At 56.2% G+C, this 57,039-nt stretch carries 50 protein-coding genes and 5 pseudogenes; 22 read left to right on the forward strand and 33 right to left on the reverse strand.

From position 1 onward, the window contains the following. Positions 1-329 (forward strand): transposase (locus AAEZ08_RS19370; protein ID WP_500124947.1); only part of this gene is annotated, 329 nt, incomplete at its 5' end. Positions 330-459: 130 nt separating this feature from the next. On the opposite strand, the gene AAEZ08_RS19375 is transcribed toward AAEZ08_RS19370, so the two are convergent. Continuing rightward, entirely contained in the window at positions 460-849 is a 390-nt protein-coding gene (locus tag AAEZ08_RS19375; RefSeq protein ID WP_500124948.1) for a hypothetical protein, read from the reverse strand. A gap of 481 nt (positions 850-1,330) precedes the next feature. Further along, positions 1,331-1,732, reverse strand: coding sequence for a hypothetical protein (locus tag AAEZ08_RS19380; protein WP_500124949.1), 402 nt, complete (start codon positions 1,730-1,732; stop codon positions 1,331-1,333). Positions 1,733-1,826: 94 nt separating this feature from the next. On the opposite strand from AAEZ08_RS19380, the gene AAEZ08_RS19385 reads away from it, so the two are divergent. Continuing rightward, positions 1,827-2,036 (forward strand): hypothetical protein, encoded by a 210-nt coding sequence (locus AAEZ08_RS19385; RefSeq protein WP_500124950.1) that lies wholly within the window; start codon positions 1,827-1,829, stop codon positions 2,034-2,036. A gap of 146 nt (positions 2,037-2,182) precedes the next feature. Here the strand turns inward: AAEZ08_RS19385 and AAEZ08_RS19390 are convergent, their stop codons facing one another. Further along, positions 2,183-2,899 carry an SOS response-associated peptidase family protein gene (locus tag AAEZ08_RS19390; RefSeq protein WP_500124951.1) on the reverse strand — a complete coding sequence of 239 codons (717 nt, stop codon included), beginning with the start codon at positions 2,897-2,899 and terminating at the stop codon, positions 2,183-2,185. A gap of 94 nt (positions 2,900-2,993) precedes the next feature. On the opposite strand from AAEZ08_RS19390, the gene AAEZ08_RS19395 reads away from it, so the two are divergent. From AAEZ08_RS19395 to AAEZ08_RS19420, 6 genes and pseudogenes are all read left to right on the forward strand, one after another. Beyond that, positions 2,994-3,425 carry a LexA family protein gene (locus AAEZ08_RS19395; RefSeq protein WP_500124952.1) on the forward strand — a complete coding sequence of 144 codons (432 nt, stop codon included), beginning with the start codon at positions 2,994-2,996 and terminating at the stop codon, positions 3,423-3,425. Then, a pseudogene (locus AAEZ08_RS19400) lies at positions 3,412-3,531 on the forward strand (Y-family DNA polymerase); the annotation flags it as partial. The gene AAEZ08_RS19395 and the pseudogene AAEZ08_RS19400, both read left to right, overlap by 14 nt. A 119-nt stretch (positions 3,532-3,650) precedes the next feature. Further along, positions 3,651-4,808 carry a tyrosine-type recombinase/integrase gene (locus AAEZ08_RS19405; RefSeq protein WP_028692960.1) on the forward strand — a complete coding sequence of 386 codons (1,158 nt, stop codon included), beginning with the start codon at positions 3,651-3,653 and terminating at the stop codon, positions 4,806-4,808. Positions 4,809-4,818: 10 nt separating this feature from the next. Next, complete coding sequence (locus AAEZ08_RS19410; RefSeq protein WP_032904191.1) at positions 4,819-6,426, forward strand: site-specific integrase; 1,608 nt, start codon at positions 4,819-4,821, stop codon at positions 6,424-6,426. Between the two features lie 98 nt (positions 6,427-6,524). Next, entirely contained in the window at positions 6,525-8,264 is a 1,740-nt protein-coding gene (locus tag AAEZ08_RS19415; protein ID WP_223271185.1) for a tyrosine-type recombinase/integrase, read from the forward strand. After that, positions 8,257-8,673: a TetR family transcriptional regulator gene (locus AAEZ08_RS19420; RefSeq protein ID WP_079384160.1), complete on the forward strand. Its 417-nt coding sequence runs from the start codon at positions 8,257-8,259 to the stop codon at positions 8,671-8,673. The genes AAEZ08_RS19415 and AAEZ08_RS19420 overlap by 8 nt, the downstream gene beginning before the upstream one ends. Positions 8,674-8,762: 89 nt before the next feature. On the opposite strand, the gene AAEZ08_RS19425 is transcribed toward AAEZ08_RS19420, so the two are convergent. The 4 genes from AAEZ08_RS19425 to AAEZ08_RS19440 are packed head-to-tail and all read right to left on the reverse strand — an operon-like array spanning position 8,763 to position 12,483. Further along, on the reverse strand, positions 8,763-9,725 hold the full coding sequence (locus AAEZ08_RS19425; protein WP_028692954.1) for an SdiA-regulated domain-containing protein: 963 nt from the start codon (positions 9,723-9,725) through the stop codon (positions 8,763-8,765). Positions 9,726-9,770: 45 nt separating this feature from the next. Then, the gene (locus AAEZ08_RS19430) at positions 9,771-10,124 is read right to left on the reverse strand and encodes a TraR/DksA family transcriptional regulator (RefSeq protein ID WP_028692953.1); all 354 of its coding nucleotides are present in this window, start codon (positions 10,122-10,124) and stop codon (positions 9,771-9,773) included. Positions 10,125-10,129: 5 nt separating this feature from the next. Further along, positions 10,130-10,981, reverse strand: a complete 852-nt coding sequence (locus AAEZ08_RS19435; RefSeq protein WP_028692952.1) for a universal stress protein — start codon at positions 10,979-10,981, stop codon at positions 10,130-10,132. A gap of 14 nt (positions 10,982-10,995) precedes the next feature. After that, complete coding sequence (locus tag AAEZ08_RS19440) at positions 10,996-12,483, reverse strand: SulP family inorganic anion transporter (protein WP_028692951.1); 1,488 nt, start codon at positions 12,481-12,483, stop codon at positions 10,996-10,998. A 448-nt stretch (positions 12,484-12,931) separates the two neighbouring features. On the opposite strand from AAEZ08_RS19440, the pseudogene AAEZ08_RS19445 reads away from it, so the two are divergent. The 3 genes and pseudogenes from AAEZ08_RS19445 to AAEZ08_RS19455 form a co-directional block, all read left to right on the forward strand. Then, positions 12,932-13,066, forward strand: a pseudogene (locus tag AAEZ08_RS19445) (Y-family DNA polymerase); the annotation flags it as partial. A gap of 58 nt (positions 13,067-13,124) precedes the next feature. Then, positions 13,125-14,144 (forward strand): tyrosine-type recombinase/integrase, encoded by a 1,020-nt coding sequence (locus AAEZ08_RS19450; RefSeq protein ID WP_011914410.1) that lies wholly within the window; start codon positions 13,125-13,127, stop codon positions 14,142-14,144. After that, positions 14,141-16,306, forward strand: coding sequence for a site-specific integrase (locus AAEZ08_RS19455; RefSeq protein WP_011914409.1), 2,166 nt, complete (start codon positions 14,141-14,143; stop codon positions 16,304-16,306). Before AAEZ08_RS19450 ends, AAEZ08_RS19455 begins: the two co-directional genes overlap by 4 nt. A gap of 144 nt (positions 16,307-16,450) precedes the next feature. Here AAEZ08_RS19455 and AAEZ08_RS19460 read toward each other — a convergent pair whose 3' ends face one another. Then, on the reverse strand, positions 16,451-17,014 hold the full coding sequence (locus tag AAEZ08_RS19460) for a chlorite dismutase family protein (protein ID WP_026084028.1): 564 nt from the start codon (positions 17,012-17,014) through the stop codon (positions 16,451-16,453). 23 nt (positions 17,015-17,037) lie between these two features. Beyond that, positions 17,038-17,400 (reverse strand): cupin domain-containing protein, encoded by a 363-nt coding sequence (locus AAEZ08_RS19465; RefSeq protein ID WP_071534424.1) that lies wholly within the window; start codon positions 17,398-17,400, stop codon positions 17,038-17,040. Positions 17,401-17,906: 506 nt separating this feature from the next. Between AAEZ08_RS19465 and AAEZ08_RS19470 the strand changes: the two are divergent. Continuing rightward, positions 17,907-18,938, forward strand: a pseudogene (locus AAEZ08_RS19470) (DUF4113 domain-containing protein); the annotation flags it as partial. Positions 18,939-19,079: 141 nt separating this feature from the next. Here AAEZ08_RS19470 and AAEZ08_RS19475 read toward each other — a convergent pair. The 7 genes from AAEZ08_RS19475 to AAEZ08_RS19505 all read right to left on the reverse strand — a co-directional run bounded on the left by AAEZ08_RS19475 (position 19,080) and on the right by AAEZ08_RS19505 (position 23,664). Beyond that, positions 19,080-19,352 (reverse strand): hypothetical protein, encoded by a 273-nt coding sequence (locus tag AAEZ08_RS19475; RefSeq protein ID WP_237751694.1) that lies wholly within the window; start codon positions 19,350-19,352, stop codon positions 19,080-19,082. 106 nt (positions 19,353-19,458) lie between these two features. After that, the gene (locus AAEZ08_RS19480; protein WP_034017004.1) at positions 19,459-19,740 is read right to left on the reverse strand and encodes a hypothetical protein; all 282 of its coding nucleotides are present in this window, start codon (positions 19,738-19,740) and stop codon (positions 19,459-19,461) included. Between the two features lie 338 nt (positions 19,741-20,078). Beyond that, a complete protein-coding gene (locus tag AAEZ08_RS19485) occupies positions 20,079-20,312 on the reverse strand; it encodes a hypothetical protein (protein ID WP_033988199.1) in 234 nt (77 codons plus the stop codon). Positions 20,313-20,641: 329 nt separating this feature from the next. Then, on the reverse strand, positions 20,642-21,244 hold the full coding sequence (locus AAEZ08_RS19490; RefSeq protein WP_034072893.1) for a DUF6088 family protein: 603 nt from the start codon (positions 21,242-21,244) through the stop codon (positions 20,642-20,644). A 15-nt stretch (positions 21,245-21,259) separates the two neighbouring features. After that, on the reverse strand, positions 21,260-21,523 hold the full coding sequence (locus AAEZ08_RS19495) for a BPSL0761 family protein (RefSeq protein WP_034016982.1): 264 nt from the start codon (positions 21,521-21,523) through the stop codon (positions 21,260-21,262). Positions 21,524-21,676: 153 nt separating this feature from the next. Beyond that, positions 21,677-23,077, reverse strand: coding sequence for a DEAD/DEAH box helicase (locus AAEZ08_RS19500; RefSeq protein WP_034016983.1), 1,401 nt, complete (start codon positions 23,075-23,077; stop codon positions 21,677-21,679). After that, complete coding sequence (locus AAEZ08_RS19505; protein ID WP_034016985.1) at positions 23,074-23,664, reverse strand: VspR family transcription factor; 591 nt, start codon at positions 23,662-23,664, stop codon at positions 23,074-23,076. Before AAEZ08_RS19505 ends, AAEZ08_RS19500 begins: the two co-directional genes overlap by 4 nt. A gap of 102 nt (positions 23,665-23,766) precedes the next feature. Here AAEZ08_RS19505 and AAEZ08_RS19510 point away from each other — a divergent pair, with 102 nt between their 5' ends. After that, positions 23,767-23,997 (forward strand): helix-turn-helix domain-containing protein, encoded by a 231-nt coding sequence (locus AAEZ08_RS19510; RefSeq protein WP_034016988.1) that lies wholly within the window; start codon positions 23,767-23,769, stop codon positions 23,995-23,997. A 13-nt stretch (positions 23,998-24,010) separates the two neighbouring features. Here AAEZ08_RS19510 and AAEZ08_RS19515 read toward each other — a convergent pair whose 3' ends face one another. The 12 genes and pseudogenes from AAEZ08_RS19515 to AAEZ08_RS19570 all read right to left on the reverse strand — a co-directional run bounded on the left by AAEZ08_RS19515 (position 24,011) and on the right by AAEZ08_RS19570 (position 41,694). Further along, positions 24,011-27,208: a type I restriction endonuclease subunit R gene (locus tag AAEZ08_RS19515; protein ID WP_034016991.1), complete on the reverse strand. Its 3,198-nt coding sequence runs from the start codon at positions 27,206-27,208 to the stop codon at positions 24,011-24,013. Beyond that, positions 27,209-28,567: a restriction endonuclease subunit S gene (locus tag AAEZ08_RS19520; RefSeq protein ID WP_121136700.1), complete on the reverse strand. Its 1,359-nt coding sequence runs from the start codon at positions 28,565-28,567 to the stop codon at positions 27,209-27,211. After that, on the reverse strand, positions 28,564-30,546 hold the full coding sequence (locus tag AAEZ08_RS19525) for a type I restriction-modification system subunit M (protein ID WP_034016997.1): 1,983 nt from the start codon (positions 30,544-30,546) through the stop codon (positions 28,564-28,566). Before AAEZ08_RS19525 ends, AAEZ08_RS19520 begins: the two co-directional genes overlap by 4 nt. A gap of 227 nt (positions 30,547-30,773) precedes the next feature. After that, the gene (locus tag AAEZ08_RS19530; RefSeq protein WP_500124953.1) at positions 30,774-32,081 is read right to left on the reverse strand and encodes a tyrosine-type recombinase/integrase; all 1,308 of its coding nucleotides are present in this window, start codon (positions 32,079-32,081) and stop codon (positions 30,774-30,776) included. 2 nt (positions 32,082-32,083) lie between these two features. After that, positions 32,084-32,464, reverse strand: a complete 381-nt coding sequence (locus tag AAEZ08_RS19535) for a VPA1267 family protein (protein ID WP_487371826.1) — start codon at positions 32,462-32,464, stop codon at positions 32,084-32,086. A 5-nt stretch (positions 32,465-32,469) separates the two neighbouring features. After that, positions 32,470-33,414, reverse strand: coding sequence for a hypothetical protein (locus tag AAEZ08_RS19540; RefSeq protein WP_126558616.1), 945 nt, complete (start codon positions 33,412-33,414; stop codon positions 32,470-32,472). Next, positions 33,407-35,509, reverse strand: a complete 2,103-nt coding sequence (locus AAEZ08_RS19545) for a tyrosine-type recombinase/integrase (protein WP_500124954.1) — start codon at positions 35,507-35,509, stop codon at positions 33,407-33,409. The genes AAEZ08_RS19540 and AAEZ08_RS19545 overlap by 8 nt, the downstream gene beginning before the upstream one ends. Continuing rightward, a complete protein-coding gene (locus AAEZ08_RS19550) occupies positions 35,506-37,860 on the reverse strand; it encodes a site-specific integrase (RefSeq protein ID WP_126558615.1) in 2,355 nt (784 codons plus the stop codon). Before AAEZ08_RS19550 ends, AAEZ08_RS19545 begins: the two co-directional genes overlap by 4 nt. 85 nt (positions 37,861-37,945) lie before the next feature. After that, positions 37,946-38,173: pseudogene (locus AAEZ08_RS19555) on the reverse strand (PA0069 family radical SAM protein); the annotation flags it as partial. A 99-nt stretch (positions 38,174-38,272) separates the two neighbouring features. Further along, positions 38,273-38,554, reverse strand: coding sequence for a YheV family putative zinc ribbon protein (locus AAEZ08_RS19560; protein ID WP_500124955.1), 282 nt, complete (start codon positions 38,552-38,554; stop codon positions 38,273-38,275). After that, entirely contained in the window at positions 38,551-40,602 is a 2,052-nt protein-coding gene (prlC, locus tag AAEZ08_RS19565) for an oligopeptidase A (RefSeq protein ID WP_500124956.1), read from the reverse strand. The genes AAEZ08_RS19560 and prlC overlap by 4 nt, the downstream gene beginning before the upstream one ends. A 93-nt stretch (positions 40,603-40,695) precedes the next feature. Then, positions 40,696-41,694, reverse strand: coding sequence for a bile acid:sodium symporter family protein (locus tag AAEZ08_RS19570; protein ID WP_500124957.1), 999 nt, complete (start codon positions 41,692-41,694; stop codon positions 40,696-40,698). A gap of 84 nt (positions 41,695-41,778) precedes the next feature. On the opposite strand from AAEZ08_RS19570, the gene AAEZ08_RS19575 reads away from it, so the two are divergent. Together AAEZ08_RS19575 and AAEZ08_RS19580 are read left to right on the forward strand one after the other, a co-directional pair. Then, positions 41,779-42,594, forward strand: a complete 816-nt coding sequence (locus AAEZ08_RS19575) for an AraC family transcriptional regulator (protein ID WP_500124958.1) — start codon at positions 41,779-41,781, stop codon at positions 42,592-42,594. 46 nt (positions 42,595-42,640) lie between these two features. Then, the gene (locus AAEZ08_RS19580) at positions 42,641-43,177 is read left to right on the forward strand and encodes a gamma carbonic anhydrase family protein (RefSeq protein ID WP_500124959.1); all 537 of its coding nucleotides are present in this window, start codon (positions 42,641-42,643) and stop codon (positions 43,175-43,177) included. Between the two features lie 6 nt (positions 43,178-43,183). On the opposite strand, the gene AAEZ08_RS19585 is transcribed toward AAEZ08_RS19580, so the two are convergent. The 3 genes from AAEZ08_RS19585 to pgm all read right to left on the reverse strand — a co-directional run bounded on the left by AAEZ08_RS19585 (position 43,184) and on the right by pgm (position 46,507). After that, positions 43,184-43,609 (reverse strand): VOC family protein, encoded by a 426-nt coding sequence (locus AAEZ08_RS19585; protein ID WP_102821147.1) that lies wholly within the window; start codon positions 43,607-43,609, stop codon positions 43,184-43,186. Positions 43,610-44,116: 507 nt separating this feature from the next. Next, complete coding sequence (locus tag AAEZ08_RS19590; protein WP_058065438.1) at positions 44,117-44,653, reverse strand: REP-associated tyrosine transposase; 537 nt, start codon at positions 44,651-44,653, stop codon at positions 44,117-44,119. 189 nt (positions 44,654-44,842) lie between these two features. Beyond that, entirely contained in the window at positions 44,843-46,507 is a 1,665-nt protein-coding gene (gene pgm / locus AAEZ08_RS19595) for a phosphoglucomutase (alpha-D-glucose-1,6-bisphosphate-dependent) (RefSeq protein WP_500124960.1), read from the reverse strand. Between the two features lie 248 nt (positions 46,508-46,755). Here pgm and AAEZ08_RS19600 point away from each other — a divergent pair, with 248 nt between their 5' ends. The 3 genes from AAEZ08_RS19600 (at position 46,756) to AAEZ08_RS19610 (ending at position 51,109) form a co-directional block, all read left to right on the forward strand. Next, complete coding sequence (locus AAEZ08_RS19600) at positions 46,756-46,953, forward strand: DUF2934 domain-containing protein (RefSeq protein ID WP_500124961.1); 198 nt, start codon at positions 46,756-46,758, stop codon at positions 46,951-46,953. Between the two features lie 185 nt (positions 46,954-47,138). Next, the gene (locus AAEZ08_RS19605) at positions 47,139-48,614 is read left to right on the forward strand and encodes a YdgA family protein (protein WP_500124962.1); all 1,476 of its coding nucleotides are present in this window, start codon (positions 47,139-47,141) and stop codon (positions 48,612-48,614) included. Between the two features lie 446 nt (positions 48,615-49,060). Next, a complete protein-coding gene (locus AAEZ08_RS19610; protein ID WP_500124963.1) occupies positions 49,061-51,109 on the forward strand; it encodes an ATP-binding protein in 2,049 nt (682 codons plus the stop codon). A gap of 13 nt (positions 51,110-51,122) precedes the next feature. Here AAEZ08_RS19610 and AAEZ08_RS19615 read toward each other — a convergent pair whose 3' ends face one another. Then, on the reverse strand, positions 51,123-52,013 hold the full coding sequence (locus tag AAEZ08_RS19615) for a LysR substrate-binding domain-containing protein (RefSeq protein ID WP_500124964.1): 891 nt from the start codon (positions 52,011-52,013) through the stop codon (positions 51,123-51,125). 229 nt (positions 52,014-52,242) lie between these two features. Continuing rightward, a pseudogene (locus AAEZ08_RS19620) lies at positions 52,243-52,792 on the reverse strand (DUF421 domain-containing protein). Positions 52,793-53,132: 340 nt separating this feature from the next. Here AAEZ08_RS19620 and AAEZ08_RS19625 point away from each other — a divergent pair. The 4 genes from AAEZ08_RS19625 to AAEZ08_RS19640 all read left to right on the forward strand — a co-directional run bounded on the left by AAEZ08_RS19625 (position 53,133) and on the right by AAEZ08_RS19640 (position 56,995). Next, entirely contained in the window at positions 53,133-53,621 is a 489-nt protein-coding gene (locus AAEZ08_RS19625; protein ID WP_500124965.1) for an Imm26 family immunity protein, read from the forward strand. Between the two features lie 117 nt (positions 53,622-53,738). Then, entirely contained in the window at positions 53,739-54,185 is a 447-nt protein-coding gene (locus AAEZ08_RS19630; RefSeq protein WP_427703560.1) for a hypothetical protein, read from the forward strand. A gap of 1,420 nt (positions 54,186-55,605) precedes the next feature. Beyond that, the gene (locus AAEZ08_RS19635; protein ID WP_500124966.1) at positions 55,606-55,986 is read left to right on the forward strand and encodes an ACT domain-containing protein; all 381 of its coding nucleotides are present in this window, start codon (positions 55,606-55,608) and stop codon (positions 55,984-55,986) included. A gap of 640 nt (positions 55,987-56,626) precedes the next feature. Then, positions 56,627-56,995, forward strand: coding sequence for a VOC family protein (locus AAEZ08_RS19640; RefSeq protein WP_500124967.1), 369 nt, complete (start codon positions 56,627-56,629; stop codon positions 56,993-56,995). The last annotated feature ends 44 nt before the right edge of the window (positions 56,996-57,039 follow it).

Below are 57,039 nucleotides of genomic sequence, written 5' to 3' on the forward strand. Positions count from 1 at the left end.
ATGCCGGTTATACCGGTGTCGAGAAGCGTGCCGAACATGATGGTCGTGAGGTGATCTGGCAGGTGGCGGCACGGCGCAGCACTTACAAGAAACTGGGCAAGAGCAGCCCGCTTTACAAAGCCAGGCGCAAGATCGAGAAGGCCAAAGCCCAGGTGCGGGCCAAGGTCGAACACCCGTTCCGGGTGATCAAGCGCCAATTTGGCTATGTGAAGACGCGCTTCCGTGGCCTGGCAAAGAACACCGCGCAACTGGTGACACTGTTCGCGCTGTCGAATCTGTGGATGGCTCGACGACATTTACTGACGAATGCAGGAGAGGTGCGCCTGTAATGTGGAAAATGGCTGCTGCGAGGTGCTCGCGGCGGCTAAAAACACAGAAATAAGCGGGCGATCTGATCGTTTTTGATCGGTTGACCGCTTTCAAAATCGGCGGAGGCTGAAGTCAGCCAGAAATACAGGGCTACTTCAGACCATCCTTAACTGCGAGTTGTAGATTGTTGGCGGTCAACTGTGCCCCGTTAAAGTCTGCGCTAAACTTTTTATTGGACTTGATGACACTTACCAGTGTGTCAATATTTGTAGCTTGCGCAGTATTGACACTGATGGATGTGTTGGCTCCGGCAGCGGCAATGGCTTGCTGTAAGTTATTCGCAGTTAGTTGCGCGCCATTAAAATCCAAGCTGAGAAATTTGGTACTTCCAGCAAGACTAATGCAGGATAGCAGCGTGCTAATGGCTATTGCTTGGGCAGTATGTACTCGAACACTTGTATTGGTGCCGGCGGCTGATATCACTTGCTGAAGGTGATCTGCTGTCAGCTCTGCTCCATTAAAAACAACGGTTAATTTCATTTCATAACTCCATTTAACAAGTAATTATCCATGGCGGCATGGGGCATCTCATGCCGGATGCAATTTGGCACAGGGTAATCAGGTTGGCAACGATGACGCGCACGGCTCTAGGCTCGACTCTTAACATTGTTACCGCGCAGCTCGGAGCTATGGGGCATGTTCTACATAGGGCGGCTAAATCGTAAGTACGCTATGTCCGACCGACGGCAAGCTCTCGCGTCGTCAAACGGAATTGTCAGGTTGAGCTATACCCTAACCGGACGTCAGGCCGGAAGCCTGTACAACGTCAAGCTAGAGCTGGATTCAGCATTTCCTGACAGCTCGCCGGCAGCCTCTATGGCCTCAACCTGATGTCCGTATCCTCTATTCGCTCCAAGACTAGCCCACTGTGCCACCGATTGGCGGTGGTTCTGAGTCCCCATCTAGCCCCCTGAGTTGCTCGTACTAGACGAGGCAATAGCATCAGCAGGGTGGATCACCATCACTGGAATGGGTGGGTCAGAATCTCCGGCGCGGCTGGATCACAATCGCTGGATATAGCTGTCAGCCGCACTGGAATACACACCTCAAAATCTTCACACGAATAGTCGTAGGCATTGGTGTCTGCCGCTTCGCCCGATAGCAGGTTATCAATCTCCTCGCGAAATCGCTCGTGCACTGGGCTCCCGTAAATAACATCGGCAGGATCCGACGAACCTAGAGCAGCCCTGATAAGGCGAGCATCGTAGGGATTGCGGAAAGCAACCGTTGTTAGTTCATGGAAGTCCTTGAATTTCAAGGAAGTGGCCAGTCGCTCTTGAGCAACCGAAAGCTGGAGACCTTGCTCCTGAGCAAGTTTTTTTGCCTGGGATTTGATCAGATTGAAATAGCTGTACTTCGACATGGCTTTCTCCACGCGACGCTATTGGCCAGGATGCTTGCTTCTCCAGGCTGCGCGTCGGTAGATGCGTGCCATAGGGTGAGGGTAACGAAACGCAATGGTGCAGAACTTCGCCGCTGCAAGCTGGCAGGCGCCCATCTGCGCCCACCAACATACTGCACCTATGGTCGCCACAGAGCAAGCGCAATGCCACCCTTCTGTAGCCGCTCGGCGACCGCTTCTGGCCGATTCTGTTGAAAAAGTCGGTTTCAAAGAAAGCTGTTATTCGGCCGCTCAAAAAACGCTCGATCTCGGCACTGCTACGTAAAACCCAAAACAGCTCTACCTTTGAACGAGCCAGATTTCAACGTCGACCATGCTCTTTCGTGGGCAAAAATCGCGGCGAGGCTTTTTCAACTGAATCGGCCGGTTCCCGCCGGTCGCAGCTGACTGATTCAGTTCATCTCCGGCTGATCAGGGCCGGTCGGGTGACTCTCTGGAATCAAGGGATGCAATCAGCGCTGCCCCAGTGTTTTTCACGTTACCCACTGCCTTGCTGACCTGGTACCACTCGAACTCCTCGGACTGCAGGCCCAGCTCCTGCACTATCTGCTCGGCACGCTGCGAAGTTGTGTTCGGGTCTATCCACTCTCGGGCCAAGTCCGCTGGTAGTACCACTGGCCGGCGATCATGGATATCCAACATGCCACCTTGGGCGTCGGCGGTGATGATCACGAACCCATCGTCTTCGCGAATCTCGCTGCCGGCGTGGGGGAGCTGACCGATGGCGGCGAAGAACATCGGCTCGCCGCTGCGCAGGCGGATGAAGTAGGGTTGCTTGTGCTTCGGATCGGTCTCGTCCTTCACCCATTCATACCAGCCGTCAGCTGCGACCAGCGCGCGGTACGGCCATATCTGCCTGAAGAACTTGCCGCTCGCCACCGTCTCGGCGCGGGCGTTGATCGGCGCCGGCATCTTTCCCTTCTTCGCCCAGTGCGGTGCCCACCCCCATCTCACCGCGGCGATCGTCAGGCCCCCTCCCTCCGCGTGCAACAGTTGCACGTTGGTCTGTGGTGCCACGTTGTAGCGCTCGATCGGCAGGTTGTCGTAGCCGCCGATCACCTCCTGCTCGCTGTTCAGCTCCCGCAGGTAATCCGCCATCCCCTGATACTGCGCAAATCGTCCGCACATGACCGTCCGCTCGTCATCGCCTTTCTCATTCTGATTGTAGGTGGGTTGGTTTGTTCTGTACTGTATATAAATACAGCATTATTACGGGTGCACCATGTCCTGCACGATCCTCGGACCACTGAGCAGCAGCTCCGTGTGCCTGCCTTTGTATTCCTTCCGCGTCCCGGCCGGGTTTCCCTCGCCGGCGCAGGATCACATCGAAGCCGAGATATCCCTCGACGAGCTTCTCGACCTCCGCGCGCCGCATATGTATCTGGTGCGCATCAGCGGCGACAGCATGATCAACGCAGGGATGTTCGATGGCGACCTGGCTATCGTGCATCGGGCGATGGAGGGGCGGCCTGGCCTGATTGTCATCGCCGCGCTCAACGGCGATGCCTTGGTGAAGCGCTTGGCGAAGGAAGGCGAACAGGTCGTTCTGCGGGCGGAGAACCAGGCCTACGCGCCGCGCTACGTACTCGAGGGGGATGAGCTACTGATCTGGGGCGTGGTCACTCACAGCGTGCGCTGCCATGCCCCAGGCTGAGTCGGCAATTGCCCTGATCGACTGCAACTCGTTCTACGCCAGTTGCGAGCGGGTGTTCCGACCGGACCTGCTGCGTACGCCTATCGTCGTGCTGTCGAACAACGATCTGAGGGGTGGGAATCGTTAGTAAATCCTGTAGAGTCCGCGCCACCTTCTGAACCCCTCTGGAACAGCAGTTTCCAGGCTTCATAAGGCAATCCATTGGAAGTGTTTTAGGGCAGCGGCATGAGGCTGGTATTCGCAACAAAAGACCTAGCATTAGCAGGTCGATCCTTTGAAGGCTTTCCGTTGCTGATTGGGTCAGAGGGATGGCCAGTCGAGCCAGCTCAATCCTTCCTTTGGCACACGCTTATCGAGTCAGGTGAGGCCCTAAGCGATTTGACTTGGGAAGCCTATGGACGGCGTCTGTACGATTACTTTGCCTTCCTGGAAGCCAATGGATTGGGCTGGGACGAGGAAAGCCCGGCTCACGGTCTGAGTGCTCTGTCGAGGTACAGGGATTGGTCGAGCGGAGAATTAGCACTTGATCCCGGCACGGTGAACAATCGTCTGGCCTTGATCGTGAGGTTCTACCGATGGGCTAAGCAGCGCAACCTGATAACTGTGCTGCCCTTCGGTGAGAAAAGGGTAAGAGTTGCCCAACATTCCGGTCTTCTCAGTCATATCGCTCTGCCCGGAGCCGAGAGCACGAAAGTTTCGGTGATGGTTCGCGACCGAAAGCGCTTGACCAAATTCCTGACCAAGGATCAAGTCAAGGTATGCCTTGCCCTGGATACCGATCCAAGCCACCAGATATTGTTCCACCTCATGGTGCGTACCGGCCTTCGCTCCTGTGAAGCGAGGTCTTTTCCTCTCAAATATGTGTTCAACCCCAGGTTGAAGAAGGGACTGCGCCCAAGGCAAATGATCAGTGTTGCTCTTGATCCTTCAGACATGCATATCAAGTACGACCGGCCTAGAACTATCGACGTGCCATGGTCGTTGATGGAGAGCATGTGGTCTTACTCCCTTCACCAACGAGAGGTTCGTAAGTCCAATGGTGATGGACGTGTTACCGCGCTGCTGCTGACTAATGAAGGCAGGCATTATTCAAAAGATTCCGTAGTGGACGTTATGAAGTCCTATGAAAGAAAGTGCGGTTTCTATGTTCGGGCCCACATGCTACGCCACACCTATGGGACTTATACCTTGCTTGCTCTTCGAAAAAGCAAAGAGTTTGAAGGTGAGCCATTGTTGTATGTCCGAGATAGGCTGGGGCATTCAGATGTGCAAACAACTATGATCTATTTGCATCTCATAAACCAGCTTGAAGCCCAATCCGTCCTTGCTCACGAGGACGAAATTGACATGATGTTTATGACTGATTCGGTTTCGCGTATTTGAGGTAGCACCATTGGCTCGGCAAAAAAGCTACAAGGCGGTTATGCGGTCGGTTACAAAAGGATTCGAGGCTGTCGAAGATGATATCAAGATTGACCTGCCGAGAAACCCGAGAAACCACAGGCAACTCGATCATACGAAATATTTAGGCTTGGGCTTCGACGCTTGGGCAATTCAAAGTCTTCACGTTATCAAAGCTTTGCTACAAGGAGGAAACTTCTCAGTGACGACCTTGATTGGTTACTCTACGAACGGGCTGAGATTTTTTATAAATTTCTTGAGTGGAGGTTCGGTCAAGTCGCCACCTGCAACGCCAAACAGTCTTACCAAAAGCCACTTGGATCGATACGTCTCTTGGCTGAGGCTAAAATACCCTAACGGCTCGACAGCCAAGAATTACTATACTAGCTTCAAGTCGTTAGTTGTTGTTTTGGCTGAATATGGATTTATTGAAGTTAATCTTGACGATCTTTTGCCCCTCAATCCATTTCCTAATAATTCGCAGAGCACTAAAGATGCAGATCCGCTCACCTTGGGTGAAATGCAAAGGCTGATTGGCGCTTTGAAGTCAGATCTTATTGCCATCCATAAGGGTACATTCCTTGGAAATGGCGCGGAGGCGATGGCTGTATTGCTACTAATTACTGCGGCAAGGTCTGGAATCAATACTACGCCGCTCTTGGAGATGAAAAGGGATGCCCTACAGCCTCACCCATTTATTCCTAATCTCAGGTTGATTACTACCGTCAAACGTCGAGGTAAAGGCGCACAGAGCAAAACAATCCGTCAGACTAATCTGCTAGATGAGTACAGTGCTATTCCCCTGGATGGGGTGGCAGTCCTCAATAAGGCGCTGGAGATTTCTAAGCCACTCGTAGCACTGGCACCTGATGAAATATCTTCATGTGTGTGGTTATATCGCTCGGGCCAGCCTGGCCGCTCGAACGACATCGTTACCCTTACACCCGGTGCTTTATATGTCACGGCAAAAAGCATTTGTGAGCGTCATGCGCTTCAGGATGATCAAGGCAATCGGCTAAATGTCACGCTTAGTCGGCTGCGAAAGACTATGGAAAGCCGTTTGTGGAAACTGAGCGGTGGCGACATTATAGAAGTTTCCTCCGTTATGGGTCATACCCCTGGTGTCGCCGATAATCACTATTTGAAAATCAACGATGAGATCAAGGTCGACGGGGCGACATTTGTTGGGGAGGCTTTTCCGGACAAACTACGTGGCATAAACGTTATACCAACCCCACCAGGCGGCTGCAAAGATAGCCTTTACGGTAGTCTGGCACCAAAGGATGGCGTCAATCATTGTTCTGAATTCATCCACTGCCTCGGTTGCCCTAGCTATGCAATTGTAGGCACCTTGGAGGACTTATACCGGCTGTTCAGCTACCAACAATTCTTGTATGCAGAAGTCGAATACTTTCTCACGGACGAGTGGGGCGCATGGCGCAAGCGTCAGTTTGACTATATTCGATTGATAGATGATTTCACCCAGAAGTTTGATCTTGCATTGGTTTCGCAAGCAAGGGCTCAGGCTGAGTCATCTCCGCACTTGTTCTGGGCTAAAAAAATCGAGTTCATGAAGAAAAAATTGGGCGGCGAAATTTGAGCATAAGAACCACGAATGCGGTGTTAAAGGCATATGATGTCCTCATCGCACAGCCAGTTTCAGCGAATGGTCTAAGTCCCGCAGAGCGGGATGCAATCGTGATCAGCGCTATCGTTAATGAAGATGGAGAAACCTTCGTTCTTAGCAGGTTTGGCGATGCACAGTGGGATCTTCGCCCGTTTTTTGATCAGGCCAATATTGCTCATTCTTATAAATTCATCAACTGGGATATGGGCATGCCTCGGGCGCTTATTGATGACTGCAAAGCTGTTGCTTATGCTTGGTTTAAAAGAGGAATGCCTAGATCCAAACCTCCTATCGCACGGGGCATTACTACTTTCGCCGTCGTCAGCGTGATGCCTTTTGTTCGCTGGTTAAACAATCTAGGAGTTTCAAGCTTTGCAGATGTCCGTCCGATCCATGTCAGCAATTACGTTCATCATTGCAAATATGAATTGAAGTTAAGGCCTCTCCCGCTGTATGGGCGATTACGGGTTATTGATTTTCTTTGGGTGTTTTCTGTCGACACGATGTTTCCCATTCAGAGTTATCCTTGGGGTAATTCGACATTGTGGCGGATTTGTGGGGTCGCGAATGTAAAAGGGTTGGGTGCTGCCACTAAAAACGTCGGGCGAACAGATATCATTCCTCATGATGAACAATCTAGGATTTTCAACTATTGCGAAAGCATTGTCCGGGAGATGAAGGCCGAATTGGCAGTCAATGGTATTGGATATCATCCTAGTGATGAACGGATGGCAATTCGTTGCAGAGATGCTGTTCTGTATATAGTTTCAATCACTAGCGGCATGCGCAATGACGAGGCAATTGGAATTGAGGTTGGCGCTTGGCGCAAAGAGTTAAGAAATGGAATTAATTTTTGCTGGGTGACCACAGTCGAGCACAAGACAGGTAAAGGCCAAGTCGAATATCTTGTGCCAGAACTAACGATTGAAGCTTTAAGTCTTTTGGCAAAATATTCAGCACCCATCAGAAAAGAGCTGGATGAAGAGATTAGACAGCTTGCAAGCAATCGGGATTTTTCGTATTCAACTGAACATCTCCTTAGGCTCGAAAAAGCCCGAAAAGACGCGAATAAACTATTTTTGGGACGAAACACACAAGGAGGGAAAGTTCAGGAAAGCCATCATGTTGAGGCTCTCAGCGGGCAAGCATCCAATGCTGCGTTTGACCGTATAGCTAAAGCCGCTGGAAGCGATTGGCCGTTGAGGACGCATCAATGCAGGCGAACATATGCAAGATGCTTTGTAGAATCCCGTATGGGCCGCACTTCATTGATCTACCTCAAATGGCAGTTCAAACACAGCAGCATGAGTATGACCCAACTCTATGCATCCAATCCGCAGCAAGACCTGACTCTCTTTGATGAGATCTTCCAGCAGATGACAGAGTTTAAAATTGACCTGATCGAATCATGGCTCGATGATCAGCCACTGGCAGGGGGCGCTGGCGAAAAGATTGTGGAATTGCGGGCAATTCCAATCAAGGATAGAGCTGCTTTGCTTGCCCAGACCGCCCCACATGCCAACATTCGTGCGACTGGACACGGCTGGTGCATCGCCACAGAGCGGGGCTGCGGAGGTGCTGGTCTATACGAAGCCACACGGTGTCCAGGGTGCAAAAATTCGGTGATCGATGAAGTCTTCGCCAGCACTTGGCAGGACATCTACATTCAACAGCGAGAGCTGATAAAAATTGAGGATGCAGGCCCGGCTGTTAGGCAGCGCGCAGAACGCGACTTGCAGGTTGCACTAGATGTAATTACCAGCCTTGGCCTTTCTCCAGTTGAGGAAATGGAGGAGGCGGCAAATGACTAGACAGGCGGTGGGCCCTGACTCTCCTATTCGCTCCAGGTCGAAGACACTCGCCGCGCTCAACAAGGTCGTCGACGATCTCATTGCTGGTGACGGAAAGCTTTCCATCACATCCGTTGCCCGTGCCGCAGGTGTGACTCCGGGACTCATCCATAACACTTACCCAAGCATAGCGGAAAGGATTCGCAACATCGTTGGCAAGTCGGTGCGAGCCCAGCGAGACTCTAAGCATCAAGCGTTGATGAGCGAGAAAGAAAAGAACAGGGTGCTCCGTGCAGAGAATGATCAGCTTTTAGCGGAGGTAGCTCGGCTGGCTTCGGTTAACCAGCGACTAATATTCGAGATGATTCAGCTGAAGGCGGTTGCCAACGGTAAGGTCACCGCACTCCCTCTGAAACCAGGGCCCAACTAGGCCCTGATGGGGAACCCGCAGAATTCGTAAAAATCGCACGCTAACAGTTCAAGCGTCCCGGCCACGCCTGACTGTAGCTTGTTGACTGGTCAGTCTGTCTCGCGGGTAAAGCGATAGAACAAGTTCGGCTCGCTGACCACGTACAAATACCCTTCATCGTCGATGGTTACGCCTTCGGCTTGGGGTATGCCTTTCAGCAAACCAGCAAACCCCCTCGCCAAGGAGCGGAAACTCACCACCTTGCCCTCATCGGTGATTTCAATCAGCAGTTTCGACTCGTCGCTGAGCAATATCAGGTGGCCACTCTGTTGATCGAAGACGACCGAAGACAAGTCAGTGGCAAATACCTTGTCCTTTACCAAGTTGGACAGGTCGCGCACGTGCAGGGAAAAACCTCCTGCCAGGCTGGCACGAAGGCCGCCCACTTCCAGCAATTGGCGAGGGTCACGCTCCTTGGTCACAAACAAGCGATCACCTTTCAGGTCGTAGGCGAGCCCTTCAAGGCCTTTGTTGTCCGCCTTGCCAAGTGCCAAGGTCAGAGCTGGATACTGGTCTCGGCTCAATGAGCGACCGGGAGAAAGCTTACTGCCTTCGGCGAGGGGGACATCCACGATAACAAGGCTCTGCCGGCGCTCCTCGGCGATTACCAGTTGGCCGTTGCCGGCATAGGACACCGCCTCCACATCGTGGAAACCGTCCAGGCTATAGCGCCTTTCCACGTCACCGTCACGACTGAGGGCCAATAGTTCGTTTGGGCCGTTGGTAACCGCCCATAGCAGGTTCAGGTCAGGGTCGAAGGTCAGGCCCGAAAGGTTGTTGTCCACACCGGGAACCGGCTTAGCATCGAGCTCAACCCGATAGTCAGGCAGCCACACAGAGCGCTCCTGCCAATCGTCGGTGTGCCAGTGGGTCTTGATCCAGAAGTACAACCGATCATCAAGGTGATGGGTGCGGACTTGGAATACGGTAAGCAATACAAAGCACAGCAGTGCCCACATCCAGGCACTTGTTTTCTGTGTTCGGCCCAACCAGTTTTTAGCCATCAAATACATTAGAAGCCTCGTTAATTGGGACTGACGTCACGAGCTGTCATGGTTTCAATCCGACTCGGCGCGGCTCGCACAGGTGATGCACAACGGCGTGGCCGGATCGAATTCCAGGCGGCCCGAGGCGATCAACTCGCCGCATTGGTTACACCAGCCATACTCGCCCTCGTGCCAACGCTTGAGGGCCAGCTGGAGGCGGACGCGTTCATGCTGCGCCCGACTGCGGATGGCATCGTTCATCGCTTGCTGCTGGAGTGCGTCCATCCTCGACAGACGCCCTACCTTGCTTTGATCCAACTCCACCGATTGCGAGCGAGACTCAGCGTCTTCCAGCAACCGATCCAGCTCGGCAGCCCGCTGTTCCAGTAGGGTCTTGAAATGGGCAAGATCGAGGGCGTCGTCCATGGCCGTTAGCGCAGCAGCAACAGTGGGCCAGTGGTGGTGCGCAGCATGCTGGTCGTGGTGCTGCCGACCAGAAACTGACGGATGCGCGAATGACCGTAGGCCCCCATCACCAGCAGGTCGATGCCGTGCTCTTTCTGATAGGCGTGCAAGGTAGGCTCTATCTCGCCGTTCAGGGTCTCGGCGCGAACAGTGAATCCGACGTTGAGCAGCACTTTCTGCGCCCAGTCCAGCTGCGCGGACGATTCGTCGTTCACTGGCCCAACCATCACCAGGTGGATCGGCAGCCCCTTCAGCAGGGGGCTGGCCGCCAGCATCTCCACACCCTTGCGGGTAGTAGCGCTGCCATCGAAGGCCAGCATCGCGCTCTCGGGCTTTTGGAAGTTGGCCGGGGTGACCAGGATTGGCCGGTGCATGATACGAATCACGCTCTCCAGCTGGCTTCCGACATGCTGACTCAGACCGCCGCTAGACTCGCCTTGGCGACCGATGACCAATAGGCGCGTTTCGCTTTCCAGCTCTTGCAGGTTTTCCAGCAGATCGCCATGACGTTGCTTGGACTCCGGCGCGGTCACACCATCCGTCATGGCCCGCTCTTTCGCGGCCGTTAACATGATCCGCCCCTGCTCCAGGGCCAACTTACCGCGCTGTTCATCCAGGGAAGCAAGCTCATCGAGCAGATGCTCGCGGCTGCCAAGGCCGATATTGCCACTCAAGTCGGCCGCAACTGGGTACTGGCGCTGATCCAGCACATGCAAGAAGGTCAGCGGGGCTTCCAGGCTCAGACTGGCCCAGGCTGCGTAGTCGCACACAGCTGGAGCCGAGGTGGAACCGTCGATACAGGCAATTACTTGGGTCATCGTTGTTCTCCTTCTCAGTGGCCCATGAGTTGATCAATGGCGTCGGGTTTATCGTGAACTCCGAATCGATCCACGATAGTGGCGCTCGCTTCGTTGAGACCTAACACTTCAACTTCGGTGCCTTCGCGGCGGAACTTGATAACCACCTTGTCCAGGGCAGCAACTGCGGTGATATCCCAGAAGTGGGCGCGATTCAGGTCGATGGTTACCTTGTTCAGGGCTTCTTTGAAGTCGAAGGCCGCGACGAACTTGTCTGCCGAGCTGAAGAACACCTGGCCAGTGACGTTATAGCTACGATGCTCGCCGGATTCGTCCAGCGAAGAACTGATCGCCATGTAATGGCCAACCTTGTTGGCGAAGAACATCGCGGCCAGCAGCACGCCGGCCAACACGCCGAAGGCAAGGTTGTGGGTGGCCACCACGACCACAACGGTGACGACCATGACAATGTTGGTCGACAACGGGTGCTTCTTCAGGTTGCGCAGCGAATCCCAACTGAAGGTGCCGATGGACACCATGATCATCACTGCCACCAGCGCAGCCATCGGGATCTGCTTCAGCCAGTCGCCGAGGAACACCACCATCAGCAGCAGGAATACACCTGCGGCCAGGGAGGACAGACGAGAACGACCGCCGGATTTCACGTTGATGATCGACTGACCAATCATCGCGCAGCCGGCCATACCGCCGATCAGACCCGAAGCAATGTTGGCCACGCCCTGGCCCTTGCACTCGCGGTTCTTGTCGCTGGGGGTGTCGGTCAGGTCGTCGACAATAGTCGCGGTCATCATCGACTCCAGCAGACCGACCACGGCCAGCGCTGCCGAGTAAGGGAAGATGATGGCCAACGTCTCGAACGTCAGCGGCACGTCAGGCCAGAGAAAGATTGGCAGCGTATCCGGCAGTTCCCCCATATCACCGACCGTGCGGATATCCAGCCCAACCGACATGGCGACTGCGGTCAGCACGATGATGCACACCAGTGGCGATGGGATGAGCTTGCCGATCCTGGGGATATAGGGAAATAGGTAGATGATGCCGAGGCCTGCGGCTGTCATGGCGTAGACGTGCCAGGTGACATTGGTCAGCTCGGGCAGCTGAGCCATGAAAATCAGGATCGCCAGTGCATTGACGAAGCCGGTCACCACCGAGCGCGAAACGAAGCGCATCAGCGAGCCGAGCTTCAGGTAGCCAGCACCAATTTGCAACACGCCACACAGCAGCGTGGCGGCCAGCAGATATTCAAGACCATGGTTCTTGACCAGGGTCACCATCAGCAGTGCCATGGCCCCTGTCGCGGCTGAAATCATGCCTGGGCGGCCACCGACAAAGGCGATCACCACGGCGATACAGAATGAGGCGTAGAGACCAACTTTGGGGTCGACGCCCGCAATGATAGAGAAAGCGATGGCTTCAGGGATCAGCGCAAGTGCGACGACGATCCCCGCGAGCACGTCGCCACGGACGTTGGAAAACCACGTTTGTTTGAGTGTTTGTAGCATCAGAATATCCAAAGCAATGCACCGCACGCATGCCAGGAAAATGGCGAGCGCGTCGATACGAATTCAAATTGTGAGGATTATTTTGCTGTGCGCTTTGGGTGTAAGAACCGGGCATACAGCAGTACGCAGCAGCCAGCGAAACTGGCGGAGGCGAGGTTGTTGCGAGGGGGCGTAGCGCTAAGGCGGCGTAGGCTGCCAGTAGAGCGTTTGGAGTACAGTCATGCTGGTGTTCCTGTAGCTCAAGGGGTATGCGGAGCCAAAAGTATACAGTGAAGCTATCGTCGATTGCGATCCGCCGCCCTGCTTTGCGAAGCCACGTCTGAAATAGGCTTAGTCGAGGAGTATCGCCATCAGGAACGAAGGAAAATAATCAAAAAAATGTTAGGGAGTTAATTTGCTTATAAATCAATATCTTACACTCAACTAACTGTTAGGGTCATTCAGATACAACGACGGCTGCGTGATCGCGCGCTCGGCCGAGGCAAAGCAGCTCGGTATCAAAATGGGCGTGCCGTATTTTCAGATCCGGCGCGACCTGGAGCGTTGGGGCGTTGTGGTGTTTTCCAGCAATTACGCGCTGTATTAAGTTAGGTGGAATGCTTTTGAGCTAGGCTGAATCCGTTGACGCTCAGGGGGCGCCCATGACCACCACCCCATTGCACAAGCAAGTGTTAAGTCGTTATTCCAGTGTACAAGCTTGGCTGGAGCTCTTGGGTAATCTGGGGCGTGCGCCGGCCACCCTTGACGCCTATGGCCGTGCCCTTGCGCATTACTTATTGCATTGCGAAGGGAGTGGGCTGAAACCCGAATCCGCGACATTCGAACAAGTCACGCTCTACATCCGTGAGCTGCTACCTGGCGCAAAGAGCGCGGTGGCGAATTCAACCTTGCACCAGCGGCTTACTGCTATCCGGTTGTGGTACGACCACCTCGTTTTTCAGGGTCTTTGCGAGCACAACCCCGTGCCCCGCGGACAGCATGGTCGGCTGGCCCAAGTGCCTGGACATGGAGGGTTTGTCAGGGGCTTGCTCCCACGGCTGATTAAGTTGCCAGACATTCCCACCGATGAGCAGTGGCGACACTTTCTCAGTATTGCGGCCAGGTCGTCTATCCGTGATCGACTAATGCTGTCGTTGGCGTATTTCGGGGCTCTTCGCCGTGCCGAGTTGGTGGCCTTGCGTATTGAGGATTTAGACGTTGCACACCGACTGATCTCGGTGCGAGCGGAAACGACCAAAGGCAAACGCAGCCGCGTCGTGTGCTACAGCCCAGACATTGCACCTGTCTTGATAGAGCATCTACATGCTCTTCGCGGCGCTGGCTGGATGCGAGGTTCGTTGTTTCGATCAGCATCAGATCGTAATCGAGGCTCGCCACTGTCCCGTTGGGCGTGGAGTAAAACGGTTGAAGGGTGGGCCAAGGAAGCGAAACTATCGCACCTGAGCACTCATACCTTTCGCCACCTTCGGCTTACCCATCTGGCCCGTGCGGGCTGGAAGCTCCATGAACTGACCACGTATGCTGGACATCGAGACCCCAAAACCACTTTGATTTACCTGCACCTATCTGGCGCGGATTTAACCGCAAAGATGGCGCACTCCGTCGGCAGTCTCGATGCTCGGATGTTCTGTGAACTCTTTGGGTCTGAGGCATTGCTATGAGCACCCCCTCAGTCACCCCTTATGTTCCGTTCGACGCGAGCAAGTACGTACGTCAGAGCGATCTATCGAAAATCGAGCTGAGCATACTTTCGAATCGCTCTCACCGTTCAGACTGGGGCTACCTCCAATCAGAGATACCTGAGCTCATGAGGCCGCTAGCTGATATAGCGGCGCACAGCGGCGTTTCTCAGCGATTAGCCATTTCATCAGTGGCAGTCATTCTCTGGAATGTCAGCAAAACCGGTAAACCCTACTGGTGTTGGTCTGAGTCGCAGTGGTTGACCTTGCTCAGTAATCGAGCAGGATCACGACCATATCTCGCTTCCGTTGCTTACCATCTCGGCGATTTTCGAACCCCGCAGCGTATCGCCAAATTCCGGCAGCCGGCGATATATGCTTCTTTTATCTTCGGCCATGCCGTGTTCAGACATGAGCACGTTCGCTTGAGCCAAGCGTTGAGATCGCTGGGCTACGCTGCTCGCCATCTTGAGCAGTTCCTTTCCAACGTGCTGGGTGCCTTGATGCTGGAAAACGGCGATCCGCGGTTGGAGACATTCACCGAGGAACTGCTACTGAAGGGCCAACAGCATCGAAGCGAAGGTGTCGCGAGATCGGTCGGAAAGGTATCTCACGGCCTCGCTGCCATGGGGATTTTGGCGAAACCTTTACGCATGCGAGGCTATACCTGTTGGCGGGCGAAAAGCATCGAAGGCATCGATCCGACTTGGGCAATGTGGTGCCGTCGATGGCGAGACACTTCCACCTTGCGTCCACGCACACGTGAAAGCAATTACAGTTTTATCTTGAGGACCGGTGTCTGGCTAGCGCGCGAGCAATCAGGAATGGCGGCGCCTACCGATTGGAGCATGTCCACTTGCGCTGCATTTATTGCTGCCGTCGACCGGATGACGGTCGGTGAGTGGGCTTTGGAGTCAGCGAAGGGAACACAGCTAAAGGGGCTTGGTCAGCCTATCGCTGCCAACTCGAAGCGCGGCTTTCTACATGCCTTGCGACGATTTTTTACAGACTTTGAACTCTGGGGATGGGGTCGTTTGAAGTTCAGCCCCCGGCATCACCTCGCCACCCCGCGATCCGTGACATTCAACTCGGGTATCAACCCGCGGGTAATTGATGACTCGACCTGGCTCAAGCTGATTTGGGCGAGTCTAAATCTTGAGCGTAGTGATCTGCTTTCGGAGATTCACTATCCGCTGTCGATGGTTCAAGCCATTGCTGTAGTGTGGACGCACGCTGGTTTGCGCAGCAATGAAATCATGCGCTTGGATAAAAGATGCGCGCATCCTCAGACCAATGATGTGGTACACGAGGATGGGACCATCGTTCCAGCAAAAACTTTATGCTATCTCGATATTCCTGCCAGCAAGACGTTCAAAGCTTTCGTCAAACCTGTAGCGGTGGTCGTGAAGGAGCGCATTGACGCCTGGCTGGAGGACAGGCCTGCTAACCAGGCCGCTTTGCTGGATGAGCGAACCGGGGAAAAAGTTAGCTACCTATTTCAGTTTCGAGGCAAGCGCATAGGCTCCAGTGTCATTAATGGCACCATCATTCCAATGCTATGCGCCAAGGCGGGTGTGCCACTGGAGGACAGTCGCGGGCGAATCACCAGCCACCGGGGACGTGCCTCCGCAGTGACGGCGCTCGCCAGCGTCCCTCAGGGCATGTCGCTGATCGAGCTAATGCAGTGGTCGGGACATAGCTCGCCGAATTCGACTTTGCATTACATTCGAATTCGGCCTACCAAGCTGGCAGCATCCTTCGTTAAAGCCGATCAAATGGCCCATATGGTCTCCGTTTTGATCGATCATGACGTAATTGTTCGCCATTCAGATGCCCCCTACACCTTCTATGACTTGGGCGACTCGTATTGTTCAAATCCCTTCTGGAGCAGCTGCCCACATCGCATGGCCTGTGCGGGGTGTGACTTCAACTTGCCGAAAGCCAGCGCAAGGGCCCAAGCATTGGAAAGCAAATCGTCTATCGGACGGTACTTGGAGGCCGTGCCTTTAACTCCCGACGAGCGAGCCATTGCCGAGGGCGACTTGGAAAAGCTGGAGAGCCTCATTCGAAAGCTGGACAATGTGCCGGCTCTAGACGGCAGGATGCCGAGGAGATCGATGAGAGAAAGAGGAGGCTATAAGTAGAAAAGTTCTTAAGCGACTAGTGGCTCGCTAGACATACCTGTCGCGTTACTCCTAAGTTATGCGACACACTAGATTTTTCGGGGTTTTGCTGGGCTGCGGGTGTCGCAGGAGTGTGCCGCACGTAGATCGAAGTTAAACCTGATGCTAGGCCGGCTCATGCACTAGCCGGATGTCGATTTCTCTGTCGACATACTGCCACTCCACCGAGGCTCGGAGTTCGGCCAGAAGCCTGTTAAAGGCCGTCTCATCAGACGGGGAATATTCGAACCAAGTCAAGAAGTCGAAGGGTTCGTTCTCGCCCAGGTCCCGACAATGGTGGAGGCGGCGGGCCACAGCAGGGAGATATTGGAGCCCGATGTGAATGTGACGGGACTGTTCCTCAAAAATCTTCCGGCGTTCGTCTTGAGACAGTCCCCACCATGAGGGGTTTTTCCGGATAGGGATCAGGGCGGCGCAGGTAGCCTCTGCTCGACCCAAGCTTGGCTGCTTCGCCACGAGACGATCCTTCTCTTCACGCACGACATAGCGCTCGTTACTCGTTATCCCGCGAAGGAGCCATTTGGTGCCCGGAGGCTGCGGCGAAACAGAGCCAGCGGCTACGTTGAGCCGTGGGATTCCAGGGAGAGGGGCTCCTGCCACGGCATTCATCGCAACAACGCGCCAAACCCCCGTTTCTCCACCAGCGAACGTAAATACTCGTGTATTCATCAGGTTCCTCTCAGGCCTTTCGCCTATTTCTCAGATAACGCAAAACCTGCACTGCCCGGCGCAACCACGGAGACAAATATGAAAGGTCCTGGACCAGAGTTCACGGCACCATGTACTTGCCCAGGTTTTGCAATGGCAATATCTCCAGCTTTAAGATGAATTTCTACGCCGTTGCCTTGATAATACTTGGCCTCACCTGAGATAACCGTCCAAGTATCTTGGCCGTGAGGATGGACATGGGCAGCTATTTCCTGCCTAGGGTAGGCGTGCCAAACTACAACGACAGAATCGTTGGTCTCCAGAACAACTGAACGGATCGGTTCGCCGTTAGACGGACGGACATATTCGTCCACCGAAAAAATCCGCGATTCCGTTTCTGCTTTCATGTTCACACTCCATTCCTGCACCGCAAGGTGACGTGCATCTGGCACTAACACCAAGACGAAGCCTTGATCTTGATGGGGGCGGAGAAGCTCGACACGCCGAACGGCATCATGAAGAGCACTTTCATGCGGCACCAACCATTTCTTTTAACGACACGAGGCTCGTATGCACATGACGATATGTACTTGAGCGCCTTTCGGAAAAGCTATGTTATAGGACGGAGACCGTCAATACTCCGTCGTGGGTAGGCATGACAGAACGGTAGGATAACGGCGACGTTTTGGTCATATGTACATGGGAGGGCGGTTCACCGCTCGGCAGGGGTGTTGTCGATGGACAGGTGTCCGCCTTCGATGTAACAGATCAGCTTTGACCGGTTACTAACAGGATGACCGGATGATCCGGTGAGCGACGGCGATCTCCTCAGAAGCTACAGCCATACCGGTTGGGTATGAGAAGCTCCAAGGGCGAGCATGGCCCGGTTCTTATTGACTTTCTATTACACATAAACGGCGATATGAGTCAGCGGGTGATGACCATCCTCGAGGGGATGGCTCCGGTGCTTGAGGTGTACAGCATCGATGAAGCGTTCGCCGACCTGACCGGTATGCCCGGCAGCCTGGAGATGCTAGGGCGGGAGATGCGTGCACGGGTGCTGCGCTGCACTGGCATCCCGGTGGGAGTGGGCATTGCCCAGACCAAGACCTTGGCCAAGCTGGCCAATCGTGCGGCGAAGCTATGGCAGCGGCAGACCGGTGGGGTCGTGGACATCCGTCAGCCCGAAAAGCGCGACAGGCTACTGCAGGTGATGGATGTCAGCGAGGTCTGGGGCATCGGCCGGCAGATGACCGCCCACCTGGCCGACATGAACATTCGTACTGCCTGGGATCTTGTCCAGGCCGACGCCTGGACACTGCGCAGCAAGTTCTCGGTGGTGGTGGAGAAGACGGCCCGTGAACTGCGCGGCACATCCTGTCTGGCGCTCGAGGAGCAAGTACCGCCGAAGCAAGAGATCTGCTGCAGCCGGATGTTCGGCAAGCGCTTGCATGAGCTACCGCCGATCCGTGAAGCGGTGGCCACCTACTCCGCTCGGGCCTGTGAAAAGCTCCGCACGCAGCGCTCCCTGTGCAAGAAGGTACGGATCAGCATCCGCACCGGCATGTTCAACCCGGACGAGCCGAAGTTCGCCAAGGGCATTATCTGTGAGTTGCCCTATCCGACCGACGATACCCGACTGATCACCAAGGCCGCCTCCGCGGGGCTGGAACTGATCTACCGGGCCGGCTTTGCATTCAGCAAGGCGGAAATCCTGTTGCTTGATCTGCGCCAGCGTGGCGAGTTCACCGACGACCTGTTCGTCGCGACACCGCCGGTGGCTGCCGAGCGGGTGATGGGGGTGATGGATGCGATCAATGCACGATGGGGGCGTGGAACCATGCGGCCTGCAGGGGTGCCGGCGAATCCGGACTGGGGCATGCGGCGAGAGATGATGAGTCCGAGCTATACGACGCGGATTGATCAGTTATGGACGGTAAAGTAAGGGCTTGAGGCGGCCTACCCTGGAAGATACAGGTGCCGACCATGAGCTGCCCGAGTGCGAACTGACTCGCTCTAGTTGACTCAAGCGTTCATTGCCCCAGAGCAATCAGCGAGGCTGGACTGACTGGCGGCTGTTGCGGCTCTATGATGAAATCTGCCTGATATCCAACACGACCCAGACCTCATACCCTTTCTCCCGTGCTGCTTTCTCGGCCTCGAGTTGGGCAGCGAGAGTACTGATGGAGCGGGATCGGTGCTCGAAGCGGAACGGCGAGCCACCGTTCTTGCGCACGCTCAATTCAACGAGTGTGAAGGTGGAGTGCTGTTTGGGTATTGGCTGCTTCGATTCTGATGGAGCGGGATCGAGACCGAGTGCGCGCCGCATCTCGACTTCAGTGAGTTTTGTGTCAGTCAAGCTAGATCCCTAGACGATTGCGGGTGACGCCATTGTAGCGAGAAGTCGTGCTGACATGGCCTAAGCTCGATGCTGGTGAGCCAACAACCTCATCTCTGCGATATGGCTACGAATCGCCAAAGTAGTCATCACGGGCGACTAGTCCGAATGGGCGTTGCTCGCAGGGCTGCTCATCGCTGAACAGATTCTGCGTGCGGCGCTCCTGCTTCAAAAACGCTAGCGCCGCGAAAAAGCAACTTTCGCATAGGTTGACTCGATAGCGTTCGCCATCATGCCCTGCGCCATAGCCCCAGAGCGCCTGGAGCGTCCCGAACTCCTCGCCGTATCCCGGCACCCTCGTAGTGGTAGCGCATACATCGCAAATGGTGTCTTCATGGATCTCTGTCATCGGGCAGTCCTCGTGCTCGTATAAAGAGGTTAACCGGTGGCACTGCGCAACGGAGCGCCTTTTGCCAATTTTCCAGCCCCGCTGCGTTAGCTCAAGCATGGTCTGGTGTGCCATGCCAGCGGTGGATGTGGCAGGTCTTCGACAACTGAACTGGGCTATCCAAAGGAGGATTCAAAAGCAGCTGCGCTGATATGCTTATCCACAGCTGCTGATGCAGAAATCAGCAATCCGACTGGGTCAATTTCCCATCAGCGCCAACACTTCAAGCTGTCCATCGACGACCTGTGCCATGACTCGTAACGCGACGAGTGTCCGGAGATGCGGTTGGCGTTGGTTTGTCATGGTTGTCCCCTGCACGTTTCTTGCGTTGCCGGCGGCGACCACTCCATTCCCTCTTCGAGGATCGGATGGCTTTCGCTCACGACGATCAACGGTTTGTTCCGATTCTCCAGCGCGAACATGGCGATGGAGCCTTCGACGTCCGCCGCCGGCACCTCCCCCTGTGGGTCAAGCCTGCCAACCCAGACATATTGCCGGGTCTCCAAACATGCAAGGTAATACGAAATACCCATGTTTCCTCCGAATTTGAATCAAGTCTTTTGCTGTGCCAATCCGGAACGGGAGGCGGTACTGCCGCAAACATCAAATGTTACCGCCAGTGCATTTTTGACCCAGGTGCCGACGCTATTCTGCCCCAACCCAGCAGTCTGAAAGCGAAATTCTACAACTCGTTTGGTGCTCGAAACTGGGTCAATGAAATTCCGGCATGTGGGTGGAAAATGCACCGGCGGCAACACTTACACACCCTCGGCCGCAAGCGGTCACGGCGTAAGTAGCCTGGCTCGGCTCCCTCAAACACATCTACGCTGTGCCGCCTGCGGGTCGACCTGATTCGAGCAGGTCATGTCAGCTCGAACGCCATGCGCATCCATTTCGGCATTTTGCAGGCCATTAATGTAGTTAGGTCTTCAGGCCTGAGCACCTTCTTGATCGCGGCAATGCATTCCGGGGTAGAACCGTCTTTACCGAGATAAAATAGTGCGCTGATAGCCATCCCCACCTCGGTCCCGGCATGCTGCATGACCATTGGTGCCGCATGTACCAGCCGGACTTCCGCTTTCCCTATAAATAGCGATCGGCTGGGCCCGCTGGTGTAATAGATCAGAATGAGTGGCATCTGGGTGCTCAGTCCAAACCTTCTAACCGCATTGGCACCATGAATCTGCAGAGCCTGACGGCTCTGTCTGGCAATCAGGCTCACCACTTCCCATGCGTTTGGGCGAACCCGTGCAACGTATCGACTGGATTTCGGGCGCATGTAGACTCCTCGATGCACCCGCTCAAGTTCGCCTCGGCTGACCAGACGGGCTATTGCCTTGGATACGGCGCTTCTCGTTCCAAGTGCCGCAAAGCGCCTTATGCTGAAGGGCTGCCCTTTGGGCAGGCGCTTGACCCGTTGCGCAATGCGAGTGGATACCGGCTGGGCAGAATCAGTGCAGGACATTGCGGCTCGCTGTTTTTATAGCGTGAACTCCAGCGACGAGCTGAACAAAGGCTGATGGAAAGCGATCATCCTCCGTCGGTATTCATCATCCGACGCATCATTCGTCAGGCACTCTTCAAGACGACCCAGCCAGAAAATCTGGTCGGCCGACGGGTAGTGCCTGAGCAGGCTTTTCGCATAGCTGCGGATATCCTGAGGCAGCTCAGTGTTACGGGCGAGCTCTCGCAGGAACTCTTCGGTCTTGATGACGCTGCGGGTTCTTTCGTGAGGAAGGGTCAATGCGGCTATCTCTTGATTTAATCAACCACGTCTATCGGAATCCGTGTCTTGAGCCCTATGCCCATCTTCCGAGCAGTTTGTTAGCCGGTACGGCGGTCGAGCCGTCCGCATTCGAAAGCGGACGCCACTCCATTTGAGTAAGGTGTCGCAGCACTAAAAACAAGCTAGCAAATGCTGCCTGTAATGCTGGGAAAAACTCACCTGATAGCTTGGCCCAGCTGCGCCCCCTCCCAGCGAGACGATGTTCGCGGTATCAGCTCCAATAACCTGCTCGGCCCCACTTCCAATACTGTCATCAAGACCACCGATATTGCCGGTGGCCCCAGTCCAGCCAGTCTTTGAACCTGAGGCGGAGGCCGGCATCTGCACCTCGTTCAGCACTGCCAGGTCATCCGGCAGATCATCCGCAATTCGCTCCGCAAAGCTCTGCAGCGTCGGCTCAGCCAGCATAAACAGCCAGGCCTGATCATCGGATTCACCTGTTCGCCGAAGCACCCGCCCCAGCACCTGCCTGTAATGCAGCTCGGTACGGATTCGGCTGAGGTAGCAGCACACCTGCAGGCGGGGTATGTCAGTACCCTCACTGATCATCCCAACGGCAACAATCCAGCGACAGGCGCTCTGCCTGAAAGCATTGATCACTTGCTGCGCATCCGAGGTTTTGTTGGTCACAATGCGGCAGCCTTCACCCCTGGCGTCCAGGGCCTGGGCAATTTGCTGGGCGTGCTCAATGTCGGTGGCAACTACCAAGCCAGCCGCATTCGGCTTGACCAGGCGAAGCTCATCCAACTTGCTGCAACCAAGATCGAGCAGTTGATCGATCACCTCGTCATGGCGCAACAGTTCTTCATAAGTGACAGGGGATTCCCCCAATAGCTTGGCGATGCTAGGAAACATCCTGACATTGCTCTCAGTGCCCAGCTCCTCGGTGAGTTTCACCTTCTGATTATCGAGCAGGACAATACGAGGGGAACGGCACACCCCGTCGGCAATTGCCTCTATCAGGCCGTAGCGATAGTCGCAGATCAGGTGCCCCTCGGGTGACGAGTAGCGGGCCAGGGCAATGGCCCTGTCGTCCGAACGCCATGGTGTGCCGGAGAGTGCCAAGGTGAAGGCGGCGCGGTCTTGTATCCGGTGCAGTATCTGCTGCCCCCAGGCGTTGCTTAGAAGTGGATCATGGCCGGCGCAGTGGTGAATTTCATCGAAGACCACAAGTACGCGGTAGTCATCAAGAAGCTGCCAGAAACTCTCATCACGGTATTCCATGGCCTGGTAGGTGAACGCCGCCCCCACTGCACCGATCTGACCGTCCAGACGCCTGCCAAGCACCGTAGCAAAGGTCGAGCGAAAGCCCTCGACAACCTGGCAGGATGGCGCGAAGCACATCACCAGATCGATCCTGTCCTGCTTAAGCAGTCTGCTGGCCAGCTCTGCCGCCATGCGCGTCTTGCCGGCACCCGGCGTTGCCTGGCAGAAGAAGTGCGGCGTGGCGGTAAAGTGCTCCAACGCCGTGTTGATGCAGCTGAGTTGCCAGTCTCGCAGCGATAGGGTCATCGTGCGGCGGCAAGCGTCTTGAGCGTCTTCTCGATGGCGCGGAGATGACCCAGCAGGCGCGAGCTGCGGTCTCTAGCTTCCAGATACTCGCCTTCGACCTTGTCCCGGAGATGCGGCATATCATCCAGGAGCAGCTTGTATCGCTCTGCCTCGCCCATCGAAGACAGGAAGTCCAACCGGATCTCTTTGTGGAGCGCTTCCAAGTGCTGATCTGCATCGGGTGAAGGTTTCAGCGATACAGCCGCATTATCAATTACTGACGGCTCCTGCTCTGGCTCAAAAGCAGTCTTGAGGCTGTTCTCGAACCCGTTGTCGATCAGCTCCAGCTGCAGATGCGCCGGGATGGGCTGCAGGTGGTAGACCTGTCCCCGCGCACGGCGCTCTTCATCATGTACAAGCCAGCCCTTGCGAACCATTCGGCGGATCTGCTCATACACGTAGCGGCGCACATCACCGATGCGAAAAGTTATGCCTTCCAGGCGCTTGGCGTAGGCATCGCGCAGTTCACCGGTCGTGAACCTTGTGTGCCCTTCCTCCTGAAGCAGCTCATACAGACGCCTGTCGAAGATAAACGAGGCCGATTTCATTGAGGCACCAGAAGAGTAATCGCGAAAAATGCGGATTATAATCCGTGGCCCGTGCGTCCGCAAACGCAGGATAGTGCCGCCTCAAGTGGAATTGAGACGGTCATGGAGAAGTTGGCGAAAGCGTTAGGGGAACGCATCCGAACACAGAGGAAGACCTGCCGGCTTTCTCAGGATGCACTGGCGCTGGCCTGCAGTATCGACCGCAGCTACATGGGGCGGATCGAGCGTGGTGAAGTAAACATCACCGTCGAGAAGCTCTATCGGATCGCAGCCGAACTCGCCTGCGACCCGACCTGTCTTCTACCTCAGATGTCAGAGCTGCAACCCACCTGATCGACATTGCCCCTCAAGAAGGCCTGAAATCACCACCGCTGTTACTTTGCCCCAAGCCTCCCGCCGCCGTCAGCATCTTCAAAATCACCAACGCAAACGCCCGGCTCTTGGTCTCGTTATCCAGCACTTCCAGCGACATTTTTTCGTGGTCGGTCATGGCGTCCAGCACGGTGTCGAGTACGCGCTTGGGGAACAGGCCGTGCATCACTTGCTCCACCGAGTGGTTGTTCACCTGGGCCATCACATCTTCCTGGCGGCTGATGCGGTTGGCGATGCCGGTGAGGAACTGCAGCTGGTCCTCATCACTCACTTCGGCGCCGAAGATATCGTTCAGCGCTTCGATGATTTCCGACAGCCGTTTCTTCTCCGGGTCATGGGGTTTGCCGCTGCCCAGCCCCGAGGCCGGATCGAGGCCGTAGTCGCCTTGCTCCTCACTCAAGCGCAGTTGGTGCTCGGCGCGCTTGGTCAGGCGGTAGTGGGTCAGTTGCAGTTCGCCCACGTCCACGCTTTCCTGATCGAGGCGATCCACCCGCAGCAGCGGGTGCAGGTGCTTGGCGTATACGCACAGCTGCTCCAGCTCGCGATCCTCATAGGGAATGATCTGCGAGAGGAACTCGTACAGACGCACGAAGCTCTGCAGATTCTTCTTGAACAGGTCGAGCTGATCCACCTGCTCGCCGGCTTCCTTGACGGCCGCCTCGGCCTTTTTCAGGCCAGCGCTGTCGCCGTTCTGCTCGGCGGTGCGCTTGAAGTCGAGTGCATGCTGGCGTGACTCCTGGGCCAGCTTGTAGCGCTTGGAGAAGCGCTCCTTGGCCGGTGCGCAGTAGTAGCTGAGCTTGCTGGCGGCGGCCTTGGGGTCGAAGAAGGCCAGCGCAAACGCCGCCACTTCCTCCCAGTGGTAAATGCCCTCGGCATCCAGCTTCTTCTGCAGGTCATAGATGAGCTGCGGATCGGTCACGTCGGTCAGCTCGGCCTTGGTGTAGTACGGCAGAAAGGCGTCGAGAATGTCCTGAGGATCGTTGAAGAAGTCGAGAATGAAGGTCGGCTTGCTGTCGCCGAAGGTGCGGTTCAGCCGCGACAGGGTTTGCACGCAGTCCACGCCCTGCAGCTTCTTGTCCACATACATGGCGCACAGCTTGGGCTGATCGAAGCCGGTCTGGTACTTGTTGGCGGCGATCATCACGTTGAAGTCCTGGGTGTCGAAGGCTTCCGCCAGATCACGCCCGTTCAGGCCGGGGTTGAGCAGGCTGCTGCTTTCCGTCACCTCTTCGGGGATCACCTCGTCCGGTAGCACACTGCCGGAGAAGGCCACCAGCGGGTGCACGTCGTTGTAGCCCATCTGCTTCACATAGGCCTGCACTGCCAGCTGGTAGCGCACTGCCTCCTGCCGGCTGCTGGTAACCACCATGGCCTTGGCCTGGCCGCCCAGCAGGTGGCGGATATTGGCGCGGAAGTGCTCGACGATCACCTCCACCTTCTGGCTGATGTTGTACGGATGCAGGCGCACCCAGCGCGCCAGCTTCATGCGCGCCTTCTTCGAGTCCACTTCCTCGTCGTCGCCGTCCGGGTGGGCGATCTTCCAGGCGGTGCTGTAGGTGGTGTAGTTCTGCAGCACATCGAGGATGAAGCCTTCCTCGATGGCCTGGCGCATGGAGTAGAGGTGAAACGCCTCGGGCTTGTTGTCGGCGCTGGCCGGCAGCGCCGGGTTGGCCGGGCGACCGAACAGCTCCAGGGTCTTGGCCTTGGGCGTGGCGGTGAAGGCGTAGTAGCTGATGCGCTCGTTGGGTGCGCGGGCGGCCACGGCGGCATCCAGCAGCTCTTCGGCGCTGATTTCCTCAGCCTCAGGCGCGTCGCTGCCGAGAATCTGCTTGAGCTTGCTGGCCGATGAGCCGGTCTGCGAGGAATGCGCCTCGTCGGCGATCACCGCATAGCGCCCGCTGGCCAGTTTGGGGTACTTGTCCAGGGCATCGAACAGCGCCGGGAAAGTCTGGATGGTGACGATGATGATGCGCGTCTGCTCGGCCAGCGCCTCGGCCAGTTGCTCGGATTTGCTCTGGCTGCCGATATCGCGGGTGATGCACTTGACCACGCCCTGGGCGTGCTCGAACTGGTAGATGGTGTCCTGCAGCTGCTTGTCCAGCACGGTGCGGTCGGTAATCACGATCACCGAGTTGAACAGGCGCTGGCCCTCGGCATCGTAAAGCGAGGCCAGTTGATGCGCCGTCCAGGCAATCGAGTTGGACTTACCCGAGCCGGCGCTGTGCTGAATTAAGTAACGCTTGCCCGGCCCTTCGGCGCGGGTGGTTTCAATCAGCGTATTGACCACTTCCCACTGGTGATAACGCGGAAAAATCAGGGTTTCTTTGGTGACGTGCTTGCCGTCGATATCTTCCTTCACGCTCTTCTGCAGGTGCAGGAAGCGGCCCAGCACTTTCAGCCAGGCATCCGGCTGGAACAGGCGCTGCCACAGGTAGCCGGTGGCGTACTGGCTGTCATCCGGCGCCGGCGGGTTGCCGGCGCCGCCGTCGAGGCTGCCCAGGTTGAACGGCAGAAAGAAGGTCTCCTTCCCGGCCAGCTTGGTGGTCATCGCCACCTCATCCTGGCTCACGGCAAAGTGCACCAGCGCGCCGCGCTTGAAGGTCAGCAGCGGCTCGGGCTTGCGCGTCAGCGGGTCTTTCACCGGGCGATCCTGGCGGTACTGGCGCTTGGCGTTTTCCACCGACTGCTTGAACTCGCTTTTCAGCTCCAGGGTGGCCGTGGGAATGCCGTTGACGAACAGCACCAGATCCAGCCTGGGGTTGTACTCGCCTTCTCTGAAATGGGGAGAGTAGGACACCTCCGGCACCACGCGCAGGCGGTTGCACTGGTAGCGCTTGAGGGTGTCCGGGTTCATGCCGTGGTCGGGCTTGAAACTGCACGCATCGACCTTCACCCCCGGCAGCTTGAAGCCATGGCGCAGCACATCCAGGGTGCCGTCCTGCTCCAGCTCGCGTACCAGCTTCTGCACCAGCACCGCTTCCGGGTTATTCGGGTTGGCCTTGCTGAACTTATCCCAACGCTCCGGCCAGGCGTCCTTGAAGTAGCCGAGAAAGTCCTCGGTATACAGCGCCGTGCGCCGGTCATAGCCGCTGGCCGGGCCGGTCAACCAGCCCTGCGCGGTCATGGTAGTGATAATGTCCTGCTGGAACTGGGCTTCCTTGCTGTCCGCCATTTATAAGGCCTCTGCTACTGCTAATTCGGGGGCTTGGGTGCCGGCTGGAGGCTGCCAGCCGCGCACGTCGATTTTGCCGGTTACGGCGGCGGAGATTAGAGCGGAGCGGCGCTCTTGGAGCAGCTCAACAGATCGAACACCTTCTGCAATCAATCGATCCCATCGATCCAGCTGCCTTGCAATGTAATCTGCAATCGCCGCCTGCTCGTCTAGGGGGGGCTGGGTAATCGGTAAATTTCCTATGACACCCATCCCTATATTCTGCTGTGTGCCGAAGCTCCAGCTAATCACTACTGACTCCTGAAAGCTGTATGAACGCATACTGTAAAAGACGAAATACGGTACGTAGTCACTTTTGCATCGCAACGCAGCTAGAGGTGACCAAATATTAAATTCATCATCCGTTTCTACAATCGCCGTAACCCCAGTCGTTGCACCTGACTTAACCATGTAAATATCGAACTTTTTTGGCAAATATTTCTTTGAGTATCGAGCGTGATCCTCTCTTGAAATATATCGAGCCTTCTCAAAATTAATGCGGCCTGTAGAAACTGCTTCAGCTGAGATAAAAAGCACACCATCGTCAATAAACTCAGGAGTCTCATGAGGCCCATCAGTGATTGGAGTCGATACAACATGCTTCAGGGGTACAACATCCCAATGCGCCGGCACCTCACCCAGCCACTTCACTCCGGAGTCTTTCATCGGCACCGTCGGATCGAGGCCTTTGGTGACGGCGGTAGAGATCACGGCCTGGCGCTTTTCCTTGAGCAGATCAATTAGGCGCTGCTGTTCTGCGATCAACGCGTCGATGCGAGCTGTTTCGTGGTCGAGGAATGCACCAATCGTTCTCTGCTCTTTAAGCGAAGGAAAAGGAAGGGATAGCTGAGCAAAGTTGTTATATCTGAGGGCTTGTCCATCACGAACAAGATTGCTCGTATTTTGCAGGGCAGAAATGAAAGATACGGACTTGAAGAGATGCTTAAAAAATCTATTGTCGAGTTCTCTATTGGCATAGAGCGGAACATATGCAGAGCTTACTGCTCCGCTATAAGAGCAAAACTCCAGCCCACCTTGGAAACTGCGCATGCTAATGACAAAGTCGTTAACTTCAGCTTTCTTTAAAATATCCCGTCCCAAGATAACCTGCATCACCTTCTGGTCTTCCAGCTGGGAAAATAGCTTTTGCGGGATTACTCCATACTTTTGCGAAGCAGTCAGCTGCTCATCACTTTCAAGAGCCTTAATATTTCTCTCCGAGAAGACATTTTTGCTCCGATACATATGCCAATGCACTGGCATATCACCGATCCAATCCTGCCCGGAACTCTTGTAATCCGGATAACGGGGAAACGTCATGCCGACAGCCCCTCAATCATCTGCTTGATGCGGTCAGTGCAGGCTTTCAGATCGCGGTCGATCTCGTCCAGCGGGCGCGGCGGCTGGAACACGTAGAAGTGGCGGTTAACCGGAATTTCGAAACCGACGATGCCGACTTCGCCATCCTGTTCATCGCGCTTGCTCTCGTCGATCCAGGCATCCGGCACATGGGGTTTTACTTCACGCTCGAAGTAGTCGTATACCGACTCGCCCAGTGGCACGTTCTCGTTATCACGCAGGCCGGCATCAGCTTCCGGCTGGCCTTTGCTGGTGCAGATATCCGCCTCGGGGTCGCGCTCGCTCAGGGCATTGAGGATGGCTTTCAGCTCCGGCGTGCTGGGGAATACATCGTGGGCATTGAGGGTCTTTTTCAGCAGCTTGCTGAACTGCTCGCGGTTGCGGTGCAGCTGGCTGGCATCCATGGCCTGCAGGGCGGTGATCAGCTGCTGGCGTAGGGGCTGGTCCATTTTCTCGATGGCTTTTTCTTCCAGCACCTTGTCGATGCGCTCGGGGCTGGCCTGGAAGTTCAGGCGCAGCGGGCGTTCGACGCTGATGCGCCGGTAGCCGAAGGCATCGACGGGGAAGATCTTGCTCTGCGGGGTCTCCTCGAAGCGGCCATACAGGCGCACCAGCTCGTCGATCTGCTCGTCGGTGATGTACTGGCGCTTGCTGCCCAGGGATTTGCGCATCTTGGCAAAGTGCTGGCTGCCGTCGATCAACTGCACCTTGCCCTTACGCACGGCGGCTTTGTGGTTACTCAGCACCCACACATAGGTGGCGATGCCGGTGTTGTAGAACATGTCCGTGGGCAAGGCGATGATGGCTTCGACCAGATCGTTCTGCAGCAGGTAGCGGCGAATCTCCGACTCGCCCGAGCCGGCACCGCCGGTAAACAGTGGCGAGCCGTTGAGGATGATGCCGATGCGCGAACCGCCTTCACGCGGGTCACGCATCTTGCTAACCAGGTGCAGCAGAAACAGCAGTGAGCCATCGGATACACGCGGCAAGCCCGGGCCGAAGCGGCCGTTGTAGCCTTTCTCCGTATGCTCGTCGGTGATCTGCTTCTGCACCTTCTTCCACTCCACACCGAACGGCGGGTTGCTGAGCATAAAGTCGAAGCGGTGCTCGGGGCCGGCCAGTTGGTCGTTGGACAGGGTGTTGCCCAGCTTGATGCTGGTGACGTCCTGGCCCTTGATCAGCATGTCCGCCTTGCAGATGGCGTAGGACTCGGGGTTGAGCTCCTGGCCATGCAGTGACACGGTGACCTGCTGACTGATGGACTGGATGTACTCGTCACCTTCGGAGAGGAAGCCGCCGGTGCCGGCGGTTGGGTCATAGATGGTGACGATGCTGTTGGGCGCGAGCTTGTGGTCCTGATCGGTGATCACCAGCGAGGTGGTGAGGTGCACGATATCGCGCGGGGTGAAGTGCTCCCCGGCGGTTTCGTTGGAGCTTTCCGCGAACTTGCGGATCAGCTCTTCGAAGATGATGCCCATGCCGAAGTTACTGATGCGCTCGGGGCTCAGATCAGTCGCGGCAAAGCGCTGCACCACCTGATACAGCAGGTTGGCAGCTGATAGCTGCTGCACGAAATCTTCAAAGTGGAAGTGCTCGAAGATCTCGCGGGCGTCCTTGCTGAAGGACTGCACATAGCTCATCAGATCGGCGGCGGTCTGGGTGTCGGACAGCGTGCCCAGAGTCAGCTTGGAGGCATTGAAGAACTGCTGCCCGGCAGCACGCAGCAACAGACGCTCACGCACCAGATCAGGCCGCCCCTCCTGCGCATAGGATTCCCGGATCACCACTTCCTTGGTCGGCTCCAGCACGCACTCCATCCGCCGCAGCAGGGTGAACGGCAGGATGATGCGGCCGTACTGAGATTGCTTGAAGTCACCGCGCAGCAGGTCGGCAATCGACCAGAGAAAGGCGGCCGTCTGGGAATGGTTTTCCGTGTTCACGCAACTGCTCCTTGAAAGGCGTGCAAAGCGCCGAGTGTAACTGAAGAGGGGCAGGCGAAATCACTTCGAACCCAAAGCCGTTGGCGCTTAAAGCGCTGATGCGTCTAAACCTATCTACAGAGGCAAGTCAGCCGGCGGCACCTTCCCGATTTGTCCTGACCGTATGCACTCCCATATCGACGTGTCCAGATCTGCTCACCAAGAAGGCAGCATGTCTAGTGCCTGTTCTACACCACAATCTCAGAGTAATTATGTCGGTCTAAAATAGCGGACAAACCAGCATCAACGCGCGAACGATGAAGATCAGTCAGAAGATTGTCGTGCACATATCGGTTGACTAGATGAACATAGTATTCAAGTGTAGTTCTAACATCAGTGTGGCCCAGCATTTTCCTGAGATCTTCGTCGAGCGCTGCATCGTAAATAAAATTCCTTCCAAGTCTATTCTGAGCTTTCAACGCCTCATAAACAAAATATGTCGCACAGGTGTGCCTGAGCATTCGTGCATTGAATCGTATGGCTTTAAAATCAGTAGCGCTCTCGGAGTTCTTCGCTGCAGAAACCACCTTGCTAAAGTTATAACCAAGCATTCCATGAGTAACAACATCACCACGAGCGGAAAGAAACAAGTCGCTATTCCTTGGTGGAATGCCATGCTTAGCCTCATATAGTTTCGCTCGTTGCCGCCTTAAGGGTAAATAATACTCGCAAATAACTCTCCACAGCTTCCCTGGAAAGTCTATGGAGCGCCATTTTCCCTTGGACCTAAAATAATAATAGATAGCGCCATTATCTAACCCTTCTGGGTACTCACCCTCATCATAAGGAATGAATCCATAATTTTCATTTTTCCCTCGGTAAGGCAATTGAAAAAGATCAATCGGTCTAAGCCCGGTAATTCGTATGATCGCTGCGATAATTTGATAAACAGGATCATTCATCACACCGAGAGCTATTTCATAATCAGTTTGCCTTACAAATTTCTGCATTTCTCGTTGATGCATTGCTGGTCTACCACTGGGCAGATTAAATCCCAAGGTAGTAACTTTAACCCCTGGGTCGATATGGGCCAGGAGTTTCTGGTCTTTCAGCATGTATCGGATATCAGTACTACTGATATCCAAATAGTGTTTATAGCCCTGCCTTTCGGCCCACTGATAGAAGCTCCAGACCCTTGCCGCAATGTGATACATGGTTTTGTGAGACGGACCATCAGGAAGCGCATCCGTTGGAGATGCTATGTGAACAAGGAAGGCATCAAAAACATCCTCATCCACCAACTGCCAGTTCTGCGCGCCAAATACAACTTCAGCCCCTTCGATTGGGCTATCGTCCAACCACTGCAAAAACCTTCTCAGGATATTCGCATAGTTTCTTGTCGTTTCATCACTCCTTGAACGTATCTTCGAGACAGCCATCGCCCACATGGTCGGTGCTTCAAGGACGTTATGATTATCATCAAAATAAATCCCTACGCGCCCTCGCATATAGCCAGAGTGGCTGGCCAAACCGTTTCCAAAATGAAGGATACACATAACTATTTTGGCCTCGATAAGGGGTATACCACAAGCGATTTAGAAACTTCATTTAAATAGTCATTAAACTTACAAAGCGAAGCAGACAAATCTCCTAATCGCTGCTCTAATTCTTCTTCATCATGAGTTAAACCATTTTGGTGAGCACAATTGGTATCCGCACTGCGCCCATAAAGAACACCATGCGCTCTTAATTCGGACTCAAGATCACGAAGCAGAGTTACTACCTGTGCGTTTTGATAAATTATGCTTCGCTGAATCCCACACGCTTCAACCAGCTTTACTCTTGAAAGCCTAGTCATATCTGCTGAAACGAAATCAGCCCAGTCTCCCAAGAGACGTCGCTCTTCAACAAACGATTGGAAACGCTTTAGACCATTCACTGATTTCAAGCCAAGATGATTGAGTCGAAATTTTCGCTGAATTGTATTTCTTCGAACCGCGCAGCCACAACTTTGATGGATGAAATATTCAATTCAAGAGCCGCACCATTGAACTGTTTTTCGGCCCTAGAGATACAGGCATCAAGGCCTAGACTAAATCGAACACAGTGCACAGGCGCGTTAAATTCTTTCCTAACCCTAGAAACTAACAAATTCCGAGTTGAAACTGTATCACTTGCTCCACTGACATATAAGGATACACCTGGAGTAGGTGGCTTGTGATTCTCAATCCAAGATGACTTGCCGCACATTGGAAGACCACACATTATGTAGACTGCGGTAACAAGTGAAGATCGATTCTGACTAGCTAACGAATCCAGTTTCTCCAAAAAACTCAGAATGGCCTCAGAATCTGAGACTGCATTAGGCACTTCCAAAATAATCTTCGAAGTGATAATTCCTGATACCGCAGGAGTTAATGATTCAGCAAGAGCCGCCTTGAGATCTGCACGTAGGATTGCGTTCTGATTCTTCTGATGAGTTAGCTCTTGAAGGAGCTTAGCCTTCTCAACTTGCTTAGCAGGCTTTTCACTAGCCAACGCAAAGTAATATTGTACCCTGTCGATCAACTGATTATATGTGGTGCTAGCGCGCTCCCTTAGTAGGGCTAACTGCTCCTCCAACTCCTTCAGTCGATGATGTATTTCTTGAGTATTTTTGAGTGGCTTTTTGACATCCTCACTTGAATCCTTTGTATAAACCCCAGAATGAGTTGTTCCTTTTATGACTTCTCTGACCTTCACCCAGTCAGGATCATGCTTTTGATTGATTGTTGCACGACCGACACCGGATAATTTAGAAACTTCCATCACTGATAACTTTTTTCGGCCGTCGCTTTGGAGCGCTGAAATAGTCGCATACACCCGATTGAGGAGATCCTGCTTAGCCATGCGCTACCTGCTTTAGGAAATTATGTGCTTCATCCCCTACAACCTCGTGAAGTCGCTTAAAGGCTTCAGCGATACGCCTCTGCGAATACTCCTTCTGAGTCGCTCCACAGTACCTATGCTTAATCATATTATCGTGGAAAATTATCTCATTTTTTAATGATGGAACATTGGCCTCGACAAATGCAGCATATCTACAATTATATGGGTCACACGCAAACAAGTTTGGATGAAGCCTCGACCCAGGGCTATCATTCTTAGCATCACAAGGTGACTCGCTGGTAAGACCCGGCGTTCGCATACAGATTGCAAGATTCGTTCTATGCAGAAGCTTCACACCTTCATCAAGCAAAGAGGCGATATACTGACTTAAACTCTCTTTTCCCGCGCTTTGCAATTTAGCCCTGAGTATTGGAGAAGAATTAGCAGTCTTGGCCAACCTTTTGCCGCCAATGCCCCCAATTTGACCAGAAATTACACCTTGCAAAACCTCGACGAGAATTTCCGTATTTTCTTCAATCAACGTAGCTTTGACTTCATCGTTCACGCCAGGTAAAGAAAGGATGTACCTTAACGTCATTTTTAAGCTGCGGTGAGAAAAGAGGCGTTTAATAATTTCAAGATTCCGCGAATCTTGATGAATTATATAAAGGGCAAGTGACTTCCGAAAACGATGTGGGTGTACTCTATAATCAATACCTAGGTTGTTTGCCACTCGATTGCAAGCTCGCTCTACCACAGTGGACTGCGGAGTGTTTCCAAAACTAAACTTTGGTATCTTGACAAACAGATAGTCGTGATTACCGTAAGCACGAGCATCACGCCCTATTTCAATTATTACTTCAATTGCGTCAGCAGCAATTTTTGGGATAGGTATTGTTTTAATGTCGCCCTGTGACGAAATAGAGGTTTTGAAAACAGTATAAGTAAGCCAATAACCCTCAGACTTAAACGAAAGACAATCCACCTTAAGTCCAATGACCTCTGATCGGCGCATCCCAGTAAGGCATAGAAGAAGCACGATACACGCATCGATCAGAGAGACAACAACGCTAATCACAGCAGTTTGATTTATATACTCCCCCTCATCATTCTCATGCGTTCTTTCCTTGATTTCTATTCCCCACCAGGGAATACCGCTATCTAGTAACTTAGGTTTATAATCCCTAAATCTTTTAACTCCCTCAACGGACGCCGTTGACACACCAAAATTTATCGCGGCAAGCTTTTCGGGGTTCTCAAAAGCACCTACTATGGTTGGCGCAAAATTTTTATACAGCCAAAGGACGTCATCGCTATAGTTTTCAACAAACCCCACACAGTATCTAAATATTTCTGCATAGTCATCGAGCGGAATGGGTTCGAAAGGTCGAGAGGACTCGTCGTATTCTCTTCTATATTTGGCGACAAGCTCTTTAGTTACGTATGAATTGTATAGTGAGTACTCTGACGGAAGCATACCCATCGATGAGACGCCCTGCCAAAAGGACATTAAGTAACAGAATTCCCACTTAATCCCAGATGTGGGCAGCGACTCTATATAGTGCTCCACACTCGACTTAGCCAAATCATTCACCGTCCTAAAATCTGGTGAATTTTCCGAACCTAAATATAGACCTTCGGCATGAAATAACCCGACAAGTCTTAATACTTTTGTTTTATCTGTCTCAAGAGATGTATAAGCATTAATACGACCATGAATTCCGAAATGCGGTACACGGTAAAATAGTAGCGCCCTAGCAATATTCACCCAATGTTCGTGTCCTACTCCACAAACATTCATGCCATACATATTCACATAATCAAAATTGATACGTATGGGAAATCCATAAGGGGAGGGGTAATCCCCAAAATCCCAAACCGGATCGCCGAAAGAGCTTCTAGGACTTACCCTAATATAACTCCACTCGTTCTTATCAATTCTGGAAAGATTGAGTAAATTTACACTATCGCAAATGATCCCAAGTGATGAGTCGCCACTCAGAACCTCATCTTCTTCTTCAGTAGCGATAGGCTCTGACTCTTCCTCGTGACAACCCAGTCCATTCCTTATTTCTTCTAAAACGGCTTTTATTTGGTCACGTGTTGGAGTTGTCATGAGAGCCCTATCATTGTCAATGGCAGTGCAAAACCGTTATGTTCCGATCGATCTATTGCCTCAGCAACCTCAATCGGATCCCCCCAGCCCTCTAGAACCCCCTTCCACGCTAAATACTCAGCGCGATAGCTTTTCTCCCATTCTAAGGGATTTAACCGCTCCCTCAGACCGTCAAGGTCGGAAATTCTTCTTGCAATAAAAGGTAATGCTTCTTTGAAGATCACACACTGTGAGCATAACGGGCAACGATTAAAGTAGTTGCAAGGCGTATCCGTCCTAAGAAAACTTTCAGCGCCTGGCCAATCTGGTCGTCTTGAATTTAGACAACTTGCAATGAATGTCTGACCTTCCGGAGAAAGCAACTGTATTACCGAATCTTCAGAAGAATTCAGCCTGCCGACTAATGGTGCAACAACTGACCGTAGTTCTTCTTTGCTACCGCAGCGTAGAGTGGCTTCACGCAGCTCAACCAAAGACACATCTGTAAGAAGATTTGCTGAGTAACGCCTAAAATCTTCTTCATGCTTTCTCTGAATCTTCCTTAGACGCCCATTTAATATTTCTGCCGACCCCCAGTCACTATCATAATGATTCACTGTGGTATCGATATCCGAATGCCCCATCATTGCCGAAACTTCGTCTATATCTAAACCCTGTTCTCTCCGTCGAGTTTCGTAAGTGGTTCGAAGACGTTTCGTTTCAATTCTGGGGGATTTGGTATCCGTATCCAATTTTATGCGGTGGCGATGTAGAAACTCCGTTGATGCGTGCCCAAAATTCGTAGTGGTCACCGGCGTGCATAAGCGACCAAACTTATTCCACAGATTCTTCGAAATGACACACTGAAATAATTTACCCTTTAAATAATGAGGCGACGACAAATGCTTGGTTACTTCAGCGGCAACAAAGCGCAAGATCTGATACGCGCCAAACTTATCTCGCTTGTTTGATCTATGCATTTGGCTTTTGTCGGACCGTCCCTTGTACCCATAAATAATCACATAGTCATCATCCAGAAGGTCCTCCTCAATGTGGTCGTCTAGGTTATCGCTTATCGATACCACAACCTCAAAGTTCCAGCCCGTCTGCAACATCACGAAGAGAAAGAATGGGAATATAGTTCCCATTGTGAAGGCTACTCTGCTGAAGTATGCCATTTGACCTACTTCATAGGGTAGGTGCTCTGGCCCAACCCTCATATACATCAAGGCCGACCGTAATTTTTTTTCCAGCGTAGAATATTTTTTGTTTGTTCCGTGAGCGGTGTTTTTACTCCACTCAGTGGAAAAGAGATGTCCAGCTTCCTCGAAGCTCACTTGCATAGGCCAATCAGGATAAAGTCTTCCTACATTTGCAGTTGCAATTCGCCCAGATTCTTCTCGATCACAGCCATACACCATCCCCCGTTCACTGACCTCAGTACCAACTACAGGGCGACCTTTAGCCGCCAGTTCATGGGCGCGGGCTCGGTAAATGCCCAGAAACCTCTCTATACTTATTCCATTTGCCCGTATGTATTCTTTAACATCTCCAGTGGAGCGTATAACCCACTCAAACCCTTTAATGTGTGTCGCCTTGATTGACCCGTTGGATCTTTTAGTTTGCTCTTTTACAACCAGATCAAACATCAAGTTTTCTAATGAAAGATCGTATGCCAGAATTGGCTTCTCGCCTTCCACTACACCATTGTAACTCTCCATCCACTTCATAATAAACTTAATATCGATCAGGCATCCCTCCACAAGCTTATTATGAATCTCCCTGCTGTATCCTTCTGTTACTTTCTCGTTCATCCCCGGTCCAGTCGGCCATTCAAACCCTTTGCCGACCCAGCCCTGCCCTTTATATTTATTCTTCAACGAAAGGAAGATATTTTTTAATGCACCGTATCTTTTTCTATTTACGGTGCGACCTGGATACGAACGAATTAGAAATGACCTAAAATTCACGCATACCTGCCCATCGACATCAGCAACACCTTTGACTGATTTATTGATCGGCTCAGCGCTATTAAGAAACAGCACAAACTCTTGAATTGAGTAATAGATGTCTTGATGGGATTGATATGTGATCAATCTCTTTGCGGAATGGAGCTGCGCACCTATAAGTAACTGCTGGACAATTAATTTATGGTGCGGATACTCAGTGACAAGATCTGTGAAGTCACGGACGTATTCCCTTGTGCCAGTAGTCTTGTTTCGGACAAGCAACCCTTGAGCTGAAACATCGACTTGTCCCCTAGCAGTGCTTCTTTCTTGAATCGCTTGGGGGGTGTTTTCTGGGAGCTTTCGCTGGAGGGTCGGTCGTTCTCGCGACTCAAGTGCAGACTTGGAGAAAGGCTTGCGTGGCATCTGACGTCCATTTGGATGGGTCTCTAGCCAGCAATATCAAGGATAGCTAGACACTCTGGCCATACATTTCTTTGTCAACGATAACATGTTCGCAGCCACGATAGGGGTTTACCGACCGATCGAAGCCGACATCCGGCGACTGATTGCGACTGATGACGGTCTTGGCTGTCTCGCGACGAACTTCAGTGGCGCGCGTGGGTGGCACCTCCTGCTCCCAGCCATCGTCACAGGACTCGCTGAGGGTCGGCGCGAACCGATTGTGCGGATTGATCGCGGTGCCGCGACCGCGCGGGGTGTTTTTCGGCGTGAACATGAACGGCTCCGAATACTGTTTTTATATACAGTATCAGAGCCGTTTCCTACAGCGTTAACCGGGCTACGCCCGCTCGTCGCCCCGCGTGGGGAACGAGCCTTACTCGGGGGTCTTCTTCAACTTCGGATTGGGGAAGAACTGCACGGTCTGCACCTGCGTCTCCGGTGCTTTCGGCTTGGCCTGATTGACCCGCGTGCCCAACTCCATCGGCACCGACTGGCCCTGAGCATTGAGGGTGTCGGCGTAGCCGCAGTCGATGCACTCGCGATGCGGCACGCCGTCGACGTCCCACATCTTGATGCAGTCCGTGCCACTGCACGCGGGGCACACGGCCCCGGCGATGAAGCGTTTGGTGATGACAGGGGTTACTTCGTCGCTCATGCCGCGGCCTCCGCTACCAGCCCAAGGTGGCGCAGCAGGGCGTCAATGGACGGCTCGCGGCCTCGGAAATCGACGAACAGTACCATCGGCTCCTGGGACCCGCCACGCGCCAGGATGGCGTTACGGAAGGCACGACCGGTCTCGGAGTTGAAAACGCCTTCTTCCTCGAAGCGCGAGAAAGCATCGGACGACAGCACCTCGGCCCACTTGTAGCTGTAGTAACCGGCTGCGTACCCACCGGAGAAGATGTGCGCAAAGCTGTTGGGGAAGCGGTTGTAGGCCGGCGGCCGCATAACCGAAACCTCGTCGCGAATGTGTTCGAGTACTTCCAGCACGCCGCGGCCATCGCCGTGGGTGGCGTGCAGTTCGAAGTCGAACAGTGAGAACTCCAGTTGGCGCGCCATCACCATGCCGGACTGGAAGTTCTTCGCCGCCAGCATCATGTCCAGCTTGTCCTGCGGCAGGCGCTCGCCGGTCTGGTAGTGGCCGGAGATCAGCGCCAGGCCCTCGGGGTCCCAGCACCAGTTTTCCATGAACTGGCTTGGCAGCTCCACCGCGTCCCAGGCCACGCCGTTGATGCCCGAGGCACCGGCGTGCTCGACCTGGGTCAGCAGGTGATGCAGGCCATGGCCGAACTCGTGGAACAGCGTGGTGACTTCATCGTGAGTCAGCAGTGCCGGGCGCTCGCCCACCGGCGGGGTGAAGTTGCAGACCAGGTTGGCCACCGGCGTCTGCAGCGTGCCGAGGGCAGTGCGGCGCTTGTCGCGGGCGCCGTCCATCCACGCACCGCCACGCTTGTTCGGCCGCGCATAGAGATCGAAGAAGAAGCGCCCGACGTGCTGACCGTTCTCAGTTATCTCGAACAGACGCACCTCGGGATGCCAGCCGTCGAAGCCTTCCAGCTCGTGAATCTCGATGCCGTACAGGCGCTGGACAATGCTGAACAGCCCGGACAGCACCTTGTCGATCGGGAAGTAGGTGCGCAGCTCTTCCTGGTTCAGGCTGTAGCGCTGCTGGCGTAGCTTCTCGGCGTAGTAGCCGAGGTCCCAGCTCTGCAGGTCGTTCAGGCCCTGCTCGGCGGCGAAGGCGCGCAGCTCGGCCAGATCGCGCTCGGCGAACGGCTTGCTGCGCACGGCCAGGTCGCGCAGGAAGCTCAGCACCTGCTCGGTGGATTCGGCCATCTTGGTCGCCAGCGACAGCTCGGCGAAGTTGCCGTAACCGAGCAGGTGCGCCAGCTCGTGGCGCAGTTCGAGGATTTCCGCCATCACCGGGCCGTTGTCGAACTGTCCGGCATTCGGGCCCTGGTCCGACGCGCGGGTGCAGTAGGCGGTGTAGACCTCCTCGCGCAGGTCGCGGTTGTCGGCATAGGTCATCACTGCGTAGTAGCTGGGGAACTCGAGTGTGATCAGCCAGCCGTCGAGGCCTTTGGCCTTGGCCGCCTCAGCCATCTGCGCCTTGGCGGAATCGGTGATGCCGGCCAATACCGTTTCGTCGGTGACGTGGCGGGTCCAACCCTGGGTGGCGTCCAGCAGCTGGTTTGAGAACTTGCTGCCCAGCTCGGCGAGCTTCATCTGGATGGCGCCGAAGCGCTGCTGCTCGACCGGCGGCAGGTCGATGCCGGACAGGCGGAAATCACGCAGCGAATGCTCGAGGATGGTCTTCTGTGCCACCTCGAAGGTGCCTGCCTGCGGGTTATTGGCCAGCGCTTGATAGGCCTCGAACAGCGCGCGGTTCTGCCCCAGTTCGGTGTAATAGGCCGACAGCTTGGGCAGGCAGGCCTCGTAGGCGGTACGCAGTTCCGGGCTGTTGCACACCGAGTTCAAATGGCCGACCGGGCCCCAGGCGCGGCCCAGACGGTCGTTCAGCTCATCCAGGCCGACCACCAGAGTCTGCCAATCGAGGCTCTCGGCCGGACGGCTGAGCAGCTCCTGGATCGCCACGCGGTTGTCACCGAGGATGGTATCGATGGCCGGCTCGACATGCTCCGGGCGGATCTCGGAATAGGGCGGCAGGTCGAAATCGCGAAGCAGCGGATTGTTGGCGGTCACGGCATTGGCCCTTTCTGATGGATACCCCCGGCATGTTAAAGACAAATGCCTGACCGCGCAGCTTGGAATCGGACCGATAGCGCTTCCCTATACCTATGACGCAGCAGCTTCGGAAACCTGCTCCGGTTCCTCATCACGCTGTGCATAACGCTGGGCGAGCACCGCGCAGACCATCAGCTGAATCTGGTGGAAGATCATCAGCGGCAGGATGATCATCCCCACGGCACTACTGGCGAAAAGCACCTGGGCCATAGGCACGCCGGTGGCCAGACTCTTCTTCGAGCCGGCGAAGAGAATGGTGATGCGGTCTTCGAGGTTGAAGCCCAGCCGGCTGGCAAGCCAGTGCGTCAGCCAGAGCACGAGTGCCAGCAGGGCACAGCAGACCAGCGTCAGTGCAACCAGTCGAGACAGTGGGATGAGCTGCCACAGCCCCTCGACCACCGCGTCGCTGAAGGCGGTATAGACCACCAGCAGGATGGAACCTTGGTCGACGGATTTCAGCCAGCCCTTGTTGCGCGTCACCCAGGCGCCGATCCAGCGCCGCGCAAACTGCCCGGCGATGAAGGGCACCAGCAGTTGCAGCACGATCTTGCCGATGGAATCCAGCGTCGATCCGGCTTCACCTTCCACACCCAGCAGCAACATCACCAGTACCGGCGTGAGGAAGATGCCGAGCAGGCTGGACGCCGCCGCACTGCAGATCGCAGCCGGGATGTTGCCACGCGCCAGCGAGGTGAAGGCGATGGCCGACTGCACAGTGGCGGGCAGGGCACAAAGGTAGAGAATGCCCAGGTAAAGCTCGTTACCCACCATGGGTGTCAGCAGCGGCTTGAGTGCCAGCCCCAGCAGCGGAAACATCACGAAGGTGCAGCCGAACACCAGCAGATGCAGGCGCCAGTGGCCGGCTCCGGTCAGGATGGCTTCGCGCGACAGCTTGGCACCGTGCATGAAGAACAGCAGGGCGATGGCCAGCGTCGTGGCCCAGCCGAAGATCACCGCGCCCTGACCTTCGCAGGGCAGGAAAGTGGCAATGGCGATGACCGCCAGCAGGGCGAGAGTAAAGTTATCGAACAACAGGCGCAGATGGGCCATGGCGGGAAATCCTTCTACTTGCGGGCAACAGGCGGGGACCTTATCGTGACCAGCATCTTCCGACTAACGCCAAGCAGGCATGAAATGTCGCCAACCGGACAAGAAGCTGCATTGCTTGCGCGCCTCAACGAGCTCCGGCAGCTGCCAAGGCCCGTCTATGGTCAGCTCGACTCGCCGCCCAATCTCAAGCTCGGCTACCGCCACAGTCATCCCTGGATACAGTTGTCCCACGCCGTGGAAGGTGTACTCGAGGTGCGTACCGACCGCGGGCGCTTCATTGCGCCGCCGCTGCGCGCCGTGTGGATTCCCGCGGGAATTACCCATCAGGTGTTCTGCGCCCCGGATACCTGCATCCGCAGCCTGTACATCGACCGCAGCGTGGCTGGCGATGCACCCGAGCGCTGCCGCGTGCTGCAGGTCAGCCCGCTGCTGCGCGAATTGATCCAGCAATTCAGTACACTGCCCGAAGCCTACGCGGAGAGTGGCCCGGAAGGCCGCCTGGTGCAGGTGCTGCTGGATCAGCTCGGCAGCGCACCGGAGGTCGAGCTGGTGCTGCCATTGCCGGCCGAGCCACGCCTGCGCCAGTTGTGCCGCAGGCTGCAGGCGCGTCCCGATTCACGCGAGCGACTGGTGGGTTGGAGCCAGACGCTGGGGCTTTCCGAACGCACCCTGAGCCGGCTGTTCATGCGCGAAACCGGGCTGACCTTCCGCGCCTGGCGGCAACGCCTGCGCCTGCTCAGCGCCTTGCCGGCATTGGAGCGCGGCGAGCGCGTTACTGACGTGGCGCTGGGCTGCGGTTACGAATCACTTTCAGCTTTTATTGCGGCCTTCCGCGAACAGTTTGGCGCAACGCCGGGCGAGTTCTTCCGCTCGGGCTCGCCAGGCATGGACAATCCATAGGGGCGGCCAAAGCGAACCACCATTCACCACCACGTCAGGAGACCCGATGAGCATCCGTACCTACCAGAACCACACCCCAAAGCTCGGCCAGCGCGTATTCGTCGATCCCAGCGCCGTTCTGATTGGAGATATCGAGATTGGCGAAGACAGCTCGGTCTGGCCGCTTACCGTGATCCGCGGCGACATGCACCGCATCCGCATCGGTGCGCGCAGCAGCATCCAGGATGGCAGCGTCCTGCACATTACCCACGCCGGCCCTTACAACCCCGATGGCTTTCCGCTGACCATCGGCGACGAAGTCACCGTCGGGCACAAGGTCACCCTGCACGGCTGCACCCTGGGCAGCCGCATCCTGGTCGGCATGGGCTCGATCGTGATGGATGGCGTGGTGGTTGAGGACGAGGTGATCATCGGCGCCGGCAGCCTAGTGCCGCCGGGCAAGACGTTGGAAAGCGGCTACCTCTACGTTGGCAGCCCGGTGAAGCAGGCGCGCCCGCTGACTGACAAGGAGCGCAGCTTCTTCAGTTACACCGCCGGCAACTACGTGAAGCTCAAGGATCAGCACATCGCCGAGCGCGGCTGATCCCGCTCACTTGGCGAACAGCTGGCCAATGTCCTTGAACGCCTTGAACTCCAGCGCGTTGCCGCAGGGGTCGAGCAGGAACATCGTTGCCTGCTCGCCGACCTGACCCTGGAAGCGCACATAGGGCTCGATGACGAAACGCGTACTGCGCGCCTTCAGCCGTTCGGCCAGCGCCTCCCAGGTCTCCCAGCCGAGCACCACGCCGAAATGCGGCACCGGCACGTCATGGCCGTCCACCGGGTTGCTGTGTGCCGCTTCCTGATGCGCCATCTTCGGTGCTTCGTGGATCACCAGCTGATGGCCGAAGAAATCGAAATCCACCCAATGCTCGCTGCTGCGCCCCTCAGCGCAACCGAACAGCTCGCCATAGAAAGCGCGGGCTGCGGCGAGGTCGTATACGGGAATCGCGAGGTGGAAAGGCGATAGCGTCATGACTTGTACTCCGGGGTGACAGGACGCATCGAGTGTAGAGCGTTTCCAAAGGCGCGGCCTGGTAGCGCCATCGGTGGGCGGAAGCCCACCCTACAAGGTCGTGCTAACCCGCGTGGCTAGGCGATGCATCGGGACCCGTAGGGTGGGCTTTAGCCCACCAGGCATACCCCGAATCCCTCATCCCAGATCGGGCGCCGCAGGTCGTTGTCGAGGCGCATTCTATTTTGTGATGCGCCATCGGTGGGCTGAAGCCCACCCTACAAGGCCGCTACCCCGCGTGGCTAGGCGATGCATCGGGACCCGTAGGGTGGGGTTTAGCCCACCAGGCATACCCCGAATCCCTCATCCCAGATCGGGCGCCGCAGGCCCTTGTCGCGGGGGCATACTCTATTTTGTGATGCGTCATCGGTGGGCTGAAGCGCACCCTACAAGGCCGCTAACCCGCGAGGCTAGGCGATCCATCGGGACCCGTAGGGTGGGCTTTAGCCCACCAGCACAGCACCAGTCTCAGTTTCGCTCGCCAGCAAGCATGCCCCGTCGATCTGTGTGGTCGCCTCCCCAGTCCACTGGCAACAGGCCCTCGCAAACGAAATGGTGAAAGCTAGAATGCGGCCATTGCGCCACGCTGGTGCAAAAGCCGTGTTTGACGGGGTTGTAGTGCAGGTAATCGACATGCCCTTGCAGGTCCACCTCGTCGCGGATCTGGTGCTCCCAATAGCGCCTTTGCCAGATGCCTTTTTCGCGCTTGCGCGACTGGCTCGGCCGTGGAGTGCTGCTTGGCAATTGGCGGGAGAATTGGCTTTTGATCAGGCTCCAGCGCCCAGCGTAATCGATGTCGCCGTCCGGCAGTGTCCAGATCGCATGCAAGTGGTCCGGAAGCACGCAAATGGCGACGGTACGAAACGGCCGTCGCACCTGCGCCTCGCGATAAACAGCGCGCAATCGGTCGATCTCATCGACCAGCAGGGTCGAGCGCCTATCGGCCAACGTCACGGTAAAAAACCAGGTACCACCTGCCGCCCGGCTGCGTCGATAGTTGGGCATAAGGCCTCCTTGCCTTGTTGTAACGGTCACATACGAAACCGTACCGAATTGCGCTTACGTGGTAAGTGGCGGATTTCACCTGTTGCGAGTTTTTAGCGGTGGGCTGAAGCCCACCCTACCGTGCTGCACCGACCCGTAGGGTGGGCTTTAGCCCACCATTAATGCCGGTCACCGCGGGTTGGCTTGCCTTCAGCCCGCCAGCACCGAATCCACCAGCGCCTTGGCTTCGGCCTGGATGCGCGCCAGGTGCGCTTCGCCTTCGAAGCTCTCGGCGTAGATCTTGTAGACGTCCTCGGTGCCGGATGGCCGTGCGGCGAACCAGCCGTTCGCCGTTTCCACCTTCAGCCCGCCGATGGCGGCACCGTTGCCCGGTGCCTCGGTGAGGATGCGGGTGATCGGCTGGCCGGCCAGCTCCTTCGCCGAGACCTGCGAAGCGGACAGCTTGCTCAGGCGCGCCTTCTGCTCGCGATTGGCCGCGGCGTCGATGCGCTGGTACACCGGTGCGCCGAAGCGGTCGGTCAGCGCCTTGTAGCGCTCGCTCGGGTCCTTGCCTGTAACCGCCGTGATCTCCGCGGCGAGCAGGCCGAGGATCAGGCCGTCCTTGTCGGTGGACCAGGCGCCGCCCTGCTTGTCGAGGAACGAAGCGCCGGCCGACTCCTCGCCGCCGAAGCCCAGGCTGCCGTCCATGAGGCCGTCGACGAACCACTTGAAGCCCACCGGTACCTCCACCAGGCGGCGGTCGATGCCGGCGGCGACGCGGTCGATCATCGAGGAGGACACCAGCGTTTTGCCGATGCCGGCCTCGGCGCTCCAGCCCGGACGATGGGTGAACAGGTATTCGATGGCCACCGCTAGGTAATGGTTGGGGTTCATCAGTCCGCCGGAGCGGGTGACGATGCCGTGGCGGTCGTGGTCGGTGTCGCAGGCGAAGGCCACGTCGAAGCGGTCCTTGTTCTCGATCAGTCCGGCCATGGCATGCGGCGAGCTGCAGTCCATGCGGATCTTGCCGTCCCAGTCCAGACGCATGAAGCGGAAGGTTGGGTCGACCACCGTAGACAGCACCTCCAGCGGCAGGCCGAAGCGTTCGGCGATGCGCGGCCAGTAGTGCACACCGGCGCCGCCCAGCGGGTCGACGGCGAACTTCAGGCCCGAGCCGCGGATGGCATCGAGGTCGATCACCCGTTCCAGCCCGCCGACATAGGCGTCGATGAAATCGAAGCGCTGGGTGGTCGGGGCCTTCAGCGCCTGGCGGTAATCCATGCGCTTGACGCCATCGAGCCCGGCGACCAGCAGCGCGTTGGCGCGCTCCTGAATCCACTTGGTCACGCCGGTGTCGGCCGGGCCGCCATTGGTGGGGTTGTACTTGAAGCCGCCATCGCCCGGCGGATTGTGCGACGGCGTGATGACGATGCCATCGGCCAGCCCGCTGGTGCGGCCGCGGTTGTAGCTGAGGATCGCGTTGGAGATCGCCGGGGTTGGCGTGTAGCCCGGCTCGCCGCTGGTTTCCGGACAGCCGGCGTCGATGCGCGTCTCGATGCCGTTGGCCGCCAGCACTTCCAGCGCCGAGATGAATGCCGGCTCGGACAGGGCGTGGGTATCCATGCCCATGAACAGCGGGCCGTCGATGCCTTCCTGGCGGCGGTAATCGCAGATCGCCTGGGTGGTGGCGAGGATGTGCCACTCGTTGAAGCTGCCCTTGAGCGAGGAGCCGCGATGCCCAGACGTGCCGAACGCCACCTGCTGCACCGGGTCGGACGGGTCCGGTCGGTCGCTGTAGTAGCGCGCTACCAGGCGCGGCAGGTGGGTCAGGATGTGCGGGTCGGGCAGGCGTCCTGCGTTGGCGGCGATACTCATCGGTCAGTCCTGTGCGAGAAGGCGGTACGCCGGCCCAGCCGGGCGCGGCGCGAAGCGAATGAAACGCCAGTCGGCGCCATTTATCCAGAGCTTCGACCGCTTCAGCGGCGGCGGTTCCATGGATGGCTTTTTCTACCCTGCGACGTTTTACCCTAGGGCACTCGTCGCCGCGCCGGAACCTCCTCTTCGCCACCCTTTCCACTGCTTAGCGGCCCGCGTCCGCGAGCCCCTCACCAGGAGGTTGACACATGAACGTCGACGAACGAATTCGCCAGCGCGCGTATGAGATCTGGGAAGCAGAAGGCCACCCGGAAGGGCGGGGAGCTGAGCACTGGCAACAGGCCCGAGACGAAATGGAACCCTCCGACAAGGAAGGCGATGCCCAGGCCGGCAGCGTAGAAAGCAGCGTGGCCATTCCCATGCCCAAGTCGGACAGCACGCATTAAGAACTACAGGCAGGGCGACGAAGGCGCATGACGCGTCGTCCCGCCCGAATCTGCTGCCACGTTCTCACCCTTCCTATTCCCTTGCCGGGCGCACTGGAGCCCGCCAGTGCTCGCTGTTAGAGTGCCGCCGCTTGCCAACCACCGGCTGACAGGACGTCTGCCCAGCCGCCGCACAGGATGCTTCAATGAAAAAGCTCGCACTCGCCGTTGCCGTACCTCTGGCCATTTTCGGGGCCGCCACCTTCTACACCAGCACCCAGGTCGAATCGACCGCCCGCGATGCCGTCGACCAGGCCAACCTCAAACTGCGCGAGATGGGCATCGGCGCGGGTGCCGACACCAGCATCACGCTGCTCAGCTTCGAGCGCGGCCTGCTGTCCAGCGCTGCGCGCTACCAGGTCGACATCAACGTGCCGGATGACGAAGGCAACGACCGCCAGTACACGCTGCTGTTTAACGATCACCTCGAACATGGCCCGTTTCCCATTTCGCGCCTGGCTCGCGGCCAACTGATGCCGGTCGCCGCGCAGAGCCGCTTCGAGCTTGAACGCACACCGCTGACGCAGAAGCTGTTCGATGCCGCCGCTGGTGAGACGCCGCTGGTGGGTGACGTCACCATTGGCTACGACGGCGGCCAGTCCGGCGACGTGCGTACGGCAGCGTTCAACATCGAGGATGAAGACGGCACAGTCCGCATCGCGGCCGGCGCGGTCAACTTCGAGGCGGATAAGGATGCCACTGCCGTACGCATGGACGGCCAGGTGCCGGAAATTGATTTCGACCTGCAACGCGACGGCAGGCCAGTGCGCACGAAACTGAGCGGCATCGGCCTGACCGCCGACAAGCATGACTATGCCAATGGCATCGGCTTTGGGCCCTCCGCACTCACCCTCGAACGTATGGAAATTCGCATTGGCGACGATCCGGCCGTGGTCATCCAGAACGCCTCCGTCGACGAAGTGCTGAGCCGCGGCAGCCGTGGCCTTGACCAGTCCATCGCCTACCGCATCGGCGAGGTCAGCGCCAAAGGCCAGACGTTCCGCAACCTCGCCCTCGCTTTCAGCCTGCGCAACCTCGAGGAAAGCAGCCTCAACGCGCTGGTCGCCAGCTACAAGGAAATCCTCGACAGCAGCGCCACCCCGCAGGAATCCTTCGCCGGCATGACCGACGGCCAGCAGCAGGAACTGCAGGCGCATGCCTTGGCGCTGCTCGAACACAAACCCACCCTGGCCCTCGATGAGTTCGGCTTCGAAACCGCCCACGGCGTCGCCAGCCTGTCCGTCGTGGTCGACCTGCAGTCCCCGAGCGCAGAGGCTTTCACCCCGGATGCGATGATCACCAGCATGCTCGCTTCGCTCAAAGCCGAAGCCGCTGTCGACAAGGGCCTGGTGCGTGACATTGCCGGGCTGGTTGCGCAGAACGAATCGCGCGACGGTCAGCTCGACCCGGCGGCACTGCAGCAGGAAACCGAAGCCGCCACCGAGCTGTTCAGCGGCATGGCGCTGAACACCGGTTGGTCCCGCCTGGAAGGTGAGCGACTGGTCAGCTCGCTGCATTACGCAGACAACCGGGTGACCTTCAACGGCCGCGAAATGAGCGTGCAGGAATTCATCGGCTTCGCCTTCGGTTCGGCGCAGAACGCCGGTCTGCTCGGCCAGTAAGCGTCAGCCTGCGGATGCGTCCGCAGTGACAGAAAACCCCCGCGGCCCTGTTCAGCACCTCGCTGGGCAGGGCCGTGTCGCTTTGGGCCGCTTGCGGACGTTCCAATCACGCCCACCCCCTGAAACCGCCCTACCCCCAACCCCGGTTACGCGATCGCTGACTCTCATCCTCTCGCGGCCGCAACCTGCATCTACCCGCGCCCGCACGCCTGGGCGGATCACCCATCGCGTCACGCTATTCCGATATTCTCCTGCGCTCTGTCCGGTTACTGGAACCATCGTCGCCCTTGCCGCCTCTGCTGAATATGACCAATGCGCAAGGCCGAGTCGGGACATAGCCGATTCCGCTCTGACGCACCGAGAGAACGCACGCCCATTCACACTATTAAACCTCTGGCAGATGGAAGCGCCCGGCCGAGGTTTCATTCAAGGGTTCCGCTAGTCCGATGACGCAGACGCTCAACTATCAGGCGATATTCGAAGCCGTCCCCAACCTGCATCTGATCCTCGCGCCTGATCAGGATTTCACCATCCTCGCTGCAAGCGACGCGCAACTGCGCGCCACCCACACGCGCAGGGAAGAAAGCGTGGGCCGGCCGGTATTCGACGTGTTCCGCAAGAATCCGGACGATCCAACCGAGTTCGGTACCGGTGTACTGCGCGACTCGCTTGAGCGTGTGCTGCGCAGCCGCGCGCCGGATCGCATGGCGATCACCCGCTATGACATCCCCCGGCCCGCAGCGCTGGGCGGCGGTTTCGAGCTGCGCTACTGGCGGCCGCTGAACGTTCCGGTGCTCGATCAGCGGGGTGAGGTGCTCTACATCATCCACCAGGTCGAAGACGTGACCGAGGAGGTCCAGCGGGAGCACAGCGACAGTCTCAGCCACTTCGAGGAGCGTTTTCGCGCTGCGTTGCTCGCTTCCGGCATCGGCACCTTCACCTGGTTTCTCAGTGATGGCAGCCTCAGCCTGGACAGCTCGCTGGAGCAGATCATCCATCTGCCACTTGGGCAGCAGGTCACCAGCGTCGATGGCTTCGTCCAGCAGGTCCATCCCGATGACCGTGCACATGTGCGCCTGGCCTTCGACCATTACACCAAGGGCGATGACTTCACCGCGGAGTTTCGCCTGGTGAATGCCGGTGCGGAATGCTGGCTGGCCTGCAAGGCCAAAGCGTTTCGCGATGCCAATGGCAGGCTCGCGTATGTCGCTGGCGCCTGCACCGACATCAGCGCACGCCGGCATGCCGAAGATGCACTGCGCATCAGCGAGAACCGTCTCCGCCAGCTCAACGAGACGCTCGAGGCGCGGGTGGCCACCGAGGTCGCCGAACGCAGCCGCGCCGAAGAAGCACTGCGTCAGGCGCAGAAGATGGAAGCCGTGGGCCAGCTCACCGGTGGCATCGCCCATGACTTCAACAACCTGCTGACCGGCATCATCGGCAGCCTCGACCTGATGCAGCGTCGCCATCAGCGTGGCGAGCCGCTGGAGCTGGAGCGCTACATCGGCGCCGCCGTCACCTCTGCACAGCGCGCCGCCGCGCTGACGCAGCGCCTGCTGGCTTTCTCGCGGCGGCAAACGCTCAACCTCAAGCCGGTCGACGTCAATCAGCTGGTGGCCTCGCTGGAGGATCTGTTCCATCGCACCACAGGTGAGAACGTTCGGATCGAGACGCGCCTCAGTGCCGGGCTGTTGCCCGCCTGCATGGACGTAAACCAGCTCGAGAGCGCGCTGGTCAACCTCGTCATCAATGCGCGCGATGCCATGCCCTATGGCGGGAGGATCACCCTGTCCACCGCGAGCTACACCATGGGCAAGACGCCCGATCCGAAGCGCCGCGGCCTGACCGAAGGGGAGTACGTATTGCTCAGCGTTAGCGACACCGGCACCGGCATGGAGCCGAATGTCATGGCGCGCGCGTTCGAACCATTCTTCACCACCAAACCCATCGGCCAGGGCACCGGGCTCGGGCTGTCGATGGTGTATGGCTATATCAAGCAGGCCAAGGGCTACATCCAGATCGAATCCGCACCCGGTGCAGGCACCAGTGTTCGTCTCTACCTGCCGGTTCACCAGGGCGAGAACACCGTCGTCGCGCATGAGGCCGAGCGCGCACCGGTTGGGGCTGGGGAGACCATTCTGGTGGTCGAAGACGAGCCTGTGGTTCGCTCGCTGGTGGTCGAAGTGCTCAACGATCTCGGCTACGAAACCCTGGAAGCGGGTGAAGCCAGCGAAGCGCTCACCATCACCGAAAGTGATCGCCGAATTGACCTGCTGATCTCCGATGTCGGCCTGCCGGGCATGAACGGTCGGCAGATGGCGGACATCGCGCGCCAGCAGCGTCCGGGCCTGAAGGTGCTGTTCGCGACCGGCTATGCCGAGAGCTTCGCCGCCAATGACTTTCTCAGTCCGGATATGGGTGTGATCACCAAGCCGTTTGCCATCGACGCGTTCGCCATGAAGGTTGGGGAAATGCTCGGCACGAAGCGCGGCTGAGCGGTTGCCGCGGTCAATGAGCGCCTAGGCGCTCACTCAGAAAATCCAGAAAGCAGGTGATGCGCGAGGCGAGTGCGCTGTTGCGGTAATACACCGCGTTGATCGGCTGGCGCACGTCGACCCGCTGCGCCGCCAGCACCTCCACCAGATCGCCGCGCTGGCGATCCTTCTCGGTCATGAAGTCCGACAGGCACGCCAGTCCCTCGCCGGCCAGCGCCAGCTCACGCACCGTATCACCGCTGGAGGCACGCAACGCCGGGGTGATTCGCCAGCTTTCACCGAGCGCATGGCGCAGCGGCCAGTCGTTGAGCCGGTCCGGCTCGGTAAAGCCGATCAGGCTGTGTTCCGCCAGGTCTTCGACTTGCTGCGGCATGCCATGCCGCGTCAGATAGGCCGGGCTCGCCATTACCCGGCGCATGGTGTGGCACAGCGGCCGCGCATGCAGGCTTGAATCGGGCAGCGGGCCGATGCGGATGGCCAGATCGATGCGCCGCTCCAGCAGATCGACAATGCGGTCGTCGCTGTGCAGCTCCAGCTCGATCAGCGGATAGCGCGCCCGAAAGTCACCAATCAGCGGCGCGAGCACATGCAGCATGAACGGCGACGCGGTATTGACTCGCAAGCGCCCGGCCGGCGCCTGCCGCCGCAGCGCCATCTGCTCCTCGGCTTCCTCCACACTGGCCAGAATCCGCCGCGCCTGGGCAAGAAACGCCGCGCCTTCCTCGGTCAGCTCAAGGCGCCGCGTGGTGCGGCGCAACAGCGTCACCGCCAGCTTTTCCTCCAGGCGACTCAACGCCCGGCTGACGCCCGAAGCGGTCTGTTCCAGCTGCACGGCTGCAGCGCTGATCGAGCCGCTGTCGACCACGCTGACAAAGGCGAGCATTTCGTCGAGGTTGGTTTTCATTATTGAATCGCATCAAAGGTGGGCGCGCGCCCACGAAAGCAGCAGGTGCACGCCGGACCCGTGGTAGGCGCGCCCTCGCGGCGATTGCAGGCCGCAGGCCTGCCCGAAATCAGCCGCGCTGCTCTTCGGCGGATACGGTGGTGTTGCGCATGAGTCTGGCGGGGAAGCCGCAAATCATCAACCGGACGCGCACAGCCGCGCTGCCAACCGGTGACGCTGCGCGGCACGCTCAGACGCCGCTTTCGTCTGCCTCCGGCACGTGCACCCCGGCCAGCGTGGAACGGCTGTCGCCTGGGCCGTCAGTGATCACGCTGAAGCTGCCATCGGTCTCCAGCACCACCGCCTCGATGCCATCCAGCGCCGCCAGCCCCTGGCTGCGCACGGCGGCGCACGGCGGCGCGCACTTCATCCTCGGTCACCCGCGCTGCACGCAACGCATCATCGAGAAAGCGCCCGCGATAGAACAGCAACGCTGGCTCGCCGGTGACCAGCTTGCGAATCCAGGCGGCGCGCACGCTGGACCAGGTGACCGCGTACTGCAGCCCGATCAACAGCGCAAGCGCCAACACCCCCTCGGCCAATGACACATCGCGGTTCAGCAGAATCGTCGCGAAGGTCGAACCCAGCGCCACCGTCACCACCAGATCGAAGGCATTCATCTTCGACAACGTCCGCCGCCCCGACAGGCGCAACAGCAACACCAGACTGATATAGGCCAGCACGCCCACCACCAGCGTGCGTATCAGCGTCGTTCCATTACTGAAAAACATACCTTCCACGATCACCTCCGCAAATGAGCCATGCAGGGGTGGACAGGGTAGGTGGGGGGAAAGTGCAAATGGCGCGAATGACCGGCCATCAGGTAGCAGCACAAAACGTGAGGATTAAGCCGTCTCGCGCTTTACCGGCACGACGCCTCTAGCTAACGTGCCATCACGCGCAGCAGGGCCTGCACCCGAGCGAAAGCTGTGGTGCATAAAAAGCAATACGAGCGCTAATATCGTTGCATTGCCCAAGCTAGAGCAGTTCTGTGCATAACGAAGAGAATGTTATACACCACGCCCGCTGGGCGTCTTATACACCAATTGGTGTTCTAATTATAGTTAGCCGAAAAGCAGCATGACAAAGAAGATTAGGGTAAATAGTGGAGACGTGGTCGAAATCCCGATAGATGAATCTAGGGTCGGTTTCGCACACGTTGTCAAAAGAAAGCACGCTCTGGACCTTATTGTTTTCCAAAATGCTTTTGCAAAAGCTGAAAATTACGACCTTGATGCAGTATTAACGTCGCCGGTTGCATTCCTAGGCCAGTCAAATGATGCACTTATTTGGCACGGACTCTGGATGGTCAAGGGCAATAGAGCGCCTCGCTATGATCACTTACCATGGCCTAACTTTAAAATTCTAAGTGACGGACAGTATGTGGTTAAAGATTACTTTGAAAATACATTGCGAGTCGCCACGGACGAAGATTTAAAAGCTTATGATCTTCCGTGGTCCAGAGCGCCAATTGGATATCAGAAGGCCCTACAGGCGCTGCATGGCATCGGAGATTGGCGTGATGACTTCAGCAAAATGAGCATTCAATATTGTGAGCGTAGGTCCTAACCTATCCAGGCCAATCAAAAAATGGCGGTTACGCCGTCTAACTACAAGTTGAGGCCGCTCACTTCGTTCGCTGGGACGGGCTAAAGCCCGCCCCTTAACCAAACGTTAGGAACCAATATGGACGCCATCCCAAAGATCACTGATATATCGAGCATCAAAGGCATAAGCTCCCTATTGGCGCTCCCCTTACTCTGCGTTGCCTACATTCTGCAAACGGGCGCAAACATAAGCTGGGACGGGAGCATTTGGTTTGGTGTCGCCACTGACCTTCCCGAGAACATACAACTCAATCGCTTGATCCTGATCTTCGTTCTAAAGTCGCTCTGGGTTTCTTTCTTCGCTGCACTGGCGTACGGCATTGTTGCCTACGCTCACAGCCAAGTTAATTTTCCATTCCTTCAAGTTACCTCGGTCGTTCTTATCGGTTTCGCGCTATTTGGCATATTTGCCGCTGAAACCTTTCCGCAAATAAAAGCCGTGAATTCTTTCTGGTTTTACAGCTTTGTCGTTTGGGGGGTCTTCCTGCAAACAATGCGAGAGCAACTTGATGGCAAAGGTTCCTAACATGGCGCTCAACCTCGCTCCCTTCGGTCGCTGGACGCTGCGCCACAAAGCGGCGCAGCGCCGGTTAGCTCTACGTTAGAGGTAATGCTCATGCCCCTTGAGTGCCCAAGGTGCCAGCAAGGACACATAAGGCCAATGCGCATCGTAAGTACGCGAGGATTAATTTGGGTTTTGAAGAATGCGAAGCAAGCTGGGCAAGCCAAAATGTCATTAGCAAAAACAGCTTTCAGGACTATGGAACAGCAATGGAATCAAAGGGGCTAAATCCTCTTTGGTCCGAACTGAGCCAAAAAGGGCAAAAAGGGGACAGATTTATTTTTTCCGACTGGTAGGTTATGCCAGTTAAATCAATCTGTCCCCTTTGTTTTCTCGCTCCATTTTGGTCGACGGGGCGGCGCGCGCAAACCAGTCGCGGTCAGTGCTGGGTCTGTTCATTGATTGGCGATATGGAAACGCATGGCTGAAGCATACCGGTGATTGGAGGCTTGTTGCGATGCGCGTCCTTGAGCAGGAAGGGGAATGAGGCTCTTCTGGTCAGGCCCGGATAACTAAGTCTGTTCACTACCGCAGTTAGTTGTCGACCTCGTATACATGGCCACAGTCAGTACAGATCCATAGTCGGTTATATAGCGCCAAGTTTTCTTCGTAAATGGGCTTATATTTGGCGTGCCGGTGGTATAGATAAGCGCCACCGGCTATTAGCATTAATCCAATGAAAATTCCGTTGTCGAACAGAAGGCCAGCGCCGACTACCATCATCGTGAAAGGAATCAACGAAGACATAATTGTGGGTGGTGCGGCGCGTTTTCCAAATGAACGTTGCGAGTCATGTTGCGAGCTCTCATTTATTGATTGCTCGTAGAGAACGTCACACTTTTTCGTAGCATTCGAGCCGCATTCAGGACAGGCGTGGCGGGTGCTTTTCATTCGGTGCTGATCGGTCCATTCGTGTCGAGTTGAGGCTGAAACCTCCAACCTCGTTACATTGGAAAGTGACCTTAGCGTCGCTTGGCTGCTCCGTCCACCTGGGTAAAAACTTACTTAAATCCCGATAACGACGGGCGGCGAGGAACGGTTCGATGAGCACTGGGCATCGTTCAAGCGTACTCAATTCATTTAGCTCGCAGAGATCCAAGATTTCGACGAGCTTCATGTCGAAGCCCTTTTGAAACGCGTGGAATGACGTTGAAAAGTTGGCCACGACTTGCTCGGGCAAAAGGATGACCCGATATGAGCCTTCCCTTCTCCCTCAGTCCCGGAAGGACGGCGAGCTAGCCTGGAGGCGGCGCGTGGAAAAGGCTGCGCCGTTTTCCACCCTACGCAATGCTCGGGAAAAAAGGGGACAGATTTATTTTTTCACTTAACATTCTGAGGTCAGCGTCGCTAGCGCCACGTCCTCTCTACCCATGAGTGACATTGCATGACTCAATCCTTTTCCATACTCCCGCAAAGCTTCGCGATCGCACGGTTGGAGCCTGGTGCTGAGCTGCCGAGCGCGGTGTTGGTGTCACCGGGCTTTCTGTCTATCACCCGGACGGAGGATGAACTGTCCATCGTCTGCGCAGAGGGTGTCGCGGCCGGGTTGCCCCGAGTGGACAGCGGTTGGTGCGCGATCAAGGTGCAAGGTCCGTTCGCTTTTGATCAGACGGGTGTCCTGGCCTCCTTGCTTGATCCGCTCGCGGCTGTCGGTATTGGCATTTTCGCGGTGAGCACGTTCGATACCGACTACATCTTGGTCAAATCGATGAATCTCGAAAATGCCGTGTATGCCCTGAAAGACGCGGGTCACCGCCTCTTGTAATAGGTGTAATAGGGGACAGACCACGCTTTCTAGGAGAGTTTGACCGTGGTTTGGCCGTATCCAGACAACTTGGTAAACGGACTTGGCCAAATCAATCGCTATGCGTTTCATCGTACCTCTCCAAGCGAACAGCTATCACGGTGTTGTAGAAGAAACGTGGAGCAGGGAGAGTCCATTGCCACCTACAAGTAGATGAAATTATGGAAAGTTCCGGATATCAGAGTTTTAAGCTAATTATTCTGGACGTTCTGACGCTTTCCAAAGATGCGATTCATGTACATGTAGGTTTGTTGGTCTTCTTCTTGGCGGTATTCATTTGGCGTCGTGGAAAAATTGATATTTGGCTTTGTTTCCGGTGTTCCTGGCCGCAGGAGGGATGGAGGTTTGGACCTGCGAGATGATTTTAAATCGTTAGGCTATATGCGCTGGTCAGCAATCCTTCGTGATTTGATTAACACGGTTTCTGGGCTGCATTTACCGCGCTATTAAGTAAGTGTTTGATGAAAAAGAAAAGATCATAATTTCATCTGCCGACGGTCAAAACTATGCTTCGCTATGGTAACTAGCTGGTGATGGCGGGCATTAGGTTCGTAGCCATTCCTATCACTTGTTTGCGGCGTACCCTCATCGGAGATAAATAATGTTTGACCACGTCGGTTTCGGAGTCACTAACTTCGCGGAGAGCAAGGCGTTCTATCTCAGCTCGCTTGCGCCGCTTGGTGTATCGGTAGCTATGGAAGGACCACACGGCATTGGGTTAGGACGCAACGGCAAGCCGTCAATGTGGCTGTATGAAACGAAGGACGTGCCGGCCAGCCTCCATATCGCCATAGCCGCCGACTCGCGCGCCGAGGTCGACGCGTTCCACAAGGCCGCGCTCGCCGCGGGTGGTAAAGATAACGGCGCTCCTGGCTTGAGGCCCCACTATCATCCGAATTACTACGGAGCTTTCATCGTCGGTCCAGACGGGCACAACATCGAAGCTGTTTGCCACAAAGCTGTGCAGTAGGAGATTGACCCCACGGCAGCGAGGTAGCCTGGGCGTAACGCGTG

The organism is Pseudomonas sp. E45-MNA-CIBAN-0222 (genome assembly GCF_040310405.1).
GTDB classification, from domain to species: Bacteria; Pseudomonadota; Gammaproteobacteria; order Pseudomonadales; family Pseudomonadaceae; genus Stutzerimonas; species Stutzerimonas stutzeri_AC.

Excerpts from the sequence above, each read along its gene's own strand:
- AAEZ08_RS19540 (WP_126558616.1), bottom strand. The coding sequence starts at position 33,414 with ATGGCTAAGCAGGATCTCCTCAATCGGGTGTATGCGACTATTTCAGCG.
- AAEZ08_RS19510 (WP_034016988.1), top strand. The coding sequence starts at position 23,767 with ATGGAGAAGTTGGCGAAAGCGTTAGGGGAACGCATCCGAACACAGAGG.
- AAEZ08_RS19460 (WP_026084028.1), bottom strand. The coding sequence starts at position 17,014 with ATGAATACACGAGTATTTACGTTCGCTGGTGGAGAAACGGGGGTTTGG.
- AAEZ08_RS19550 (WP_126558615.1), bottom strand. The coding sequence starts at position 37,860 with ATGCCACGCAAGCCTTTCTCCAAGTCTGCACTTGAGTCGCGAGAACGA.
- AAEZ08_RS19385 (WP_500124950.1), top strand. The coding sequence starts at position 1,827 with ATGGTGCAGAACTTCGCCGCTGCAAGCTGGCAGGCGCCCATCTGCGCC.
- AAEZ08_RS19545 (WP_500124954.1), bottom strand. The coding sequence starts at position 35,509 with ATGACAACTCCAACACGTGACCAAATAAAAGCCGTTTTAGAAGAAATA.
- AAEZ08_RS19610 (WP_500124963.1), top strand. The coding sequence starts at position 49,061 with ATGACGCAGACGCTCAACTATCAGGCGATATTCGAAGCCGTCCCCAAC.
- AAEZ08_RS19530 (WP_500124953.1), bottom strand. The coding sequence starts at position 32,081 with ATGTGTATCCTTCATTTTGGAAACGGTTTGGCCAGCCACTCTGGCTAT.
- AAEZ08_RS19630 (WP_427703560.1), top strand. The coding sequence starts at position 53,739 with ATGGACGCCATCCCAAAGATCACTGATATATCGAGCATCAAAGGCATA.
- AAEZ08_RS19590 (WP_058065438.1), bottom strand. The coding sequence starts at position 44,653 with ATGCCCAACTATCGACGCAGCCGGGCGGCAGGTGGTACCTGGTTTTTT.
- AAEZ08_RS19640 (WP_500124967.1), top strand. The coding sequence starts at position 56,627 with ATGTTTGACCACGTCGGTTTCGGAGTCACTAACTTCGCGGAGAGCAAG.
- AAEZ08_RS19580 (WP_500124959.1), top strand. The coding sequence starts at position 42,641 with ATGAGCATCCGTACCTACCAGAACCACACCCCAAAGCTCGGCCAGCGC.
- AAEZ08_RS19430 (WP_028692953.1), bottom strand. The coding sequence starts at position 10,124 with ATGGACGACGCCCTCGATCTTGCCCATTTCAAGACCCTACTGGAACAG.
- AAEZ08_RS19635 (WP_500124966.1), top strand. The coding sequence starts at position 55,606 with ATGACTCAATCCTTTTCCATACTCCCGCAAAGCTTCGCGATCGCACGG.
- AAEZ08_RS19570 (WP_500124957.1), bottom strand. The coding sequence starts at position 41,694 with ATGGCCCATCTGCGCCTGTTGTTCGATAACTTTACTCTCGCCCTGCTG.
- AAEZ08_RS19605 (WP_500124962.1), top strand. The coding sequence starts at position 47,139 with ATGAAAAAGCTCGCACTCGCCGTTGCCGTACCTCTGGCCATTTTCGGG.
- AAEZ08_RS19490 (WP_034072893.1), bottom strand. The coding sequence starts at position 21,244 with ATGTCCTGCACTGATTCTGCCCAGCCGGTATCCACTCGCATTGCGCAA.
- AAEZ08_RS19395 (WP_500124952.1), top strand. The coding sequence starts at position 2,994 with ATGTCCTGCACGATCCTCGGACCACTGAGCAGCAGCTCCGTGTGCCTG.
- AAEZ08_RS19520 (WP_121136700.1), bottom strand. The coding sequence starts at position 28,567 with ATGACGTTTCCCCGTTATCCGGATTACAAGAGTTCCGGGCAGGATTGG.
- AAEZ08_RS19575 (WP_500124958.1), top strand. The coding sequence starts at position 41,779 with ATGTCGCCAACCGGACAAGAAGCTGCATTGCTTGCGCGCCTCAACGAG.
- AAEZ08_RS19505 (WP_034016985.1), bottom strand. The coding sequence starts at position 23,664 with ATGAAATCGGCCTCGTTTATCTTCGACAGGCGTCTGTATGAGCTGCTT.
- AAEZ08_RS19455 (WP_011914409.1), top strand. The coding sequence starts at position 14,141 with ATGAGCACCCCCTCAGTCACCCCTTATGTTCCGTTCGACGCGAGCAAG.
- AAEZ08_RS19420 (WP_079384160.1), top strand. The coding sequence starts at position 8,257 with ATGACTAGACAGGCGGTGGGCCCTGACTCTCCTATTCGCTCCAGGTCG.
- AAEZ08_RS19465 (WP_071534424.1), bottom strand. The coding sequence starts at position 17,400 with ATGAAAGCAGAAACGGAATCGCGGATTTTTTCGGTGGACGAATATGTC.
- AAEZ08_RS19480 (WP_034017004.1), bottom strand. The coding sequence starts at position 19,740 with ATGACAGAGATCCATGAAGACACCATTTGCGATGTATGCGCTACCACT.
- AAEZ08_RS19425 (WP_028692954.1), bottom strand. The coding sequence starts at position 9,725 with ATGTATTTGATGGCTAAAAACTGGTTGGGCCGAACACAGAAAACAAGT.
- AAEZ08_RS19560 (WP_500124955.1), bottom strand. The coding sequence starts at position 38,554 with ATGAGCGACGAAGTAACCCCTGTCATCACCAAACGCTTCATCGCCGGG.
- AAEZ08_RS19585 (WP_102821147.1), bottom strand. The coding sequence starts at position 43,609 with ATGACGCTATCGCCTTTCCACCTCGCGATTCCCGTATACGACCTCGCC.
- AAEZ08_RS19500 (WP_034016983.1), bottom strand. The coding sequence starts at position 23,077 with ATGACCCTATCGCTGCGAGACTGGCAACTCAGCTGCATCAACACGGCG.
- AAEZ08_RS19375 (WP_500124948.1), bottom strand. The coding sequence starts at position 849 with ATGAAATTAACCGTTGTTTTTAATGGAGCAGAGCTGACAGCAGATCAC.
- AAEZ08_RS19485 (WP_033988199.1), bottom strand. The coding sequence starts at position 20,312 with ATGGGTATTTCGTATTACCTTGCATGTTTGGAGACCCGGCAATATGTC.
- pgm (WP_500124960.1), bottom strand. The coding sequence starts at position 46,507 with ATGAGTATCGCCGCCAACGCAGGACGCCTGCCCGACCCGCACATCCTG.
- AAEZ08_RS19405 (WP_028692960.1), top strand. The coding sequence starts at position 3,651 with ATGAGGCTGGTATTCGCAACAAAAGACCTAGCATTAGCAGGTCGATCC.
- AAEZ08_RS19440 (WP_028692951.1), bottom strand. The coding sequence starts at position 12,483 with ATGCTACAAACACTCAAACAAACGTGGTTTTCCAACGTCCGTGGCGAC.
- AAEZ08_RS19450 (WP_011914410.1), top strand. The coding sequence starts at position 13,125 with ATGACCACCACCCCATTGCACAAGCAAGTGTTAAGTCGTTATTCCAGT.
- AAEZ08_RS19625 (WP_500124965.1), top strand. The coding sequence starts at position 53,133 with ATGACAAAGAAGATTAGGGTAAATAGTGGAGACGTGGTCGAAATCCCG.
- AAEZ08_RS19390 (WP_500124951.1), bottom strand. The coding sequence starts at position 2,899 with ATGTGCGGACGATTTGCGCAGTATCAGGGGATGGCGGATTACCTGCGG.
- AAEZ08_RS19515 (WP_034016991.1), bottom strand. The coding sequence starts at position 27,208 with ATGGCGGACAGCAAGGAAGCCCAGTTCCAGCAGGACATTATCACTACC.
- AAEZ08_RS19615 (WP_500124964.1), bottom strand. The coding sequence starts at position 52,013 with ATGAAAACCAACCTCGACGAAATGCTCGCCTTTGTCAGCGTGGTCGAC.
- AAEZ08_RS19380 (WP_500124949.1), bottom strand. The coding sequence starts at position 1,732 with ATGTCGAAGTACAGCTATTTCAATCTGATCAAATCCCAGGCAAAAAAA.
- AAEZ08_RS19435 (WP_028692952.1), bottom strand. The coding sequence starts at position 10,981 with ATGACCCAAGTAATTGCCTGTATCGACGGTTCCACCTCGGCTCCAGCT.
- AAEZ08_RS19600 (WP_500124961.1), top strand. The coding sequence starts at position 46,756 with ATGAACGTCGACGAACGAATTCGCCAGCGCGCGTATGAGATCTGGGAA.